57 protein-coding genes (2 of these 57 only partly in view) are annotated in these 57,671 nt (G+C 38.6%); 23 read left to right on the forward strand and 34 right to left on the reverse strand.

Features of this window, described 5'->3' with window-relative positions; all coding sequences use genetic code 11:
• Positions 1 to 194, forward strand: partial view of an MlaA family lipoprotein gene (locus A9G13_RS02875; protein WP_065556109.1) — the 3' end only. It extends 565 nt beyond the left edge of the window; 194 of the gene's 759 nt are visible here — the last part of the coding sequence; its start codon lies beyond the left edge, outside the window; it ends in the stop codon at positions 192 to 194.
• A 28-nt stretch (positions 195 to 222) separates the two neighbouring features.
• Here A9G13_RS02875 and A9G13_RS02880 read toward each other — a convergent pair whose 3' ends face one another.
• Together A9G13_RS02880 and A9G13_RS02885 are read right to left on the reverse strand one after the other, a co-directional pair.
• Positions 223 to 1,071 carry a TIGR03915 family putative DNA repair protein gene (locus A9G13_RS02880; protein WP_065556110.1) on the reverse strand — a complete coding sequence of 283 codons (849 nt, stop codon included), beginning with the start codon at positions 1,069 to 1,071 and terminating at the stop codon, positions 223 to 225.
• A 3-nt stretch (positions 1,072 to 1,074) separates the two neighbouring features.
• On the reverse strand, positions 1,075 to 2,340 hold the full coding sequence (locus tag A9G13_RS02885; RefSeq protein ID WP_065556111.1) for a putative DNA modification/repair radical SAM protein: 1,266 nt from the start codon (positions 2,338 to 2,340) through the stop codon (positions 1,075 to 1,077).
• A gap of 271 nt (positions 2,341 to 2,611) precedes the next feature.
• Between A9G13_RS02885 and fabB the strand changes: the two genes are divergently transcribed.
• Complete coding sequence (gene fabB, locus A9G13_RS02890; protein WP_065556112.1) at positions 2,612 to 3,823, forward strand: beta-ketoacyl-ACP synthase I; 1,212 nt, start codon at positions 2,612 to 2,614, stop codon at positions 3,821 to 3,823.
• 96 nt (positions 3,824 to 3,919) lie between these two features.
• On the opposite strand, the gene A9G13_RS02895 is transcribed toward fabB, so the two are convergent.
• From A9G13_RS02895 to A9G13_RS02905, 3 genes are read right to left on the reverse strand one after another with little or no spacing between them, the layout of a single operon-like run.
• Complete coding sequence (locus tag A9G13_RS02895) at positions 3,920 to 4,642, reverse strand: amino acid ABC transporter ATP-binding protein (protein WP_065556113.1); 723 nt, start codon at positions 4,640 to 4,642, stop codon at positions 3,920 to 3,922.
• Positions 4,629 to 5,390 (reverse strand): amino acid ABC transporter permease, encoded by a 762-nt coding sequence (locus A9G13_RS02900; RefSeq protein WP_065556114.1) that lies wholly within the window; start codon positions 5,388 to 5,390, stop codon positions 4,629 to 4,631. The genes A9G13_RS02895 and A9G13_RS02900 overlap by 14 nt, the downstream gene beginning before the upstream one ends.
• A 12-nt stretch (positions 5,391 to 5,402) precedes the next feature.
• Positions 5,403 to 6,185, reverse strand: a complete 783-nt coding sequence (locus A9G13_RS02905) for a basic amino acid ABC transporter substrate-binding protein (protein ID WP_065556115.1) — start codon at positions 6,183 to 6,185, stop codon at positions 5,403 to 5,405.
• Between the two features lie 256 nt (positions 6,186 to 6,441).
• On the opposite strand from A9G13_RS02905, the gene asnA reads away from it, so the two are divergent.
• Entirely contained in the window at positions 6,442 to 7,434 is a 993-nt protein-coding gene (gene asnA, locus A9G13_RS02910) for an aspartate--ammonia ligase (RefSeq protein WP_065556116.1), read from the forward strand.
• Positions 7,435 to 7,501: 67 nt separating this feature from the next.
• Here asnA and A9G13_RS02915 read toward each other — a convergent pair whose 3' ends face one another.
• The 5 genes from A9G13_RS02915 to A9G13_RS02935 all read right to left on the reverse strand — a co-directional run bounded on the left by A9G13_RS02915 (position 7,502) and on the right by A9G13_RS02935 (position 11,329).
• The gene (locus A9G13_RS02915) at positions 7,502 to 7,939 is read right to left on the reverse strand and encodes a DUF1161 domain-containing protein (RefSeq protein WP_065556117.1); all 438 of its coding nucleotides are present in this window, start codon (positions 7,937 to 7,939) and stop codon (positions 7,502 to 7,504) included.
• A gap of 156 nt (positions 7,940 to 8,095) precedes the next feature.
• Positions 8,096 to 8,320, reverse strand: coding sequence for a hypothetical protein (locus tag A9G13_RS02920; protein WP_065556118.1), 225 nt, complete (start codon positions 8,318 to 8,320; stop codon positions 8,096 to 8,098).
• Between the two features lie 498 nt (positions 8,321 to 8,818).
• The gene (locus A9G13_RS02925; RefSeq protein ID WP_081301135.1) at positions 8,819 to 9,082 is read right to left on the reverse strand and encodes a SemiSWEET family transporter; all 264 of its coding nucleotides are present in this window, start codon (positions 9,080 to 9,082) and stop codon (positions 8,819 to 8,821) included.
• A gap of 94 nt (positions 9,083 to 9,176) precedes the next feature.
• Positions 9,177 to 10,328: a lactaldehyde reductase gene (gene fucO, locus A9G13_RS02930; protein ID WP_065556119.1), complete on the reverse strand. Its 1,152-nt coding sequence runs from the start codon at positions 10,326 to 10,328 to the stop codon at positions 9,177 to 9,179.
• Between the two features lie 113 nt (positions 10,329 to 10,441).
• Positions 10,442 to 11,329, reverse strand: a complete 888-nt coding sequence (locus A9G13_RS02935; RefSeq protein WP_065556120.1) for a dihydrodipicolinate synthase family protein — start codon at positions 11,327 to 11,329, stop codon at positions 10,442 to 10,444.
• 219 nt (positions 11,330 to 11,548) lie between these two features.
• Between A9G13_RS02935 and A9G13_RS02940 the strand changes: the two genes are divergently transcribed.
• Positions 11,549 to 12,301: an IclR family transcriptional regulator gene (locus tag A9G13_RS02940; RefSeq protein WP_065556121.1), complete on the forward strand. Its 753-nt coding sequence runs from the start codon at positions 11,549 to 11,551 to the stop codon at positions 12,299 to 12,301.
• 69 nt (positions 12,302 to 12,370) lie between these two features.
• Here the strand turns inward: A9G13_RS02940 and A9G13_RS02945 are convergent, their stop codons facing one another.
• Together A9G13_RS02945 and A9G13_RS02950 are read right to left on the reverse strand one after the other, a co-directional pair.
• A complete protein-coding gene (locus A9G13_RS02945; protein WP_065556122.1) occupies positions 12,371 to 13,591 on the reverse strand; it encodes an MFS transporter in 1,221 nt (406 codons plus the stop codon).
• 33 nt (positions 13,592 to 13,624) lie between these two features.
• On the reverse strand, positions 13,625 to 15,028 hold the full coding sequence (locus A9G13_RS02950) for an aminotransferase-like domain-containing protein (RefSeq protein ID WP_065556123.1): 1,404 nt from the start codon (positions 15,026 to 15,028) through the stop codon (positions 13,625 to 13,627).
• A 164-nt stretch (positions 15,029 to 15,192) separates the two neighbouring features.
• Between A9G13_RS02950 and pdxS the strand changes: the two genes are divergently transcribed.
• Both pdxS and pdxT read left to right on the forward strand, forming a co-directional pair.
• The gene (gene pdxS, locus A9G13_RS02955; protein WP_065556124.1) at positions 15,193 to 16,080 is read left to right on the forward strand and encodes a pyridoxal 5'-phosphate synthase lyase subunit PdxS; all 888 of its coding nucleotides are present in this window, start codon (positions 15,193 to 15,195) and stop codon (positions 16,078 to 16,080) included.
• Positions 16,080 to 16,679, forward strand: coding sequence for a pyridoxal 5'-phosphate synthase glutaminase subunit PdxT (pdxT, locus tag A9G13_RS02960; RefSeq protein WP_065556125.1), 600 nt, complete (start codon positions 16,080 to 16,082; stop codon positions 16,677 to 16,679). The genes pdxS and pdxT overlap by 1 nt, the downstream gene beginning before the upstream one ends.
• 113 nt (positions 16,680 to 16,792) lie before the next feature.
• Here the strand turns inward: pdxT and A9G13_RS02965 are convergent, their stop codons facing one another.
• The 7 genes from A9G13_RS02965 to A9G13_RS02995 all read right to left on the reverse strand — a co-directional run bounded on the left by A9G13_RS02965 (position 16,793) and on the right by A9G13_RS02995 (position 27,200).
• Positions 16,793 to 18,154: an FAD-binding oxidoreductase gene (locus A9G13_RS02965; protein ID WP_065556375.1), complete on the reverse strand. Its 1,362-nt coding sequence runs from the start codon at positions 18,152 to 18,154 to the stop codon at positions 16,793 to 16,795.
• A gap of 22 nt (positions 18,155 to 18,176) precedes the next feature.
• Positions 18,177 to 18,848, reverse strand: a complete 672-nt coding sequence (locus A9G13_RS02970) for a methionine ABC transporter permease (RefSeq protein ID WP_218059133.1) — start codon at positions 18,846 to 18,848, stop codon at positions 18,177 to 18,179.
• Positions 18,848 to 19,867 (reverse strand): methionine ABC transporter ATP-binding protein, encoded by a 1,020-nt coding sequence (locus tag A9G13_RS02975; RefSeq protein ID WP_065556126.1) that lies wholly within the window; start codon positions 19,865 to 19,867, stop codon positions 18,848 to 18,850. The genes A9G13_RS02970 and A9G13_RS02975 overlap by 1 nt, the downstream gene beginning before the upstream one ends.
• 2 nt (positions 19,868 to 19,869) lie before the next feature.
• Positions 19,870 to 20,688, reverse strand: coding sequence for a MetQ/NlpA family ABC transporter substrate-binding protein (locus A9G13_RS02980; protein WP_065556127.1), 819 nt, complete (start codon positions 20,686 to 20,688; stop codon positions 19,870 to 19,872).
• Entirely contained in the window at positions 20,673 to 21,848 is a 1,176-nt protein-coding gene (locus A9G13_RS02985; RefSeq protein WP_065556128.1) for a pyridoxal phosphate-dependent aminotransferase, read from the reverse strand. The genes A9G13_RS02980 and A9G13_RS02985 overlap by 16 nt, the downstream gene beginning before the upstream one ends.
• Positions 21,849 to 22,619: 771 nt before the next feature.
• The gene (locus A9G13_RS02990) at positions 22,620 to 24,026 is read right to left on the reverse strand and encodes a hypothetical protein (RefSeq protein WP_065556129.1); all 1,407 of its coding nucleotides are present in this window, start codon (positions 24,024 to 24,026) and stop codon (positions 22,620 to 22,622) included.
• Positions 24,027 to 25,634: 1,608 nt separating this feature from the next.
• Positions 25,635 to 27,200, reverse strand: a complete 1,566-nt coding sequence (locus A9G13_RS02995; protein ID WP_065556130.1) for a hypothetical protein — start codon at positions 27,198 to 27,200, stop codon at positions 25,635 to 25,637.
• A gap of 8 nt (positions 27,201 to 27,208) precedes the next feature.
• On the opposite strand from A9G13_RS02995, the gene A9G13_RS11145 reads away from it, so the two are divergent.
• Positions 27,209 to 27,421 carry a hypothetical protein gene (locus tag A9G13_RS11145; RefSeq protein WP_176701938.1) on the forward strand — a complete coding sequence of 71 codons (213 nt, stop codon included), beginning with the start codon at positions 27,209 to 27,211 and terminating at the stop codon, positions 27,419 to 27,421.
• 232 nt (positions 27,422 to 27,653) lie between these two features.
• On the opposite strand, the gene A9G13_RS03000 is transcribed toward A9G13_RS11145, so the two are convergent.
• The 6 genes from A9G13_RS03000 to nlpD all read right to left on the reverse strand — a co-directional run bounded on the left by A9G13_RS03000 (position 27,654) and on the right by nlpD (position 33,348).
• A complete protein-coding gene (locus tag A9G13_RS03000; RefSeq protein ID WP_065556131.1) occupies positions 27,654 to 28,100 on the reverse strand; it encodes a pyridoxamine 5'-phosphate oxidase family protein in 447 nt (148 codons plus the stop codon).
• Positions 28,101 to 28,120: 20 nt separating this feature from the next.
• Complete coding sequence (locus A9G13_RS03005; protein ID WP_065556132.1) at positions 28,121 to 28,714, reverse strand: UbiX family flavin prenyltransferase; 594 nt, start codon at positions 28,712 to 28,714, stop codon at positions 28,121 to 28,123.
• Between the two features lie 14 nt (positions 28,715 to 28,728).
• A complete protein-coding gene (locus tag A9G13_RS03010) occupies positions 28,729 to 30,207 on the reverse strand; it encodes a UbiD family decarboxylase (protein WP_065556133.1) in 1,479 nt (492 codons plus the stop codon).
• 426 nt (positions 30,208 to 30,633) lie between these two features.
• On the reverse strand, positions 30,634 to 31,203 hold the full coding sequence (locus A9G13_RS03015) for a thymidine kinase (RefSeq protein WP_255307339.1): 570 nt from the start codon (positions 31,201 to 31,203) through the stop codon (positions 30,634 to 30,636).
• Between the two features lie 113 nt (positions 31,204 to 31,316).
• A complete protein-coding gene (gene gpmA / locus A9G13_RS03020) occupies positions 31,317 to 32,069 on the reverse strand; it encodes a 2,3-diphosphoglycerate-dependent phosphoglycerate mutase (protein WP_065556134.1) in 753 nt (250 codons plus the stop codon).
• Positions 32,070 to 32,190: 121 nt separating this feature from the next.
• Entirely contained in the window at positions 32,191 to 33,348 is a 1,158-nt protein-coding gene (gene nlpD / locus A9G13_RS03025) for a murein hydrolase activator NlpD (protein ID WP_065556135.1), read from the reverse strand.
• A gap of 337 nt (positions 33,349 to 33,685) precedes the next feature.
• On the opposite strand from nlpD, the gene rsmI reads away from it, so the two are divergent.
• From rsmI to moeA, 3 genes are all read left to right on the forward strand, one after another.
• Positions 33,686 to 34,513: a 16S rRNA (cytidine(1402)-2'-O)-methyltransferase gene (rsmI, locus tag A9G13_RS03030; protein ID WP_065556136.1), complete on the forward strand. Its 828-nt coding sequence runs from the start codon at positions 33,686 to 33,688 to the stop codon at positions 34,511 to 34,513.
• A gap of 188 nt (positions 34,514 to 34,701) precedes the next feature.
• Complete coding sequence (ychF, locus tag A9G13_RS03035; RefSeq protein WP_065556137.1) at positions 34,702 to 35,793, forward strand: redox-regulated ATPase YchF; 1,092 nt, start codon at positions 34,702 to 34,704, stop codon at positions 35,791 to 35,793.
• Between the two features lie 176 nt (positions 35,794 to 35,969).
• A complete protein-coding gene (moeA, locus tag A9G13_RS03040) occupies positions 35,970 to 37,199 on the forward strand; it encodes a molybdopterin molybdotransferase MoeA (protein ID WP_065556138.1) in 1,230 nt (409 codons plus the stop codon).
• On the opposite strand, the gene A9G13_RS03045 is transcribed toward moeA, so the two are convergent.
• The 4 genes from A9G13_RS03045 to folB form a co-directional block, all read right to left on the reverse strand.
• Positions 37,191 to 37,619, reverse strand: coding sequence for an EamA family transporter (locus A9G13_RS03045; RefSeq protein ID WP_065556139.1), 429 nt, complete (start codon positions 37,617 to 37,619; stop codon positions 37,191 to 37,193). The two genes, moeA and A9G13_RS03045, sit on opposite strands and share 9 nt — an antisense overlap.
• Positions 37,620 to 37,621: 2 nt before the next feature.
• On the reverse strand, positions 37,622 to 37,828 hold the full coding sequence (locus A9G13_RS03050; RefSeq protein WP_065556140.1) for a hypothetical protein: 207 nt from the start codon (positions 37,826 to 37,828) through the stop codon (positions 37,622 to 37,624).
• 71 nt (positions 37,829 to 37,899) lie between these two features.
• The gene (locus A9G13_RS03055) at positions 37,900 to 38,901 is read right to left on the reverse strand and encodes an MBL fold metallo-hydrolase (RefSeq protein ID WP_065556141.1); all 1,002 of its coding nucleotides are present in this window, start codon (positions 38,899 to 38,901) and stop codon (positions 37,900 to 37,902) included.
• A gap of 14 nt (positions 38,902 to 38,915) precedes the next feature.
• Positions 38,916 to 39,287, reverse strand: coding sequence for a dihydroneopterin aldolase (folB, locus tag A9G13_RS03060; protein WP_065556142.1), 372 nt, complete (start codon positions 39,285 to 39,287; stop codon positions 38,916 to 38,918).
• A gap of 98 nt (positions 39,288 to 39,385) precedes the next feature.
• On the opposite strand from folB, the gene rsmE reads away from it, so the two are divergent.
• The 8 genes from rsmE to A9G13_RS03100 all read left to right on the forward strand — a co-directional run bounded on the left by rsmE (position 39,386) and on the right by A9G13_RS03100 (position 49,247).
• On the forward strand, positions 39,386 to 40,114 hold the full coding sequence (gene rsmE / locus A9G13_RS03065; RefSeq protein ID WP_065556143.1) for a 16S rRNA (uracil(1498)-N(3))-methyltransferase: 729 nt from the start codon (positions 39,386 to 39,388) through the stop codon (positions 40,112 to 40,114).
• Between the two features lie 203 nt (positions 40,115 to 40,317).
• The gene (gene gshB / locus A9G13_RS03070) at positions 40,318 to 41,268 is read left to right on the forward strand and encodes a glutathione synthase (RefSeq protein WP_065556144.1); all 951 of its coding nucleotides are present in this window, start codon (positions 40,318 to 40,320) and stop codon (positions 41,266 to 41,268) included.
• Between the two features lie 10 nt (positions 41,269 to 41,278).
• The gene (locus A9G13_RS03075) at positions 41,279 to 41,731 is read left to right on the forward strand and encodes a GNAT family N-acetyltransferase (protein WP_065556145.1); all 453 of its coding nucleotides are present in this window, start codon (positions 41,279 to 41,281) and stop codon (positions 41,729 to 41,731) included.
• A gap of 36 nt (positions 41,732 to 41,767) precedes the next feature.
• The gene (locus tag A9G13_RS03080) at positions 41,768 to 42,325 is read left to right on the forward strand and encodes a YqgE/AlgH family protein (RefSeq protein WP_065556146.1); all 558 of its coding nucleotides are present in this window, start codon (positions 41,768 to 41,770) and stop codon (positions 42,323 to 42,325) included.
• Positions 42,318 to 42,740, forward strand: coding sequence for a Holliday junction resolvase RuvX (gene ruvX / locus A9G13_RS03085; protein WP_065556147.1), 423 nt, complete (start codon positions 42,318 to 42,320; stop codon positions 42,738 to 42,740). The genes A9G13_RS03080 and ruvX overlap by 8 nt, the downstream gene beginning before the upstream one ends.
• A 99-nt stretch (positions 42,741 to 42,839) precedes the next feature.
• On the forward strand, positions 42,840 to 43,877 hold the full coding sequence (gene purM / locus A9G13_RS03090; RefSeq protein ID WP_065556148.1) for a phosphoribosylformylglycinamidine cyclo-ligase: 1,038 nt from the start codon (positions 42,840 to 42,842) through the stop codon (positions 43,875 to 43,877).
• Positions 43,878 to 44,249: 372 nt separating this feature from the next.
• Positions 44,250 to 47,792, forward strand: coding sequence for a pyruvate:ferredoxin (flavodoxin) oxidoreductase (gene nifJ, locus A9G13_RS03095; RefSeq protein ID WP_065556149.1), 3,543 nt, complete (start codon positions 44,250 to 44,252; stop codon positions 47,790 to 47,792).
• A gap of 267 nt (positions 47,793 to 48,059) precedes the next feature.
• A complete protein-coding gene (locus A9G13_RS03100) occupies positions 48,060 to 49,247 on the forward strand; it encodes a pyridoxal phosphate-dependent aminotransferase (protein ID WP_065556150.1) in 1,188 nt (395 codons plus the stop codon).
• 88 nt (positions 49,248 to 49,335) lie between these two features.
• Here A9G13_RS03100 and A9G13_RS03105 read toward each other — a convergent pair whose 3' ends face one another.
• The 4 genes from A9G13_RS03105 to zapB all read right to left on the reverse strand — a co-directional run bounded on the left by A9G13_RS03105 (position 49,336) and on the right by zapB (position 52,805).
• Positions 49,336 to 49,869 carry a C40 family peptidase gene (locus A9G13_RS03105; RefSeq protein WP_065556151.1) on the reverse strand — a complete coding sequence of 178 codons (534 nt, stop codon included), beginning with the start codon at positions 49,867 to 49,869 and terminating at the stop codon, positions 49,336 to 49,338.
• The gene (locus tag A9G13_RS03110; protein ID WP_065556152.1) at positions 49,817 to 51,175 is read right to left on the reverse strand and encodes a DUF3482 domain-containing protein; all 1,359 of its coding nucleotides are present in this window, start codon (positions 51,173 to 51,175) and stop codon (positions 49,817 to 49,819) included. The genes A9G13_RS03105 and A9G13_RS03110 overlap by 53 nt, the downstream gene beginning before the upstream one ends.
• A 1-nt stretch (position 51,176) precedes the next feature.
• Entirely contained in the window at positions 51,177 to 52,481 is a 1,305-nt protein-coding gene (locus tag A9G13_RS03115) for a DUF2868 domain-containing protein (RefSeq protein ID WP_065556153.1), read from the reverse strand.
• A gap of 78 nt (positions 52,482 to 52,559) precedes the next feature.
• Positions 52,560 to 52,805 (reverse strand): cell division protein ZapB, encoded by a 246-nt coding sequence (gene zapB, locus A9G13_RS03120; protein WP_065556154.1) that lies wholly within the window; start codon positions 52,803 to 52,805, stop codon positions 52,560 to 52,562.
• Positions 52,806 to 52,904: 99 nt separating this feature from the next.
• On the opposite strand from zapB, the gene tpiA reads away from it, so the two are divergent.
• Positions 52,905 to 53,672, forward strand: a complete 768-nt coding sequence (gene tpiA / locus A9G13_RS03125) for a triose-phosphate isomerase (protein WP_065556155.1) — start codon at positions 52,905 to 52,907, stop codon at positions 53,670 to 53,672.
• A gap of 52 nt (positions 53,673 to 53,724) precedes the next feature.
• On the opposite strand, the gene A9G13_RS03130 is transcribed toward tpiA, so the two are convergent.
• Positions 53,725 to 53,952, reverse strand: a complete 228-nt coding sequence (locus A9G13_RS03130; RefSeq protein WP_065556156.1) for a helix-turn-helix domain-containing protein — start codon at positions 53,950 to 53,952, stop codon at positions 53,725 to 53,727.
• Between the two features lie 152 nt (positions 53,953 to 54,104).
• Between A9G13_RS03130 and A9G13_RS03135 the strand changes: the two genes are divergently transcribed.
• The 4 genes from A9G13_RS03135 to purB form a co-directional block, all read left to right on the forward strand.
• On the forward strand, positions 54,105 to 54,794 hold the full coding sequence (locus tag A9G13_RS03135; protein WP_065556157.1) for a LexA family transcriptional regulator: 690 nt from the start codon (positions 54,105 to 54,107) through the stop codon (positions 54,792 to 54,794).
• A 259-nt stretch (positions 54,795 to 55,053) separates the two neighbouring features.
• Positions 55,054 to 56,184, forward strand: coding sequence for a tRNA 2-thiouridine(34) synthase MnmA (mnmA, locus tag A9G13_RS03140; RefSeq protein ID WP_065556158.1), 1,131 nt, complete (start codon positions 55,054 to 55,056; stop codon positions 56,182 to 56,184).
• Entirely contained in the window at positions 56,174 to 56,821 is a 648-nt protein-coding gene (gene hflD / locus A9G13_RS03145) for a high frequency lysogenization protein HflD (protein ID WP_065556159.1), read from the forward strand. The genes mnmA and hflD overlap by 11 nt, the downstream gene beginning before the upstream one ends.
• Before the next feature lie 48 nt (positions 56,822 to 56,869).
• Positions 56,870 to 57,671, forward strand: partial view of an adenylosuccinate lyase gene (gene purB, locus A9G13_RS03150; RefSeq protein ID WP_065556160.1) — the 5' portion only. Its footprint extends 566 nt past the window's final position; only the first 802 of its 1,368 coding nucleotides appear in the window; the start codon lies at positions 56,870 to 56,872; its stop codon lies off the right edge, out of view.

Consider the following 57,671-nt stretch of genomic DNA (forward strand, 5'->3'; position numbering starts at 1 on the left):
GTGTTGAAGCTCGCGCGGTCGCAATTGAATATGAAGATTTAATCAAAAATAGTGATGATCCATACAACTTTATGCGTAATGCTTACTTCCAACGTCATGACTTTGTGGCATCTGGTGGTAAAGTTGATGAACAAAAACAACAACAACGTGAAGAGAGCATTAATAGCATTATTAATGATATTGACTCACAGTAATCCAATATTTTAAAACCTTTATTAGCCGTCATTTATTGACGGCTTTTTTATTTATTGTGTTATTTATTGATTGACAGTTATCCTGCATTTCAGGCAGATGTTGCCAAAATCGTTTTGGCATTTGTTGACGTTGTAGTTTTGGGTTGATCCTTTCTTTTATGGTTAAAGCCTTACAATAACGGCGCCACATTGTTTGAAATAATATTTCATCCTTACTCAAATATTGTTGATTAATTTGGTCATCAATAATTAAATTATCTTGGTCACTTAATGATATTTGTTCAATCTTTTCGAGATCATAAAAATAACCATATTGTCGTTTGTGGTCATATATTGCCCATTTTTGATCGGCATAACGATCTTCAAAAAAATCAAGTGTTAGTGGCAAGGCGTTATAAATTGGCGCAATAACAGCAAAATAAATTTTTTCTTTACCATCTTCGCCATTATGGGTAATTGAATTTTCAATGACATTAAAGCGTACGAATTGCATTAAATATTCACGTTCTTTGCTTACCTTGCGTGCGATTTCACGCACAGCGATGACATCTGCATCGGCGAAATCAGTTTCTATCGAATAGGCTGATTTAAATACTTTACATACATAACGAAAAATAACTAAATCACTGTCAGGTAATTCTGACAGCCACACATTGACTAATTGTTGCAATGCAACTTTGCTAATCTTCTTTTTTAGTGCCGTGTGTACGCGTTCATACTTATTATTACAAACTTCAACTTCATGACTTTCGGTGGTTAGTAAAGGCGCAACTTCGCCCTGAGCTAATAAACCTTCCGGCATTTGTTTTAGTTTAAAAGCATCAAAAACTGCACACAACAGCCCGGCAAAGGTTTTATCATAATAAAACACTAGCATTGATCACCACCCCATTACTAACTGTTGTGGCATGTTTGCGGTTTTATTTTGAAGTAACGGTTGTTCTTGTAAAGACAGACGAATATACTCAGCCGAAGAATCCAGTAATTTGAATTGATCCATTTCATGGCAAATAATAAAAAATTGGGCTCGTTTTAGTACCACACCAATTCGTTTAAGAGCTTGCAAATTCAATTTACGATGCCTTCTAGCCATGACAATTAATTTGGCCGATTTAACCCCTATGCCAGGTACACGCAAAATTTTGCGATAACTATCTCGATTTACGTCTATCGGGAAAAATTGTGGATTACGGATCGCCCATGATAATTTGGGATCTACGCTTAGATCCAGATCCGGGTGCTGTTCATTGACTATTTCATTGACATCAAAGTCATAAAACCGCAATAACCAATCGGCTTGGTACAAGCGGTTTTCCCGCACTCTGGGCACTTCTGGTACTACCGGTAGCCGTTTGTCATAACTGTTAACCGGAATAAAACCAGAATAATATACCCGCTTCATACTTGGCCTTTTATACAATTTGGCGGTTAATTGCAAAATTTGCTGATCGCTTTCGTCAGTGGCGCCAATAATCACTTGCGTACTTTGCCCTGCCGGTACAAATTTGGGGGTCGACTTTATCTTTTTACGATCTTCAATATTTTCCAGTAGGTTTTGTTGAATATAGCGCATGGGTTGGTAGATACTTTGATGATCTTTATCCGGCGCTAATAATTTAAGATTTTTTTCGGTAGCAATTTCTAAATTAACACTCATTCTGTCGACCAATAACCCTGCTTGGCTAATTAGTTCATTACTAGCCCCGGGGATAGCCTTCATATGGATGTAACCATTAAACGAATATTCGTTGCGTAATATGGTTACCGCACGAATCATTTTTTCCATAGTATGATCTGGCGTTCTAACAATACCAGAACTTAAAAACAGTCCTTCGATGTAATTACGACGATAAAATTCAATGGTTAGTTCAGCTAATTCCCGCGGTGTAAACCCGGCTCGGGGGATATCATTACTGTGGCGATTTATACAATATGCACAATCAAACATACAGTAATTAGTCAGCATTATTTTAAGTAATGAAATACAACGACCATCTGCAGTAAAGGTGTGACAAATCCCCCAACCATAGGCACTGCCAATCCCTTTATTTTTATTGCTGCGAGTTGTACCACTGGAAGCACATGAAATATCGTATTTAGCTGATTCCGCTAATATTTCAAGTTTAGTCATTATATTTTCATTCATTGTAAATCCACTTAAATAACTGTATCTATATACAGTATTATAGCCAGATTTTTATGCCCTGCAAGTCCTTAAAAAAACAATTTACTGCAACATAATTTTAAAATTTCGCCCCAAATATGAACAAGGAATATACAAATTATTGTAAAAAAGGAATAAATAACATCACATAAAATGAATAAATAGCGGATAGGTATTGTTCAGCTTACAAGTGTAAGCTATAATCTCAACAATTTTTCATATAAAGCCAGATAATTTAGGAGTAGGTCATTAAATGAAACGTGTTGTGATTACAGGTTTAGGGATTCTGTCAAGCATCGGCAATAATACTAAGGAAGTGTTAGAATCACTAAAAATAGGACGTAGTGGAATTACTTTTTCACAAGAAATGAAAGATAGCGGGATGCGTAGCCATGTGTGTGGTAATGTAAAATTAGACACAACCGGGCTAATTGATCGTAAAGTTGTGCGCTTTATGAATGATGCTTCTATCTATGGTTATTTAGCTTTACAGCAAGCAATTGAGGATTCTAAATTAACACCGGAGCAGGTATCTAACCCTCGCACTGGTTTAATTGCCGGTTATGGTGGATCAACTAAAACTCAATATGCTGTTGTTGCCGGAATGAAAGAAAAAGGCTTGCGTGGCGTTGGTCCTTATGCCGTAACCAAATCAATGTCTTCCGCCATTTCTGCTTGTTTGGCCACACCATTTAAAATTAAAGGTATTAGCTATTCAATGACTTCTGCATGTGCAACCTCAGTACACTGCATTGGCCACGCTGCCGAACTCATTCAATTAGGTAAACAAGATGTGGTTTTTGCTGGCGGTGGTGAAGAACTGTGTTGGGAAATGTCGTGCGAATTTGATGCCATGGGGGCTTTATCAACCAAATATAATGATACCCCTGAAAAAGCGTCACGTGCTTATGATGCCAATCGTGATGGTTTTGTTATTGCTGGCGGTGCTGGCATGGTAGTGGTTGAAGAATTAGAACATGCGCTAGCGCGTGGTGCACATATTTATGGTGAATTAGTCGGTTATGGAGCCACATCGGATGGTTATGATATGGTTGCGCCATCTGGCGAAGGTGCAATGCGTTGTATGCAACTTGCTATTCAAGATTTAGATGTGCCAGTTGATTATATCAATACTCATGGAACATCAACTCCAGTGGGTGACGTTAAAGAGTTATGGGCGATTAAACAAGTATTTGGTGACAATATTCCGGCAATTTCATCAACCAAATCAATGACTGGTCACTCATTAAGTGCCACGGGTGCGCAAGAGTTAATTTATTCATTATTAATGTTAGAACATGGTTTCATTACGCCAAGTATTAACATTGATGAGCTTGATGAGGCCGCCGTTGGTATGAACATTATTACTGAACCAACCCAACGTGAATTGACTACGGTAATGTCTAATAGCTTTGGCTTTGGTGGTACTAATGCTTCAATTGTTATGAAGAAATACCAAGCATAATTCAGTATTTATTCTATTAGTAAATAAAAAAACCGTTCTGTTTAGGAACGGTTTTTTTTGAATTAAACTTATAAAGATCTGCAACAGCAAATTTATCTATAAAACTTTGCTCAAAAATAATTTAGTTCGTTCATTTTGCGGATTTTTAAAAATTTGTTCAGGTGAACCCTGTTCTTGGATAATACCTTGATCAATAAAAATAACCCGATCAGACATTTCTCGAGCAAAGCCCATTTCATGGGTAACCACAACCATAGTCATGCCTTCTAATGCAAGGGATTTCATCACAGCAAGAACTTCACCAACTAATTCAGGATCCAACGCTGAGGTTGGTTCATCAAAAAGCATAACTGTAGGTTCCATCATCAATGCTCTGGCAATGGCTACTCGTTGCTGTTGACCACCTGACAATTGATTTGAATAAGCATCAATTTTATCAAGTAAACCAACTTTTACTAATAAACTTTCAGCCTTGGCAATAGCATCACTTTTAGACATCTTTTTGACATCCATTGGCGCCAAAATTAAATTTTGTAAAACTGTCATATGTGGAAAAAGGTTAAAGCGCTGAAACACCATACCAACCGATTCTCGCAAACGATTAATATTAGTTTTGGGATCCTGTACTTGAAAACCGTTAACTTCAACCTCACCAGAGGTAATTTCTTCTAATCCATTAATGCAACGCAGAAATGTGCTTTTTCCAGAACCTGAGGGACCAATAATTGAAATTACTTCTTTTTCTTCAATATCACATGAAATGCCACGTAAAACATGGATATCACCAAATTGCTTTTGTAGATTTTTAATGTGAATCACTTTTGCCTAACCTTTTTTCTAAGTATCTAACTATGCAAGATAGAATCGATGTCATTATCCAGTATATTAAGGAAATAACTAGGTAAGGTTCGGTATAAGAACCATAAGCTGCACCGGATGTTCTAGCGGCAAAAGCTAAATCGGCCAGACCAATTGCTGCACCTAATGACGAATCTTTTAGAATAGCAATTGCGTTATTACCTAATGGAGGAAGCATTCTTCGAAATGCTTGAGGTAATATGACCTTGCGCATAGTACTGCCATAACCCATTCCTAATGAACGCGCGGCCTCCATTTGCCCTTTATCAATTGATTGAATTCCCGCTCTGAAAATTTCGGAAATATAAGCTCCGGCATTTAATGTAATAGCAGTTACACACGAAATAAATGCCCCATATTGAGAACGTAGCATACGAGCTGTATCAATAGAAAGAAGTTTATCTGATACCAATAACCCATCACGTGGATTAATTAAAAATGGCATTAAAACAAAATGAACTACCATGATTTGTACAAATAATGGTGTGCCACGAAAAGCGCTAACATAAATTTTAACCGGCCACTGGACACAAAAATAAAGCACATATTTCCAAAAGCCATATTTAGTATAAGCAGTTCGCCCGATGCCTAATATCAATCCCCATAATGTACCAAAGATGACACAAAATATTGTACATTGAATTGTCATCCTCGCCCCTTCCATAAACAGGGGTAAGTACTCAGAAATAATATCCCAATTAAATGCCATGAATGATCCAAATTACTGTTTAGATTCTAGTGGTAAAGATGGAACACTACTATCAAACCACTTAGTATAGATTTTCGCATATGTGCCATTTTCAATAATTTTTCTTAATCCAGAATTAATAATATTACGTAATTTGTCATTACCTTTAGCAACCGCAATACCAAAATATTGTGATTCAAAATTGTTATCCGAAACTAAACTAAACTCTTTACCTGGATGCATTTTAATATAAAATTTAACAACTCCAACATCACCTACAGCTGCATTAATACCCTCTTCATATAATTCTTGCAATAACAATGGCGTATTATCAAAACGTTTGATGGAGGTACTATTTTTACCCAAAACTTTTGAAACAACTACATCGGCAGTACTACCATTCACTACACCAACCGTCTTATCGCTTAAATCAGTTATAGCAGCTATTTTAGAATTTTTCTGTGTGACAATAACTTGTTCTGCAGGGAAATAAGGTAATGAAAAATCAACTGAATTTTTACGTTTATCCGTGATAGTAATTCCTGAAATAATAATATCGCGTTCACCATTATCTAAAGTAGCAAAAATACCTTCCCATGGGGTATTAATTAGTTTGACTTTAAAATTTTCAGCCTGTGCAATCGCTTTAATTAGATCAATATCGAAACCTTCTAGTTGTTTATCACTATTTTCATATTCAAATGGCCGGTAGGTACCCCCAGCACCTACAACATATGTAGGTTCATCCGCATAAGATAGAGACGTGGATAACAGCAAAACACTAGTTAATATTAATGAAAAAAAGGATTTGATCATTTGAGGCCTCATTTAGAAATAAATCAAGAAACTATGATAACTTTTGAAGAAAATAATGCAACTGATTATTAACCGATATTCGCATTGTATACATATAAACCATGACAAACTATACATTATATAAAACCATAGAAAGTTACTGTCAAAAAAGCAATTAAAAGAATTCCCATTAAAAGTAAGCTATTACTGGCTTGCATATTTTTATATTCTAGTTTACTTTAGCAAATGTCCGTTAATAATTATTTAAAGAGTCAATATGTCTATATCATTCAAAGAACAACAACAACGAATTAGTTTTGTAAAACATTTTTTTGCTGAGCAATTAGCTGACAATTTATCACTAATTGAAGTACAAGCACCATTATTAAGCCAAGTTGGCGATGGTATTCAAGATAACTTATCCGGGACTGAAAAAGCGGTTCAAGTTAAAGTGAAAGCCATTCCTAATGCCCAATTTGAAGTGGTACATTCCCTAGCTAAATGGAAACGTAAAATCTTAAGTGATCACCATTTCGCAGTAGGTGAAGGGATTTATACTAATATGAAAGCGCTGCGACCTGACGAAGATCAACTTTCACCGATTCATTCGGTTTATGTGGATCAATGGGATTGGGAAAAAGTGATGCGCCCACAAGATCGCAATTTAACTTACTTAAAACAAACCGTAGAGAAAATCTATTCAGCTATTAAAGCCACCGAAAAAGCGGTAGCCGAAAAGTACCATTTACCACGTTTTTTACCAGAAACCATTACGTTTATGGATAGTGAACAACTATTAAAACGTTATCCTAACTTGTCTCCAAAAGAACGTGAAAATGCCATTACTAAAGAGTTAGGTGCCGTATTTTTAATTGGTATTGGTGGCAAATTATCTAACAATGAAAAGCACGATGTGCGCGCACCAGATTATGATGATTGGAGTAGCGATAACGAATTAGGATCACAAGGATTAAATGGTGATATTCTAGTTTGGAACCCGGTATTAAATAGTGCCTTTGAAATTTCATCTATGGGCATCCGTGTTGATCCGGAAACCTTAAAACGCCAACTAAAAATTACTAACGACGAAGCTCGCTTACAATTTGCTTGGCACCAAGCATTAGTCAATGGTGAACTGCTACAAACTATTGGTGGGGGCATTGGTCAATCACGCTTAGTCATGTTACTGTTACAACAACAGCATATTGGCCAAGTACAAGCAAGTGTGTGGGATGATTCAATCAGACATAACTATCACGATTTATTGTAACAGTTATCCAATCAATCTTTCCCATTATGTTAATAGTGGGAAAGATTAACTTATAGAGTAAACCGACTTAATTTTGAGCAGGAGCTGAAGTTGGGGCAGATGTTTCAGCTGGAGCAGAAGCAGGAGTAGATTCAGCTGCTGGCTGTGAATTAGACTCTACAGCAGGTGCTTGAGTTTTTGGCTCTTCAGCTTTTGGTTGTTCCACTGGCTTAGCTTCTGGGGCTGGGGCTTCAGCTTTAGTTGCTTTGGTAGCAGCTTTAGTTGCAGCAGACACTCCATCCAAACGCACATAAACAATATTTTGCTGACCGCGATCACATGAACCAACAATTTGACCTTCAACTTGTTGTGACTGGTCGGCAGGAACAAGCTTTAATTGAAACTGAGATGACTGCACACCATTATTTTGAATTTTTTCGGCAATATTACCACTGATTTCATCACAATTTGATGCAGCAGCAACCATTGGTAGGCTTAACAACACAACAGAGACTAGCTTTTTCATACGTTTTCCTTTTATTATAAGTGAGGTTATTATCATCAGCATTATAAGACTATTAGTAAAACTGTCTATATACTTTTAGCTAATGATGAAAAAATATTTTTCTAACCCCAAACATATAAAATATTGCAAAGCTAATCTGTGGAAATTACGCGTAATTTACTTTTGCTGATCTTCTAATAATTTCAGTTTATTCAATATCCAAGAGCGAATATCTGCCAAGTCATCTGTCGATAAACTATTCACAAAATCACGCTTCTCATGTAAGGTATTTCGATCTTCTTCGGTTAAGACTACACCTTTTAGATTCAATAAGACTTCTTTACGATACATTGAATAAATAAAGTCTTTTATTAAATCATCTGAAAGATTAATTTTAGTCATAAATATTCCACCCTTATATTAGTAAACTCACTTATTCAACCTGTAACTAGTTAAAAAATCCTCAAACTAGAGCACGGCAACATTAGCAAGCTTAAACCGTAATAAATACCTTAATTTTTCGATAACCAATTGAAATCGATTAAAAAAGATATCTTTTACTATAATATGTTCTTGAACCCATTACAATGGCAGAAACTATAAATTGAATTTTCACAGTTATGGTTAACAAAAAATTATGCACCGAAGCATTTGATAAGTATTTAACAAAGCTGTTGATAACTCAATAACATAATGATTATTATAAATATATTATCAAGATTAAATAATAACCCACCTAAAATTGGGTTAACTTTTATCGACAAAGTCAACCAAAACATCAAACAAAAATGGAATAAATTTAGAAAAATTTGCTAATACTGACAACTAAAAAAATAGCTATAGCGAAACTATAAAACCTTTCACTATAGCTAAGAATTAATAACAAAAACTATTCAAAAATTATAATGCGGTAAAAAATGCTATCAAACCAAAAAAGACACCTGGGGAATTAGCGATGGCAATCGGCCAATCCTTTTTTTCTTGTAATAAACCGTAACCAACCCAGAGAGAACAATTAATTGCCGCTGCTAACGGTTGGGTGGGGTTAGATTTAAAACCATTGAGATTATCAATTATTTGTGGGATATAAGAAACATACATGCCTAAAGAGGCAATTGTCGCAATTATACCTAAATAATGGAAAGCCTTAGCTGAAAGATGCAAAATCAACCTGCCTAGTAGAAATATGAAAGGGATTTAAATCTAACATACATCCCATAGAAATAAAACTATGGGATGCAAAGGCAATGGTAAATTATTAATAAATAGAACGATAAAGAGCTTCAATTTCTTTAAGGTTAGTATCGCGTGGATTACCACCGGTACAAACATCCGCTAATGCTGCTTTTGCCAGCTCAGGAATGTCTGATTCAACCACACCTATCTCACGCAGTGTTGGTGGAATGCCAACATCTTTGTTAAGAGCTTTTACTGCTTCAACCGCGGCTGTACGCGCTTCTTCTATTGACATTTTTTCAGTATTTTTAACGCCCATGGCTTTAGCAATATCACGGAATCTATCGCCAGTAAATTCAGCATTATAAGCCATAATATGTGGTAACAACACTGCATTAGCAACGCCATGCGGAGTGCCATAAAATGCTCCCAATGGGTGTGCCATACCGTGCACTAAACCAAGACCAACGTTAGAAAAGCCCATACCTGCAATATATTGACCAAGCGCCATATCTTCAGCACCTTTAGCTTCCCCTTTTACAGAACTCCGTAATGCCCGCGAAATAACTTCAATCGCTTTAAGGTGCATCATATCAGAAAGCTCCCACGCACCTTTCGTAATGTAACCTTCAATTGCATGTGTCAACGCATCCACACCCGTTGCTGCTTTCAATTTAGGCGGCATTGAAGCCATCATTTCTGAATCAATAATGGCAACAATTGGAATATCATGTGGGTCAACACAAACAAATTTGCGTTTTTTCTCTTCATCAGTGATCACATAGTTGATAGTTACTTCGGCCGCAGTACCTGCTGTGGTTGGAATTGCTATAATTGGCACACTTGGATGTTTTGTTTGGATTGCGCCTTCCAAACTACGCACATCAGCATGTTCCGGATTATTAATGATAATACCGATGGCTTTAGCTGTATCTTGTGGTGAACCACCTCCAATAGCGATTAAATAATCGGCTCCGGATTTTTTAAAGACCTCCACCCCTTTTTTAACCACAGCTATGCTAGGATTAGGAATGACTTCATCATAAATTTCATATTGAAATCCTGCTTTATCCAATAAATCTGTCACCTTAGTAGCCACTTTAAATTTAATTAAGTCCTTGTCTGTAACTACTAGTGCTTTTTTGAAATGTCTCTTTTTCACCTCATCAATTAAATGCTTAATTGAACCAGCTCCAAAATAAGAGGTTTCATTCAAAATCATACGATATGTCATGTTTTATTACTCCTTAGTACTAATTTAACTTTCATTATTTTTATCAACTAGCTAGTGATAACTGTGATTGTTATAATTTATTTATCGTTATGAAATCACAGCTAAATTAATTATCACTTGAATAATTTTTTTACTTCTTTTATTTGTTCAGAATTTAATTTGCCACCAAAATTTCTTGATTTTGATTTTAAATAACCATGTTTTTCAGCAACAGCAGTTTTAATAGTGGTTACAAAATCATCACCAATATTGTAAATATTGGATAAACGGCTAATTTCTTTATGTAAGCGAGCCACTTCTTTAAAATCATTTTTGTTAAATGCGGTCATGACACTAGCAAAAAGTTCCGGCACCACATTATTTAAACCAGATAGAACACCCGCGCCACCATTCATTAAATTAGGCACAAAATATTCATCAAAACCAGCAAAAACAGCAAAATCTTTACGGATTGCTTGGGTAGCTAATACTATAGAACGAGTATGTGAGGAACAATCAACTGTATCTTTAATACCTATGAATTTAGGAAAATCAGTTGCTAATTTGGTTACTAATTTAGCATCCACATCGCAACCGGTACGCGCAGGGAAATTATAAATAAACCAATTGCCTGAGAACTTAGAATCTAAGTATTTATAGTATTCATATAACTGATTAGCTGTTTGTGCCAAATAATAATGTGGTAAAGCCATTACTGCTGGGTAGCCGGCATCATAAGCAGCATCAGCAAGGCGAATCATATCGTCAACCACAGTAGTTGAAACATTCACAATCAAAGGCAAATCTGTAAATTGATGCGCTTGTTTAATAATCGCTAAGCGTTCATTAATACTTAATGTAGCAAATTCACCAATAGTACCATTTACTAAGATCCCATTGATCTTGGCATCAGTTAGCATACGGTAATGCTTTTCCATAGCCGCAAAATCAACTTTATTTTTTGTATTAAATGGAGTGATAGCTGGACAGAAGGCACCAAAAAATTTAGACGTTTTTTTCATAGTAAATTCCTTAATAAATTTAACACCAATATATGGATAATTATTTCAATAGATAATTGTATGAATACTATCCAACTTATTAGCTAACAACTCAATAGTAATTTTCTTGTTGTGTGATGCAGATCAAATATCAACAATAATAATGACTAAATTAACTTTATTAATTAGCCAAAATATATTTATACTTATAACTGTCTCAATATATTGGTGTAAAAAATAATGAAAAAAGTAGTTACCCAAGCCCCGGCTATTGATAAAGCAACGCGCATTTTTCATTTTATTGCTGAAAAAGGGGGGGCCACTTATACCCAAATTTATCAAGGTTTATCATTGCCACAAAGTTCAACCTCGGCGTTATTAACCAGCTTAGTTGCCAATGGCTTACTACGCCAGAACGAAAATAAATACTATTTAGGCCTTAATTTTTATGAATTTGGTAATAAAGCCATTGAGCAATTTAATATTAAAGATCTGGCAATTGAACCATTGACATTTTTACGTGATAAAACCCAGCTCGCTTGCCATTTAGGGATATTAGATGGCAGTTCGGCTATTTATTTAGCCAAAGTAGAAAGCCCCAATGCTATTCAAGTTAAAAGTTGGCTCGGGCGTAAACTGTCATTACATTGCTCGGCATTGGGAAAAGTACTTTTAGCATGGTTACCCGAACAGCGTGTTGACGATCTATTCCCGGATGAAAACCTACCCCCAAAAACCCCAAATACCATAACCACCAAAACAGCTTATAAACAAGAGTTAATAAAAGTTAAGCAACAAGGTTGGGCTTTTGATGATGCCGAAGATTTTGATGAAGTTACATGCTTAGCCGCACCGGTGTTTGACAAACATGGTAATGTTATTGCCGCAATTAGTACCTCGGGTGTACGCTTTCAAATGCCTAAACAACGAATAAATGAATTTGTACAATATCTGCTCGTCGCCACTAAAATGCTGAGCAATAAAATTAAATAATAACTAGGGAGATAAGTAAAACAACTTTTCCTATATATATTAGGCTAGGAAAAGTTGGAATGTGTTTTTTCAGTTTAATACGCTTTGTTTAGTTTCTTTACCTAAACCAATAATAGCTACAATGGCGATTAAAATTGATAAACTAAATAAGCCAAAAATGGTACTTACAGCCATATTTTGGGTCATTAATAATCCCACCATTAGTGGCCCTAAAATGCCGCCGATGCGGCCAATTGATGCTGCCATGCCCGAACCAGTGGCACGAATATTGGTTGCATATTGTTCCGGAGTATAGGCATACATTGCCCCCCAAGCGCCTAAATTGAAAAACGACAGTAAAGCACCATAGATCAGCAATTGATTAACAGATTCAGCCACGCCAAACAGATAGGCACTAACTAAGGTACCTAGCAAATACGTGACTAATACCCATTTGCGCCCTACTCGCTCAATTAACCACGCTACTGAAAAATAACCGGGCAACTGAGCAATTGTCATGATTAAAATATATTCGAAGCTTTTCACCATATCGAAACCTTTCATCATCATGACACTCGGTAACCATAAAAACATGCCATAATAAGAAAAGACTACGCAAAACCATACAATCCATAACATTAAGGTGCATTTACGAAACTGTGGACACAATAACAATTGTATTTTAGTTACCACTGACTCTTTTTTAGCTCCGTTATTTAGGCGATTATAAGTTGGTGAATCCGGTAAGTTAAAGCGTAAATACAAGGCATAAAATGCCGGGATAGCACATAAAATCATGGCACCACGCCAACCTACTGTTGGTAATGGAATTAAGAAATAAGCAATTAATGCCGCCAATACCCAACCCACAGCCCAAAAACTTTCCAAAAGTACAACAATGCGGCCACGTACCTGTGGAGCAACGCTTTCACTGACTAGCGTTGAGGCTACCGGTAACTCGCCACCTAAGCCCATACCAATAAAAAATCGCAAAATTAATAGGCTACTTAAACCCCAAGCAAAAGCACTTAAACCACTAGCAATACTAAACATCAATAAAGTGAATAAAAAGGCAGATTTACGGCCTTTTTTATCCGCATAAATACCAAACACAAAGGCGCCGACGGCCATGCCCACTGAGTTGACACTACCAATCCAACCCAGTTGTGCCGGTGATAAGCCCCAATCTTGTTTCAATGCCGCTAAAATAAATGATAGCAAGCCAACATCCATTGCATCAAACAACCAACCGGTGCCGGCAACTAACAATAGCTTATTAGTGGATAATAATGTGGTTTTAAGATTTTCCATAATGTGTCAAGTTACCTAAATAATTAATGTCAGCTATAAAAGCAGATTCTGATCGAAATGTCCATAACTTAAGCGTATGTTACCAAGCTGATCACCAAAGTCCACGCCAGGCGCGACAATGATATTGCAGGCAAGCAACTGATTTAACAATGCTGTTTCCTGCTGCACACTGGTTATAGGTAACTGTGCATATAAATGCAAACCACCTAAAGGTTTAGTATAATTTATTGCGCCGTGGAAATAACTATCCAACCAACTCATTAACTGCTGCGCTTTGAGCTGCAATTGTTGCCGTAATAATTGTTGATGACTAACATAGTAATGTTGCAAGTATTGTTGTGCCAATAATTGTGGCAAAATACTTAAGCCCGAATCAATATGTTGCCTAATTTTAGCCAAGTTTTCAATAACCTTGCGCGGAGCAATCATCCAACCCACGCGGATATTACGACCAATATATTTAGACAGTGACCCCAAATAAATCACCTGATTATCATGATCAAATTTCTTGATTGGCGTAATGGTTAAATTAGCATCGAAGGCTAAGCCACTATAAGCATCATCCTCGACAATACCGATACATTGTGATCGGCAAAAAGCCAAAACGGCTTGTTTACGCGCCGCACTCATCAGCAAACCGGTGGGATTTTGAAAAGTAGGATTTAAAAATAACCACTTAACTTGGTGCTGTTGGACAGTTTTTTGTAAGCTGTTCAAAATAATGCCTTGGTCATCACATTCAATACCATACAACCGCAAACCTGCCGCCTGAAATAAAGGCAATGAATAAAAATATGAAGGTGACTCAATACCAATGGCATCACCGGGTTTTAGCAAACCTTGAGTAATCAAAAATAACGATTGCTGAGTTCCTGACGTAATTAGGATTTCACTGTCATCCACCAGCATATTGAAGCTATGTTGCATATAATCAACAATTTGTTGTTTGAGTGCCGGCAAACCGAGCTGTAACTGATCGCTATTTTTTTCATACATCACCAGCTCATGTGACGACACATTAGCTAACCGCAATTTAGGGATCATACTAGTGGGTAAATCACCATTAGCCAGATCACAAATAGCGGTATTTTGTTTGCGTAGTTGTTCAGCTTTTTGTTGATAAAGCGATTGTTTATTTTGATAAAAATGCGCCGGCAAACGCCAGTTAATAGTCGAACTCGCCTGAACGCCCCACTTTTTATCATTAACAAAGGTGCCACTGCCGACTCGTCGCAGCAAAATGCCACGTTCAGTCAATATATCGAGCGCATGCACCACCGTAGAACGGTTAATGTTTAGGTTTTTAGCTAACTCCCGTTCCGCTGGCAACCGTTCGCCGGAGATTAACAATCCCTGCTCAATATAATGTTCAACTAGCGCGGTTAACTTCTCAAACAGTGCGCCATCAAAGGCGTTTAATTTTGCTTTATTCCACATAATAGCCACATTTTTATACTGAAACGTATATGTCTCAGGAAACATCTTGACAGATGCATAAAATTGGATGGCTGTATTATAGTCCAATTGGCTGTTTATCGCTGTAATTTATTTTTGAATAATAACCCTCGGAAACACTAACAATAATTAATTAGGAGTAAATAATGAATCAAGTTACAGGTACGCAAACGGTTAAACGCGGCATGGCGCAGATGCAAAAAGGCGGCGTGATCATGGATGTGATTAATGCCGAGCAAGCTAAAATTGCCGAACAAGCAGGCGCAGTAGCCGTGATGGCATTAGAACGAGTGCCTGCTGACATTCGTGCTGCCGGTGGTGTTGCCAGAATGGCTGACCCGACAATTGTGGAACAAGTCATGCAAGCAGTCACCATTCCGGTAATGGCCAAAGCGCGGATTGGGCATATCGTCGAAGCGCGTATTTTAGAAGCTATGGGCGTTGATTATATTGATGAAAGTGAAGTACTCACCCCGGCTGACGATCAATACCATTTGCTCAAAAATGAATTTGTGGTGCCATTTGTGTGTGGTTGTCGTGATCTAGGTGAGGCTTTGCGCCGCATTGGTGAAGGCGCCTCCATGCTGCGCACTAAAGGGGAACCGGGCACTGGCAACATAGTTGAAGCGGTGCGCCATATGCGTAAAGTAAATGAGCAAATTCGTTTGGTAACCAGTAAATCCAATGATGAATTAATGACTTTAGCCAAAGAAATCGGCGCTCCCTACGAATTAGTATTACAGGTCAAACAACTCGGTAAATTACCGGTGGTGAACTTTGCTGCCGGTGGCGTGGCGACCCCGGCCGATGCCGCCTTAATGATGCAACTTGGCGCCGATGGTGTGTTTGTGGGTTCCGGCATTTTTAAATCGCAACAACCGGAAAAATTTGCCAAGGCGATTGTACAAGCCACCACTTATTTTGATGATTATCCACGTTTAGCTGAGCTTTCTAAAGGACTAGGTGATGCTATGCAAGGGATTGAAATTAGCCAATTAACCGCATCGGAAAGAATGCAAGATCGGGGTTGGTAATGGCACAATTATCTCAGCACAAAACCACAAAAAAAATAGGGGTTTTGAATTTGCAAGGTGCGGTTAGTGAGCACCTTAATGCGCTCAACCATCTTGTTAATGTACAAGCCATTGCCGTTAAAGATGCCGCCCAATTAGCAAATTTAGCTGGTTTAGTGATCCCGGGTGGTGAATCAACCGCTATCAGTCGCTTAATTAAGCAAAACAATTTAGCCCCGGCTATCAAACAAATGGCACAGCAAGGCAAAGGCATTTTTGGTACTTGCGCCGGATTAGTGCTTTGTGGTTCATCCACGCCTGAGCATGAAGTTGAGCAACTACAGTTGATCGATATTAGTGTCGAGCGCAATGGCTTTGGGCGGCAAATTAATAGCTTTGAAACGGCTCTTGATATAAGCGCCATCGGTAAGCAAATTCCGGCGATTTTTATTCGCGCCCCTTATATTATTCAAGCGGGTGATCAAGTTAAGCAACTAGCTTTTATCGACAATCATGGGGTAATGGCACAACAAGCAAATGTGTTGGTGTGTTCGTTTCACCCGGAACTAACACCAGATAACCGCATCATTCAGTATTTTGTTGATTGCTGTTGTGGCTAATGTTCTGCTGAACTAATTGAGTGGGATTTGGTTGTTAGCATAATCTCAAGACACAGCTAACTAAACAAAAATAGTTAGTTAGCTGTTAGTTTCATCCTAAAAACCATCAGCAGTTATTTTTGAGTTACATAAACTTGATTATTAAGGATATTATTAGGATCGAACTGTTGTTTAATCAGGCGCATTAACTGCCGATTGGCCTCAGGGATAGCCGCATTAAAATATTGCACTTTAGCGGTACCAATGCCATGTTCGGCGGAAGGCAATCCCCCTAATTCGTGGCATTTCTGATAGATTGCATGGTGAATTAGCGCCAGCGCTTGCTGCCATTGGTGTTCGTCACGGCCATCACGCAATATACATAAATGAATATTGCCATCCCCGGCATGACCAAAGGCTAACATTCTGACCCCAGTATCTAATTCTAACTGCTTAGTATAATTGATAAAATCGGCAATGCGGTTAATTGGCACTACGGTATCAATCGGATCTTGTTCAGTCACCGCTTCAACAGCGCGCACTAAAGAGCCGCGTACACTCCAAATTTGCTGTGCTTGCTGCTCAGTTGCCGCAATAAAATAATCACGATCGCCTAAATTGGCCAATAATTGCTGGCGTTGCTGAGCAATCATTTGCTGATCGGCACCATCTAGCATGATAATCAAATACGCATGGGAGTCAGGCAGCGGGAATTGAAAACCCGAAAAACGTTCGCCCCATTCGGCAACTTTGCGTTCCACAAATTCCAGTGCTGTTGGCGTTAAAGTATGCAAGATGGTAGTAATACTGGCAATAGCTTGTTCAATGCTATTAAAACCCACAATTAAGGTTTCAAACACTTTCGGCTTAGCAATTAATTTCAAAGTACATTGGGTAATAATGCCTAAAGTGCCCTCGCTGCCAATAAACAGCTGCTTTAATGCCAGCCCGGTATTATCCTTAACATTCTTGCTACCAATATTTAATACCCTGCCGTCCGCCATGACCACTTCCAGCGCTTGCACATAATCACGGGTAACCCCATACTTCACCGCCCGCATGCCACCAGCATTAGTACTAATATTGCCACCGATAGTAGAATTTTTAGCCCCAGGGTCAGGCGGATAAAACAAATCGTGTTGCTCCACAAATTGTTGTAAATCCTGCAATAACACCCCTGGTTGCACAGTAATGGTAAAGGTGTCTTTATCCAGCTCAATAATCTTGTTCATCAAAGATAAATCAATAATGATGCCTTTATCCGGAATGGTGGAACCGACTAAATTAGTACCGGCGCCTCGAGTAGTAATGTTGATACCATTTTTATTGGCATATTGGGCAATTTGCGCCACTTCTTGAGTGGTTATTGGGTAGACTAATACATTGGCGTGCCCATATTTTAGTTTTAAACCATCACTCAGCTGCGCTTGCGGAATATCATTTTGCCCAATAACCCGTTTATCATCATTAATAATACTCGTAATAATCTCTATCATTGTGTTCATGTTGTGTTACCGACTATTTATAACTTCTATCAAAATGGTTAGCTAATTTATCGCCCAAAAATTGGATTAACATTACCACCATAATAAGAATGACAATACATAGAACCAGAATTTCGGTGACATAACGTTGATAACCATAACGAATCGCTAAATCACCAATGCCGCCGCCACCAACTACTCCAGCCATGGAGCTAAAACTAATCAAAGAGATAGTGGTTACCGTGGCATGGCGAATTAACTGTGCCAGTGCTTCCGGGAATAATATGCCCCAAATAATGCGCATATGGGATGCGCCACTGGCAACCGCAGCTTCAATCACCCCTTTGTCGATTTGGCTAAAGGCATTTTCCGCCAATCTGGCATAAAACGCGATCGCAGCTAAAGCTAATGGGAAGATCACCGCTTTCGGCCCTACGGTAGTGCCCACAAATAAGGCCCCTAAAGGCAACACCGTCACCATTAAAATCAAAAATGGAATCGAACGGGTAGCATTGATAATAAAATTGGCAATGCTATTAATCACAGTATTTTTAAAGAAGAATGGGCTAGACATTAAAAACAGTAACAGCCCAATCAGGGTACCAAATATAATCCCAGCTAATAAAGACCAACTAACCATGATGAAAGTTTCGTAAGCGGCCTGCCATAACATTTGTGCCATTTCAGCAATTGTCAGTTTTACCATTAATTTAGTTCCTCAATAATCACACCTTGTTGTTGTAATTTAGTAATTAGATTAAGGATATTATCGGGTTCACCAATGAGTTCAATCACTAAATTACCCAGTGCTTGTTCATTAAAATACTCAATGAAACCATGCAAAATATTAAAAGCAACCTTGGTTTCCATTGCCGCTTGGTACAAAACCGGCTGGGTAGCGTTTTCATTAACATAACGCAAACGCACTAATTTGCCTTGAGCATGTTGTTGAATAACTTCAGGTAGCTTGGTATTTTCATCAACATTAAGGAAGTTTTGGGTAAATGACTGTATTGGTCGCGCAAATAGGTTGAAAGTGTTATTAATTTCCACTATTTCGCCTTGCGACATCACTGCTACGCGATGGCAGATTTTTTTAACTACATCGATTTCATGGGTGATCAGCACAATAGTCAAACCAAATTCTTGATTAAGCTGCTTAAGCAACTCTAAAATTGCCGTGGTTGTGGTTGGATCGAGGGCACTAGTCGCTTCATCACACAGCAGTATTTTGGCTTCATTGGCTAAAGCGCGGGCAATGCCGACGCGTTGCTTTTGCCCACCACTAAGCTCGGCTGGGTAGGCATTGGCTTTATCGCTCAAGCCCACTAAGGTAAGTAACTCTTTAACCCTATTTTTAACGGCATCACCTTTTTTGCCGGCAGCTTTAAGCACAAAGGCAATATTTTCATATACAGTCTTTGATGAAGCCAGATTGAAATTTTGAAAAATCATACCGACTTGGAAGCGAAAGGCCTGCAGTTGATGGCCGCTCAGCGTTTTAATGTCGGTACCGCCAATAATAACTTGCCCGGACGAAGGATCGGCCAGGCGATTTAGCGTTCTTACCAAAGTACTTTTACCGGCGCCACTGGAACCAATAATGCCAAAAATTTCGCCTTTATTAACATCAAATGACACATTTTTGACCGCCTCAATCACATGATCTTTCGATTCAAAGCGCACCGATACATTTTTTACTTGAATAAGGGGTTTATTTTCCATAATTAAAATAATTGATAATCCGGTTTTTGGAAGGTATAAAAAATACCATTCTTGTCTTCAATCACTTGCGAAAATTCCGGTGATTTAAGCACATCAATAATATCTTTACCTAAGGTGTCTTTAGATTCGCTACGAATCGCAATCACATTTTTATGATCTTTGTCTAACGTTTCAGTATATAAGGCTTTAGACAGATCCAAACCAGCGCCAATCGCATAATTACCATTAACCACCGACAATACCGCACTATCTAATGAGCGTGGTGTTTGTGGCGCTTCAATTGGTACAATGCTTAAGTTATACGGATTTTCGACAATATTGCTAGGGGTAAGATTATTTTTATCCACGTTTGGATCTAACTTAATCAAACCGGCAGCTTGTAAAATTCTTAATGCGCGCGCTTCGTTAGTGACATCATTGGCAATAGTAACTTGGTCGCCACTTTTCAACTGTGAAAAGTCAGTAATTTTATTAGAATAAATACCGGCACCTGCGGTTGGCACAAACCCAATTGCGGTAATATCTAAATTACGTGCTTGTTTAAAATTATTAAGGTAAGTAAGGTGTTGAAATAAGTTAGCATCAATTTCTTTATTGGCTAAAGCAAGATTAGGTTGCACATAATCGCTAAATTCACGAATTTCGACTTTATAACCTTTTTTGGCTAATCCGGGAGCAATAGCTTGTTTAAACATGTCTCCATATGGGCCGGCAGCAACACCAACAATAATTTGGTTGTCTTTTTTGGCATTGTCACAACCAGTTAACAAGGTAAAAGCGGCTACCATAGCCACACTTAATGCGATTATTTTCTTAAACATGATAATTTTTCCTTAAATTTGGATAGTCTTTCTAAAGCTTGAATGAGCGTTGATTGTTGTTTAGCAAAATGGAAACGAATATAGCGATATTCCGGCTGTTTGAAAAAAGCCGAACCCGGCACGGCGGCAACACCGACTTCTTTTATTAACCATTCACAAAACTCAAAATCTGTGGCAAACGGGTTAAAGGCAGAAATATCCACTAACACATAATAAGCACCTTGCGGTTCGTAATATGGCAAGCCAATTTTATCCAAGCCTTGTAAAAATAATTGCCGTTTTGCGGTATAAGTTGCCGTTAATTGTTGGTAATAATCATCACCGAGTGCCAACCCGGCACAAGCGGCTTTTTGTAATGGCGCCGCGGCACCAACAGTTAAAAAGTCATGCACCATTTTGCAACCATCAATAATGGCTTTATCGGCAATAATATAACCCAAACGCCAACCGGTTATGGAATAGGTTTTCGACAACGAACTACAAGTTATCGTGCGCTGTTGCATGCCGGGGAAGTTGGATAAGTAAAGGTGCTGGTATGGCGCAAATACTATATGCTCATAAACTTCATCGGTAATAACATAAGCATCAAACTCAATTGCCAGTTGGCTAATATACTCAAGTTCGGCTTTACTAAACACCTTGCCACAAGGGTTGCTAGGGTTACACAAAATTAGCGCTTTCGCACCCTGCTCAAAAGCTTGTCGTAGCTGTTGTTTATCAAACTCAAATGTTGGTGGAATTAGGGGGACATAAATCGGCGTCGCATCCGACAAAATAGCATCGGCACCATAATTTTCATAAAATGGCGAAAAGATGATGACTTTATCTTTAGGATTACAAATAGTCATCACCGCACACATCATTGCCTCGGTACTACCACAAGTAACTAGCACGTTTTCATCGGGGTTGATGTCAATATTCATCAATTTTTGCTGTTTGTTGGCTAAAAGCTGGCGAAACTCTTTCGAGCCCCAAGTAATTTCATATTGATGCGGCCCCTGCTCCGCCGCTTGTTTAAGGGCATCAATCAATTCCCTTGGCGGATCAAAATCCGGGAAACCTTGCGACAAATTAATGGCGTCATATTGATTAGCAATTCTAGTCATGCGCCGAATAACAGAATCAGAAAAGTGGTCAAGTCGATTAGCGAGTTTATGCATGGTTTAAATTTTAAGTAGTTACCGAAGTTAAAAGTATAATACAAAACCACGTTTTTGCTGTTAAATAATATATTTATATATATTTATAATTTTTATTTATAACCAAGCTAACCAATATCCACACTCAAATATGTTGCCATTTTTATACGCAAACGTATACCTCTCAGGAAACATCTTGACAGTCGTTATTGTGCTTTAGTTATTTGAAGCAGTTAGGTTTCGAGCGTTTTATGCTTGGATGTTGGTTTTTATTCCCCGCTTAAGTGGTGCCGAGGGAGATAATTGGCATAGAACAGCCGGCAGGAAGCCGGGTGAGCCGTGGGCGCACAGGGAGGTGCGATACGCGGCGGTTCGTTAAGTGTCAATTAGCGAGCGAGGGTAGTCACGCAGTGACCACTACTTCCCGCGGGGTGTGGGGAGATTGTTAAGAGGGATTCACACCAATCCCTCTTAACGCCTAAGCGGCAGCGTGACCAGTCCTACAAAGCACTCCCTCGGCAAACCTCCCTGTTTGCCGTGCTAACCGCACTCAGTTGTCGGCACCATCTAACGGCCAATTTAACACCTTAACAACAAGACTATTATGAAATTAATTGGTTTTTACTTCCCGCGGGGTGTGGGGAGATTGTTAAGAGGGATTCACACCAATCCCTGTTAACGAAAAAGCGGCTCGGGTGGCCCCTGCCGCTGCAACCGTCCTTTGGTTGCTTAAACTTTATTACCCCTTATTAAACACCCGTGACTTAAGGATTAAGGACTAAGAACTAAGGACTAAGGATAGGCACAAACCCCATGGTAGGTGATGCTGTGGTTATAGCTGTCAACGATGCCGACCAAGTTGACATAGAACCGGTATGAACCGTTGCTGTCACTTGTCCAGAAGTAGTCACTGACGAAGCCGGCAGCGGTATAAGAGTACATGAAGCCCCATTCGGTGAACAAACCAGCACCAATATTACGTTGGTAATAATTAACAGTTGATGAAGGCGTGGCGCCCACTGCTCCTTGGCACCTCCAGCCATCAGCTATTGCTTGACTTGTACACACCGCGTTAGTTAAGTCTTTGACCTGAGGCAGACGGTAACCACCACCTAAACTACTACACCAGGATGAGGTGTTAGCATAATTAGCATATTTCTCTCCGCGGTTGACGAACCAATGCTGTAACTTAAAACCATATTTTAATACCTCGTTATTACTACTATCTTTACCTATTAACACGAATGTCTGTGGCAAGGTAGGAGTTGCGATACTACCCGGTGTGGCTGAACTTTGTTGGGATGCTGTTGCCGCCGGACCAGTGAGGGTGACGCGGATATTATTAGCATTATCGGGGGATGGCGTCATGGTAGCAGTAATACCTCCTTGGCTGACTGTTGGCCATGTCAATGCTGAACCATTCACACCACCTATGTCTAAATCAAAATACAGCTTATTTGCCCCGGTAGTCGGGAAGTTACGACTGTAACCTGATGACTCAGTGGATTGCACCAGAAAGCCTTTAGTTGGACTCCAGATAGTGGCGGGGCCGGCGAAGTTCCATCCTAAGAAACCCCCACCTGGCTCATTATTTGAACCAAATTGCAGACTCGGCCTAGCATAACAGATTTTAGGTGGCGCTTTAGGACTGATATAATAAGTGGCAGTACCTCCGCTGAAACTACTACTATTAGGCAGCCCATACTGGGTGGTTAAACTACCAGCTGTACTGGTTAATTCTACTTTATAAGGCGCTTTACATAAATCTAAGGTAGCACTACGACTCACTGCTTGATTGTCTTTATCGGTAATGCTCACGCTTAAATTACCGGTAGCGGTAACACCATTAGTACCCTGACCATCACCATCATCATCGCCCCAGTAATTATACGGGGCACCAATTAGAGCGTTTAAAGTGATTGAATCGGTAGTGGTAGGCACCAGCATACCAATATCGGTAAAGCGCTGATTGGCTACCGGCAGCACTATGGGGTTGGCTGCGGTTGATGTATTATCCGGTGTGTAGGTGGTTTGAGTAGTACCGTCGGAGATGGTAATACCTAACAGACCCTCCGTAGTCGTAACCTTAGTTACCCCATTATCAAAGGTTAAATATGGCTCAGTACCATGGATTACCTGGGCGGTAGTGGCGGACAACGCTTGGGTAGTAGTAACATACGGCAACAATAGCCACGGCATTAAGGCTAAACAACGCTTTAAGTTAGAACCTAAACGTGCTTGGCGCTTAATTAGTGATAATGGCGGTAACTGCTGATTTGGGTAATTGGATTGCCGACGGCACGGAGCTAAATCGGGGATTAAATCGCGGACTAAATTATCACTTCGGTGAAATGAGTTAACTACAGTGTGTTGTGATAGATTTTGGACGTAAAGCTGCCAGTGCTTGTGTCTTGTGTCTTGTGTCTTCCAGTATAAGGCATGATGAAGATTCCGTCAAGTAATTTTATGTTTTATTTACACTTTTTCCATTTGAGTGCGCGAAAATTAACCTCCGCACCACTCATCGTTAAAAGTATAACGCCTTGATAAATTTTAACTACTATTTTATTGAGTTTATTTGTAAAGAATAGTAAAGATGAAGGGATTTGCTTTATTTTTGAGCTGGGTTTGGGGCTGGGGCTGGGTTTGGGGCTGATTTTTATACTGAAACGTATACCTCTCAGGAAACATCTTGACAGGTGTTATTGGGTTTTACTAATTATAGTCCGTTAGGTTTCGAGCGTTTTATAGTTAGGTGATTATTTTAATTGCGGTGCCGACGCTCGAGTAAGGGAATTTTAACGCGAAAATTCCCTTACAACCCAAACGCGGGCCTGCAGATGGTGGTCTACGACTGCCCTCCGCCTTCGCTTGGTCTTAACGCCCTCAGTTGTCGGCACCATCCAACGGCCAATTTAACACCTAAAACCCTATCATCTAAATGAATTAATACCCTAACCTATTACAGAATTGGTGTTGCTGAATGCTGTTGGTTTTTATTCCCCCGCTTAAGTGGTGCCGAGGGAGGTAATTGGCATAGAACAACCGGCAGGAAGCCGGATGAGCCGTGGGCGCACAGGGAGGTGCGATACGCGGCGGTTCGTTAAGTGCCAATTAGCGAGCGAGGGCAGTCACGCAGTGACCACTACTTCCCGCGGGGTGTGGGGAGATTGTTAAGAGGGATTCACACCAATCCCTCTTAACGAAAAAGCGGCAGCGTGACCAGTCCTACAAAGCACTCCCTCGGCAAACCTCCCTGTTTGCCGTGCTAACCGCCCTCAGTTGTCGGCACCATCCAACGGCCAATTGAACACCTAAAAACCCATTATCTAAATGACTTAATACCCTAACCTATTAATTACTTGGTATTGCTGAATGCTATTGGTTTTTATTCCCCCGCTTAAGTGGTGCCGAGGGAGGTAATTGGCATAGAACAGCCGGCAGGAAGCCGGGTGAGTCGTGGGCGCACAGGGAGGTGCGATACGCGGCGGTTCGTTAAGTGCCAATTAGTGAGCGAGGGTAGTCACGCAGTGACCACTACTTCCCGCGGGGTGTGGGGAGATTGTTAAGAGGGATTCACACCAATCCCTCTTAACGCCTAAGCGGCAGCGTGACTGATTAGCTGATTTTTATACTGAAACATACCCCTCTCAGGAAACATCTTAACAAACATAAAAATGCCAGCACGATGGCTGGCATTTTTAAAAAGCGGCTCGGGTTGCCCCTGCCGCTGCAACCGTCCTTTGGTTGCTTAAACTTTATTACCCCTTATTAAACACCCGTGACTTAAGGATTAAGGACTAAGAACTAAGGATAGGCACAAACCCCACTGCCGCTGCTGCCGGGGTTGAAGCTGCTAACGGAGCCGTTGTGCGAGTAGACAAAGAACTGGAATGAACCGCTGCTGTCACTTGTCCAGTGGTAGTCGATGACGAAGCCGGCAGCGGTATAACCGTTCATGTAGCCCCATTCGGTAAACAAACCCGCACCAATATTACGTTGGTAATAATTAACAGTTGATGACGGCGTGGCGCCCACTGCTCCTTGGCACCAAGAGCCTGAATTAGTTCCCGAACACACCGCGTTTGTTAAGTCTTTGACCTTTGGTAGACGGTAACCGCCGCCTAAACTACTACACCAGGATGATTGGTTAGGAGCAGAATCATATTTATTTCCGCGGTTGACGAACCATTGCTGTAACTTAAAACCATATTTTAATACCTCGTTATTACTACTATCTTTACCGACTAACACGAATGTCTGTGGCAACGCGGGTCTAGCAATTCTACCCGGTATGGTTGATTGTTGTTGGGCTGCTGTTGCCACCGGGCCAGTGAGGGTGACGCGGATGTTATTAGCATTATCGGGGGATGGCGTCATGGTAGCGGTAATACCACCTTGGCTGATTGTTGGCCATGTCAATGCTGAACCTTTAACACCACCTATGTCTAAATCAAAATACAGATTATTAGCCCCGGTAGTCGGGAAGTTACGACTGTAACCTGATGACTCAGTGGATTGCACCAGGAAGCCTTTATCTGGGTTCCAGATAGTGTCGGGGCCGGCGTAGTCGCCGGTGCCATAGTTAAGATTAGGCCGGGCGTAACAGATTGTAGGTACGGCTTTAGGACTGATATAATAGGTAGCAGTACCACCGCTGAAACTACTACTATTAGGCAGCCCATACTGGGTGGTTAAACTACCCGCTGTACTGGTTAATACCACTTTATAAGGTGCTTTACATAAATCTAAGCTGGCACTACGACTCACTACTTGATTGTTTTTATCGGTAATACTCACGCTTAAATTACCGCTAGCAGTAACACCATTAGCACCCTGACCATCACCATCATCATCACCCCAATAATTATAGGGTGCGCCAATTAGAGCGTTTAAGGTGATGGAATTGGTATTGGTAGGCACCAACATACCAATATCGGTAAAGCGCTGATTGGCTACCGGCAGCACTATTGGGTTGGCTGCAGTTGAAGTATTATGGCTCGGGGTGTAGGTGGTTTGAGTAGTACCGTCGGAGATGGTAATACCTAACAGACCATCCGTAGTCGTGACCTTAGTTACCCCATTATCAAAGGTTAAATATGGCTCAGTACCATGGATTACCTGGGCGGTAGTAGCGGACAACGCTTGGGTAGTAGTAGCATACGGCAACAATAGCAACGGCATTAAGGCTAAACAACGCTTTATACTAAAAGCTAAACGCGGCGGGCGCTTAATTGGCAATGATGGCGATAATTGCCGATTTGGCGGTAATGATTGTAGTAGCCGTAATGGTATTATTGAAGATAATTGCTGATTGAGGCGACCGGGTTGCCGATTATGCCGACGGCACGGGGCTAAATTAGCTTCCAGCACCTTCCCTAATGTGGGTATGCACGCATACTTTAATTTGGGCGCTGACGCCAAGGCTAAATCGGGGATTAAATCGGGGATTAAATCGGGGACTAAATTATCACTTCGGTGAAATGAGTCAGCTACAGTGTGTTGAGATAGATTTTGGGCATAAAGCTGCCAGGGCTTGTGGCTTGTGGCTTGTGGCTTACAGTGTAAGACATAACGATGATTCCGTCAAGTAATTTTATGTTTTATTTACATTTTTCCTATTCAAGTGCGCGGAAATTAACCTCCCGTACAACTCTGTGCTAAAAGTATAACGCCTTGATAAAATTTAACTACTATTTTATTGAGTTTATTTGTAAAGAATAGTAAAGATGAAGGAATTGGCTTTATTTTTAAGCTAGGTTTGGGCTGGTTTTTATACTGAAACGTACCCCTCTCAGGAAACATCTTGACAAACGTTATGGTGCTTTAATTATCTAAATCCCCCCTATCCCTTTGCCAGTACGTTTTATGGGCAAAGCCGATAAGGTTGTTGGTCATTTTAATTTGTTGTAATTGCAATGACCAAATGGGGGCTTTTATAATTCTGGCAAATGGAAAGGCTTGATAATAAAGTTGATAAGCGCAGTCGGCGGCTTGACCGGTCAGTTGACTGGCTATTGCTTGAAATTGGACGCCTTGAATTTGTGCTACAGATTTGGGCGTAAGGCAAATAGTCCCCGCCACCATGGGGTTATTTAGCATCGCTTTTGCGTGTACGGTTTTTAATTCTGATAGTAAATATAAATTTAGCAAATCTTGGTCAAATACATAAAAAGCATTACATGCCCACGGCTGCTGATCAGGTAATATTACACTTAGCGAAAGTACATGCTGTTGTTGTATAAATTTGCTGATTTTAGGGTTTAGTTGCATATATATTTTTTTGCCAATAGCTACACAGGTTTACGGTGCAAATGCAAGTCTTCACCCCAACGTGGTAGTGACGGAATATCAATATCAAATAGATCTAATGCCCGAGCCACACTATGGGTGATCATGTCATCAATAGTTTCAATGTGTTGATAGAGGGCGGGCACCGGCGGAAAGACGATACCACCCATTAAGGTTACCGTTTGCATATTTTTTATGTGGACTAAATTTAGTGGTGCTTCGCGCACCATTAACACCAAGCGTCGCCGCTCTTTTAACACTACATCCGCAGCGCGAGTTAATAAATTATCGGCTAAGCCATTGGCAATGGCGGCTAATGATCGCATCGAGCATGGCGCAATCAGCATGCCCATGGTTTTAAATGAGCCACTGGCAATGGCTGCGCCAATGTTGTTAACGGAATAGACTTTATCTGCGAGTGCTTCAATTTGTGCCAGGTTGAGGTTGGGCACTTCGTAAGATCCGGTTAATTGTGCCGCTTTAGAAATCACCAAATGTGTTTCAATGTCTAATGGTTGCAATAATTCCAAGGCTTTAATGCCATAAGCAAAACCGGTTGCACCACTAATACCAATTATGATCCGTTGCTGGGCCATGTTGATTCCTATTGTTATTTGAAGTCCGGAAGAAAACGTTTTACGTCAACTTCTTTAAAACGTGCGCGAGTAAATTGTTCTTTTAAATTAAAAGGCACGGTGCAATCAAAAATCACTTTGGCCGAGCTTCCAAATTGCCTGATTAATGGGCTATATTCCGGGCGCTGTGATGGATCGAGTGGGTGGCACCTTACTCCTGAAATGGTTGAAATATCGATATCGCCCTGAAATCGAGTATTCATAGCCCAAAGTACATCATCGGTATCGTAAATATCAACATCTTCATCTACCAAGATTACATGTTTTAATTCTGAAAAAGCAGCAAATGCCAAAATCGCAGCCTGTTTATGCTTGCCTTCATCAGAAGGAACCGATTTTTTAAATTGTAGTATGGCTAAATATTTGCCCCCACCTGAGCGATGAGCGTAAACATTTAGTAGCTTACCTGGCATAGCAGCTTCGACCATCTGTAAAATACTGGCTTCGGTCGGAATCCCTGCCATATTGACATGCTCCTCACTTGGTCCAATACAGGTTTGATAAATTGGATTGGTACGGTAAGTAACTGCTTTAACTTTGATTACTGGCAATGACTTATTAGCTGGTCCGGTATAACCCGGGAATTCCGGCATGGCTTTACCGGTATGCGAGTTTTGGTCTTCGGCTACCCTTACATTAGGTAAAATTTCACCTTCTATAACCACTTCCGCATTGGCAATAGCTTTGGCATTAACAGTCAAGCAATCAACTAATTCAACAGCCCTACCGCGAATGCCACCGGCAATGGATAATTCGTCAAAACCGAGTGGTGTAGTTGGTGGTTCAAAACAGGCAGAAACTTCAATCACTGGATCAACGCCAATACTGATTGAAACCGGTAAGGGTTTACCCATTTTTTCGGCTTTTTCTCGAAACACATCTATGTGGCGCCCGGGAACAAAATAAATCGAAATTTCATCTTTGCTTTGGTAACACATTCGGTGAATGGTTACGTCGCTTTCACCGGTTTCGGGGTCACTAGCATATAACATGCCAAGAGTAATATAAGGACCAGCATCTTCTTCGGTATTCGTTGGTGCTGGGACTAATTTACGGATATCAAAATTTGGATCGCTAGCTTTATGGACAACTTCCTGACAAACAGCTTGTTCACGAGCAATAGTAATAGGTGAGATTGGATTATTAATGGCATCTTTTAATAAAAAGGCTAATCTATTCGGCTTACAACCAAATAAATGGGCAACTCGCTCACGCGAAGCCAATAAGCCAATTAGTACCTTAAATTCATCAAAACCTTGTACTTTATTAAAAATCATTGCCGGACCGATTCTGGTGGGCCTTTTTACGGTTCCCCCCGCCCCTACATAGCGATAAACCCCTGCTAATTCAGCCATTGGGTTGACAGGAGTATCAGTGGTAACTAATTGACCGGGAATTTGCTCAAGTTGTTTGATTGCATCACGTAAATCAAATGAGCCTGTCGGATTTGCCATACTAACACCTACTTTTTATATAATACTGATAACTTACAACTTGCAGCCATAAACCAAGTTGAACCTAATGGTTATTAATTTCAAAAGCTGATTTTAAATAAACCAATTGTTGTAATAATACTGTGATAAATAACAGCTTTCAAGCAAACTTAATCACTCTAACTAAAGTCGTGATTAGATCTGTTTTTATTTAACTTTAGTAAATAAACGTCTAAAAAATTAAACCAGAATAGTATTTATTGGCATAACCATGCAAAGATTTATGGTTAAAAATAATAACGAGTTACTGCTAACGGCTTGGTTAGCAGTAAACCAAAGTATGTTGTTATATTTTGGCAAATTAATTAAGTTGCAATCTGCAATAATTAATAACTATGGAGATGATCACCGCAAATACCATAAACCCTATTTTAACGTTTAATGTTTTTAACTATCAGCGCTGATTTTGCCCTCTTTCCAATGTTTACGGCAAACCGAGTGATATTCACTATCGCCGATATGAATGGGGTTACCTGATTTAACAATCTTGCCATCTGGCCCTTGCAATAAGTTCATGGTGGCTTTTCTGCCACACCAGCAAACAGTTTTTAGTTCCCTAAAATTATCAGCAAGTTCTAATAACGTTTTAGACGCGGCAAATAAGTGCCCCATGTAATCAGTTTTTAAGCCAAAAAACATGATTGGCACGTCATAATCATCACAAGCATCTGACAATTTCCAGACAGTATTTTTAGTTAGAAAATGGCTTTCATCGACAAGTACACAGGCATAATTATTTTGTTTAATATGGTCGATGATCGCATCCACGCTGTCGTCATCTAATAACATCGCCTTTTTGCGTAAACCTAAGCGCGAAACTATTTCGACATCAGAGTCACGCGTGTCCACAGAAGATTTAAGTAATAAGGTTTGCATATTATTTCTTAAATAATTATGGTCGATTTGTAATAATTCGGTGGATTTTCCGGCATTCATAACCGCGTAGATAAAATACATTTTAGACACAATAAGATTCTCAAAAATAAAACAATGTAGATATAAAAATTTAATGGCAATCATAAAAAAAGGTAAGTTAACTAACCTACCTTTTTTTACCACTTAAAAGTTGGTTATTTGGCTTTACCTTGGTTGGCAACAGCGGCTTGTTTAGCGGCTATTTCATCGGCATTACCTAGGTAATAATGTTTGATCACTTTCATGTTGTCATCAAATTCATACACTAATGGCACCCCAGTTGGGATGTTTAATTCGATAATGTCGTCATCGCTGATATTATCTAGATGTTTAACTAAAGCACGTAATGAGTTACCGTGAGCGGCAATAATAACGCGTTCACCTTTAGCAACTCGTGGCGCAATAGTTGATTGCCAGTAAGGAAGCACTCGTTTGATAGTTAATGCTAAACTTTCTGTTAGTGGTAATTCTGATTCCGGTAAATTACTATAACGAGAATCATGACCCGGGAAGCGTTCATCAGATTTTTCTAACGCTGGTGGGGTAATAGCAAAGCCACGGCGCCATAATTTAACTTGTTCATCGCCATATTTGGCAGCAGTTTCGGCTTTATTTAAACCTTGTAAGGCACCATAGTGGCGTTCGTTTAACTTCCAACATTTTTCAACTGGTAACCATGCTTGATCGACTTCATCTAATACATGCCATAAAGTATGAATAGCGCGTTTTAAAACTGATGTATAAGCAAAATCGAATTGGAAACCTTCTTGTTTTAGTAATTTACCCGCTTCTGCGGCTTCTTTATTACCTTTGTCGGAAAGATCAACGTCGGTCCAACCACAAAAACGATTTTCTTGATTCCAAACACTTTCGCCATGTCGAATCAAAACTAATTTTTTTACTGCCATGAATATAACTCCTTTGTTACGTAGAATAAAACTGGTCAATATATTTTAGCATAACAATGCACGGTAAATTAGCCGTGCATTGTTGGTTGTTTGGCGCACATTAACTGGCACCAAACTGTTATTAATTGGATAAGTATTTTAACGGATCGACTGACTGCGCTTTGTAACGAATTTCAAAATGCAATCTTACTGATGAAGTACCAGTAGCACCCATAGTGGCGATTTGTTCACCGGCGCGCACTGATTGTTGCTCTTTAACTAAAATTGATTGGTTATGAGCATAAGCAGTTAAATAGTCGTCATTATGTTTGATGATGATTAAATTACCATAACCCGGTAACGCATTACCTGAGTACACTACGCGGCCATCGGCTGCCGCCATAACTTTGTCACCTAATGAACCGGAAATATCAATACCTTTGCTAGCGTTAGAGAATTTTTCAATAATCTTACCTTTAGCTGGCCACTGCCAAGAAATACTAGCGGAGTTAGAAACTCGTGGTGTTTCCGGAATTGGGGTTATTTTGGTGGTTTCCGCAACAGATTCATCAACTGGTTCGGTTACAGTTTCGGTTGTTTGCGTAGTTTTTGGTGGTTGCGATTTACTCGAAGTCGTTGTAGTAGTTGTTGTGGTCGTAGTCATTACCGGTTTAACATGTGTTTGCGCTGTTGTGCTAGTGGCTGTTGATGTGGCTGCCGGAGTTGTTGTGGTAGAGGTAGACTCGCTGCTAGAACTTTTAACTGCAGCTGCATGCCCTGTAGTAGTCTTTTCGGTGACAACTACTGTGGTACCACCACTTACATCCAAGACTTGACCAACATTAACTGCATAAGGTTCTTTGATATTATTTTTTGCAGCTAATGAGCGATAATCGTTGCCAGTTACCCAAGCTATATAATATAAGGTGTCTCCACGTTTGACCGTATAAGTGTCACCTTGATAACCCCCTTTAGGGATTTCACCATAATTACGGTTATATACATTATGTTCTTTAGTGGTTACTGAATTGTTATTATTGCTGCTTGCGGCAGTAACCGGTGCGGAACTAGCCGCTGCTGTAGGAGCAGTAGCTGTGTTTGATGATGTTTGTGGTGCTGAATATACTGCTGGGGAAGTACTGATCTTAGCGCCAGTTGAGATATTAGCTGGTGGTTTAGCGTAAACTGTTGATGTTGAACCACCTGATGAATCTGAAATATCTTCAATTTCGGCCGAATCAGTTTGAGTACAAGCTGTAATCATTAAACTTAAACAACTCAATGCAAGAATTTTTTTCAAAGCAACACCTTTATATTAGTAATTATTTCCCTGACGCACATTTTATCGCTTTTACAATAAAAAGCTATTATATTGATTATTTATATACTAAATCAATATAATTACGCTGGAAATGCGTTATTCCCTGTGCGAGTTTTCATGTTTTTAATAGATTCAGATTAATTATATTAGTTAGCTATAATTAAACGGCATCTGCTACCTTTATCCCTTATTAAAATCGCTTTACTGATGAATATAAGCACCCTTCATCAGAATTGATTTTGAATGTAGAAAGTATATACAATAAAATAGTTCACCGTATAGTATATTTTATAAAAATTTAATGTGATTAAAAATAATGACTTTATATATTGTTGCCACCCCCATCGGTAATCTTGATGATATTACGCTTAGAGCGATTAATACACTGAAAAATGTCGATCTTATTGCTGCTGAAGATACTCGCCATAGTGGCTTGTTATTACAACATTTAGGCATTAAAGCTAAGCTGTTTGCCTTGCATGATCATAATGAGCAAGAAAAATCGCAAATCTTGATTGACAAACTGAAAGCCGGATTGTCAATTGCACTAATTTCGGATGCCGGAACACCGTTGATCAATGACCCCGGTTATCACCTTGTTAAAGCTTGCCGTGACAACCAAATTGACGTGGTGCCAATCCCCGGAGCGTGTGCTGCAATTACGGCATTATCAGTGGCGGGGCTGCCTTCGGATAAATTCATTTATGAGGGCTTTTTGCCGGCTAAAAGCAAAGCCCGCCAAGACAGCTTAGCTAAATTAGTTCATGAAACTCGCACCATGATATTTTATGAATCCACCCATCGGTTAATGGATACTCTTGATGATATGCAGGCGATTTTTGGTGCTGACAAGCAAATAGTTCTTGCTAAGGAACTGACCAAAACGTGGGAAACCATTATCAACTTGTGCGTAAGTGATTTAATTGCCTGGTTAAATGAAGACCTTAATCGACAAAAAGGTGAGTTTGTGTTAATTGTTGAAGGCCACAATAAAACCGAGAATGATGTTGAGCCGGAAGTAATTAATACCCTTAAATTGCTGCAACAAGAGTTGCCACTTAAAAAAGCCGCGGCCATAACCGCCGAGATTTATGGGCTTAAAAAAAATCAACTGTACCAATTCGGTCTGACGTTAACCAAGTAATTAGGCGCTGAGCTTTAAGTTATTTGATTTACTATTGCGCTTAATGTGAGTTTTGAATGTAGCAATATATTAGTGCCCTGCCCAAGCAAAATTAAGCCGTCGGTAACAACATTGGCACAAATAGCTAGATTTAGTATATAATCAGCGTTTATTTTTTATGACATTTTATTTGAAAGGTAACAAACAATATGGGATTTAAATGTGGGATCGTCGGACTACCTAACGTTGGAAAATCGACACTTTTTAATGCGCTGACCAAAGCAGGCATTGAGGCGGCTAACTTTCCGTTTTGCACTATCGAACCGAATACTGGTGTGGTACCTATGCCAGATCCACGTTTAGATCAGCTTGCTGCGATTGTCAAACCGCAACGAATTTTACCCACTACCATGGAATTTGTTGATATTGCCGGTTTAGTTAAGGGGGCCTCCAAAGGTGAAGGCTTAGGTAACCAATTTTTAGCCAATATCCGTGAAACCGAAGCCATTGGCCATGTGGTGCGTTGTTTTGAAAATGACAATATTATTCATGTCGCCGGTAAAATCGATCCGGCGGAAGATATTGAAATTATCAATACTGAATTAGCCCTTGCTGATCTTGAGGCCTGTGAACGCGCCATGACTCGCGTGCAAAAAAGAGCCAAAGGCGGTGATAAAGAGGCTAAGTTTGAGTTAGAAATTCTGGAAAAATGCTTGCCACATTTGGAACAAGGTAAAAAGTTATTGTTATTAGATCTTAGCAAAGAGGAATTAGAAGCAATTAAATACCTCAGCTTTTTAACTTTGAAACCAACCATGTACATTGCTAATGTTAATGAAGATGGCTTTGAAAATAATCCTTATCTGGACAAAGTTAAAGCGATTGCCGAGCAAGAAAAATCGGTTGTAGTGCCCGTGTGTGCGGCTATTGAAGCGGAATTAGCGGAACTTGATGATGCCGATCGTGACGAATTTATGCAAGATTTAGGCTTGACCGAACCGGGATTAAACCGGGTTATTCGCGCTGGCTATAGTTTATTAAATCTACAAACTTATTTTACCGCTGGCGTTAAAGAAGTTAGAGCATGGACGATTTCGATTGGTGATACTGCCCCGCAAGCCGCTGGCAAAATTCATACCGACTTTGAAAAAGGCTTTATCCGTGCCCAAACCATTGCTTTTGATGATTTTATCAAATATGGTGGTGAACAAGGTGCTAAAGAAGCTGGCAAAATGCGATCTGAAGGTAAAGACTATATCGTTCAAGATGGCGACATTATGAACTTTTTATTTAATGTGTAATTAATAAGTAAGCTACGTCGCTTTTACGCGACGTAATTTTATGGTGTTACTATAATGAGTTTTAACAACTGTAATTTTTAATAAAATCTATCCTTCCTTTAGCATATAATTAGTCCTAAACTTATTGATACACAATCAATAATCATGATTTGATAGTTAAAAACGAGGAATAGTCTATGTTACTCACCTTTGCTCAAGCCAAACAAAAAATATTACAAGCGGCCTTAGCTGCTAAACCACTCAATAGCGAAATTATCCCACTTATTCAAGCTCATAATCGCATTAGCGCCGAAGCTATTATCTCGCCAATTAATATGCCTAGATTTGATAATTCGGCTATGGATGGTTATGCGGTTAGAATGGCAGATATCGAAAAATCCACTACTTTACCATTGTCAGCGACAATTTTAGCCGGTGATGATATTCGCAGCCTCCATTGGCCACTTGGTACTTGTGTGCGTATAATGACTGGCGCGCCGGTTCCGGCCGATGCCGACGCCGTGGTGATGCAAGAACAAACCGAAACAACTAATGCCGGTATTCGTTTTTTAGAGCCTATAAAAAGTGGCAGTAATATTCGTCGCATTGGTGAGGATGTTAAACAAGGCTCCGAAGTGTTTGCTCAAGGTAGCTGTTTAACCATCCCGACACTGTCAACACTGGCAACATTAGGCTTTGATAAAGTTAGGGTCTTTAAGCAATTAAAGGTGGCGGTTTTTTCTACAGGTAATGAATTAACGCCTTTAGGTGACTCGTTAACCGGCAATGGTGCTATTTACGACAGTAATCGTTTTACATTGAAGTTATTGTTAGCTCAACTTAATTGTGAAATTATCGATTTAGGTATTATTCCGGATGACCCGGTTAAGATTAAACAAGCGCTTACGGCTGGATCTAATCAGGCTGATTTAGTCATAACTAGCGGCGGCGTTTCTGTAGGTGATGCGGATTTTACTAAAACCGCATTGGCAGAACTTGGTCACATTAATTTTTGGAAAATTGCCATGAAACCGGGTAAACCGTTTGCCTTTGGTCAAATTGGTAAGGCGTTATTTTGTGGCTTGCCCGGCAATCCGGTATCAACCTTAGTGACCTTTTATCAATTAGTACAACCCTTGATTTTAGCCCTTTCAGGCTACCCACAAACCGCGTTACAGCCATTGTCATTTAAAGTCACAACGACTAATAAGCTCAAGAAAAGCGTTGGTCGATTAGATTTTCAACGCGGCACTTTGCAAACCAATAGTAATGGTGAGTTAGAAGTGACTACCACCGGGCAACAAGGTTCACACATTACCCAATCATTTAATCACGCTAATTGTTTTATTGTGTTGGAACAAGAACAAGGTAATGTAAATGCCGGTGATTTAGTTACGGTAGAGCCATTTAACGCCCTATTAAAATAGGGCAACTAGAATGGCGCCCGCTGCTATCATGGCAACGCCAATACCGGCCGGAAAGGAAATTTTTTCGCCAAATAAGATAGCAGCAAAGATTACCGCAAATACGACACTTAGCTTGTCGATTGGTGCCACTTGCGACACCTTACCTTCTTTGATTGCCATAAAGTAAAATAGCCAAGATAACGCACCGGCTATACCACTCAATGCAATAATAAATAGTGCTTTTTTGTCGTTAATAAAGGTAGTGATTAAATTCATTTTGCCTTGAACCATCACTACACCGACTAAAAAAACTGCCATCACAATGGAACGAATAGCTGTGGCAGTATTAGCGTCTAAATGCTGTAAGCCGATTTTACCTAAAATCGCTACGCATGCGGCAGAAATAGCGGAAAGAAGCGCATAAACTAGCCAAGCACTCATGATTAGTTCCTATCGATTTGGATCATATATTGTTGGTTATTTGAATTTTTTTGACATTGTTCGGAGTTACTCATTACCCCATCGCAACCTTCCAAAACTCCGTGGGCTTTGTTCCAACGATATTGTTTACCTTCATCGTTTTTACCACCACAGCCAGTCAAACTTAAACTAAGAATAATGCAACACAATGAAATAATTACAGTTTTCATAATTCCCTGCCCTTTTTTTAATTTAATCTTTATATTATTTAGAGATTTAATAGATCTTGTTCGTATCGCTGCTATTTTAATCCATATTTTTGGGGATTGATAGCTAAGTTAGCGCCTATTTTTAACAAGTAGAATCGACGATCACCCTTGTGACGATTTAGTAATTCAGGTGGCTCATCAATCGGTTCATCGGCTAATTCAAATGTCCCCCAATGAATAGCCACTGCCGATTTACAATGTAATTCATCATACAATTGTATTGCTTGTTGGGGGTCAATATGTTGTGAATGCATAAACCATCTAGGCGCATAAGCACCAATCGGAATTAAGGCTAGGTCAATGGTAGGGAAGCGATTACCAATCTCTTGCAATTGCGGGCTATAACCGGTATCCCCCATAAAATATATCGTTTTGCCTTCATTATGATTACTTGCAGGCGCTTGTATTACCCAACCACACCAAAGTGATTTATTTTCATCCAATAAACCACGTTTACTCCAGTGCTTAGCAGGGGTGGCGGTAAAAGTGAAGCCATTAATAATACTACAATCCCACCAATCTAGTTCTACTATTTGCTTAGCGCCCCATTTTGCTAATGTTGGTTGTAAACCTAAAGGCACCAATATAGTAACCTGCGGGAAACGCGTAATCAGTTGCCTAATGCTATGGTAGTCGAGATGGTCATAATGGTTATGCGAAATGACAATAAAATCAATTTGCGGCAACTCAGCTATATTTATAGCCGCTGGCGTGCGGCGTTTAGGGCCAATAAGTTGCGAAGGCGAGGCGCGCTTAGAAAATACTGGATCGGTCAATATAAATTTACCCTGTAAACGAATTAAGGTGGTGGCATGCCCGATCCACCAAATTCTATCACCGGGTAAACTCAAATCTAGCTGTTCTGACCAAGTTTGATTAAATGCCGCATATCCCGCCTTAGGTGGTAAGATTTTTCGCACTAAGTACCAACGCCAAATCTCGCGAATTTTAAATTTACTCGGTTGATAACTGGCAAACCTTTGCGCTCGTTGTTCCTTTTGCCATGTACTTAAATCCTTTTGTTGTTTGGTCATCATTACCTACTTTATTAATTATGCATACTGCGCTCAATCACTACTGCCACATTGGTTGCATTGGTAATCGCGCTGGGTTTAGAAACTTTAACTCGCAACCAAGTGACAGCAAATTGTTGGATTACCAGTTCGGCAACTCTTTCAGCAACGCATTCGATCAACTCAAACTTGTTGGCAGCGACCAAATTGGTAATGGCTTGACTGACTTTAAAATAATCTAAACATAAAGCAACATCATCACTGTTACCCGCCGGTTGGTTGTTCCATGCCATTTCCAGATCAAGCACTAATTGTTGTTTGATGTTTTTTTCCCAATCATAAACCCCAATGGTGGTTGAAACCGTCAATCCTTCGATTAACACCCTATCTTTAGTTGCGATTTTCATTTATTATTTCAGCCTATTATTTGTATTGACTAGAGATTACCGAATCTTCATAAATTACGCTATAATTTATTTTAAATTATAGGCAATATATAGCAATTATGACGCGAATTTTTCAACCATATTCGATTAAGCAAAACAGTATTATTACTTTAGATGATAACGCTTTCAATCATTTGATCCGGGTTTTAAGAATGCAAGTCGGCGAACCGATTATTTTATTTGATGGTTCCAACCAGATCACTCCTGCCATAATACATGCAATTAACAAAAAAAATGTTATGGTTAAAACCGCAACCTCGATAGTAGATAATCGTGAATCGCCACTCAATATTCATCTTGGGCAAGTGATCTCGCGGGGTGAAAAAATGGAATTTACCATTCAAAAATCAGTCGAATTAGGCATTACCAGTATTACACCGCTACTTTCTGAACGTTGTGGAGTAAGGCTTGATGAAGCTCGCTTTGACAAAAAAATTCAACAATGGCAAAAAATCGTCATTTCCGCCTGTGAACAATGCGGTCGTAATGTGATCCCTACTATCAACCCTGTCACCAAATTAGAAACTTGGTGTGCCAGCTTAACTGATGGTTTAAAGCTTAATTTACACCCTAAAGCTAAATATGGAATTAATCAATTATCTCTTAATGATAGCCATAATATTCATTTATTAATTGGGCCTGAAGGTGGATTATCCGAAAATGAAATTAGTATGACGGCTAATTATCATTTCACCGATATACTGCTCGGTCCACGGGTACTGCGTACTGAAACTGCGGCCTTAACTGCCCTGTCTGCCTTGCAAGTTCGTTTTGGTGATTTGGGTTAAGCTAATTAAAAGGAACACAATAGATAATGTTTGCATTGCATCTTAAATAGTAGCGAGTATGATAGATGCTAGCATTAAGTCAATAATGTTTTACCACACTTTCGGTCACAATATTGCTGACAAGATTTTAGCATTTACATAGAAGAGTAATAATCATCATCATTATTTCAATAATAACCATATAAAACCAGTAAGGAGCAAACATGATAAAACTTGGTATTGTTATGGATCCAATCAGTCACATTAAGATTAAAAAGGACACCAGTTTTGCAATGCTGCAACAAGCACAAAAACGTGGTTATCAACTTTTTTATATGGAGATGAATGATCTTTTCTTAAGTAATGGTGAAGCTTATGCAACTACGCGCACAGTTACCGTTTATAATGACAAAACTCATTGGTTTGATTTTAATGAAGCACAAACCATTAAACTTAGCGAGCTTGATGTCATTTTAATGCGTAAAGATCCGCCATTTGATACCGAATATATCTATGCTACCTATATTTTAGAACGTGCCGAAGCCAATGGTGTGTTAGTAGTGAATAAACCACAAAGTTTACGCGATTGTAACGAGAAGTTATTTACTGCTTGGTTTGCCGAGTTCACACCTGAAACTTTGGTTACCCGCCAAAGCCAACAAATTAAAGACTTTCATAAGCAACATCATGATATTATTTTAAAACCACTTGATGGCATGGGTGGGGCCTCTATTTTCCGTATTAAACCGGATGATGCCAATGTTTCGGTCATAATTGAGACGTTAACCAACCGCAACACCCGTTATTGCATGGCGCAAACTTTTATTCCGGCCATAAAAGATGGTGATAAACGAGTATTAGTTATAGATGGTGAGCCGGTGCCCTATTGTTTAGCCAGAATCCCGCCGCAAGGTGAAACCCGTGGTAATTTAGCCGCCGGTGGTCATGGCGAAGTTAGAGCACTTAGCGAAAGTGATTGGCATATTGCTAAAAGTATTGCGCCAACCCTGAAACAAAAAGGCTTGCTATTTGTTGGTCTGGATATTATTGGTGATAAATTAACTGAAATTAATGTAACTAGCCCAACTTGTGTGCTTGAAATTGAAGCCGAGCACCCTAATTTATCCATAACAGGTATGTTAATGGATGCGATTGAACAGCGATTAAATAAATAAAGAGAAAAAAATGATTAGAGAATATCAACCTGCAGATTTAGACAAGATCATGGAAATATGGTTACAAGGGAATTTACAAGCACATAATTTTATTGATCCTGAATTTTTCAAACAAAATTATGAATTAGTAAAAACATTAATCCCAATGTCGAAAATATATGTACAAGATGTTAATGGCGTAAAAGGTTTTATTGGTTTGACTGAAAATTATATTTCAGGGTTATTTGTTGAGCAAAGTTTTCAAGGTAAAGGCGCTGGCAAAGCGTTAATTGAAAAAGCCAAACAGCAACATACCGAACTATTTACTCAAGTTTACAAAAAAAATACTCATGCTATTGATTTTTATTTAGCTCAACATTTCGAAATTATTTCTGAGTCAATAAACGAAGAAACTAATGAACCCGAAGTATTAATGCACTGTAATGTAGAACATAAAGTAAAAATCGGCAAGTGTGCATTATAGTAAATAACGTTATCGAATTTAATAATTTGTGAGCTTATGAATTTAAAAAATCATTTTATTATTTCCATGCCTACCATGAACGACGCTATTTTTAGTCGTTCAGTGGTGTTTATTTGTGAACATAACCGTGATGGCGCTATGGGGATAATAATTAATAAACCTATATTTGAACTAAATGTGGCCGCGGTTCTCGATCGGTTAGAAATTACCGCGAATAAAAGCTGCGCGGAACTTGAGCATCCGGTTTTTTCTGGTGGGCCTTTGGCTGAAGAACAAGGGTTTATTTTACACACACCACAGTCAGGTTTTTCATCTAGCATTAATATTTCTGATGATGTAATGATAACCACGTCACTAGACGCACTTAAATCAATTGGTACCCCGGAACAACCAAAAGATATGTTCCTGGCTTTAGGTTATTCTAGTTGGCAATCATTACAACTTGAAGCAGAAGTGGCTCGTAATGATTGGCTAGTTGCCGACGCCGATCCTAAGATTATTTTTGAAGTTGCTATTGAAGATCGTTGGCAAAAAGCCGCTGAATCCTTAGGTATTAATATCAATACAATTTCGCACCAGATGGGTAATGCATAATTTTATGGCGACCATTATTGCTTTCGATTTTGGTACCGCAAGTATTGGTGCCGCTATTGGTCAGGATGTGACTAAAACTGCTAATCCACTTTGTTCATTTAAGGCACGTGATGGTATTCCTAATTGGCAAGCAATTGCAAAAGTTTTAGCTGAGTGGCAACCCGACTTTTTGGTAGTTGGCTTGCCGTTAAATATGGATGGCACCGAGCAACCCCTTACCGCTAGAGCTCGAAAATTTGCTAATCGGTTACATGGTATGTTTGGTTATCAAGTGCATTTACAAGATGAGCGTTTATCCACCGTTGAAGCCAAATCGCATATTTTTGCTAGCCGTGGTTACCGTGCCTTGGAAAAAGGACATGTTGATGCAACCTCGGCAATCATTATTTTAGAAAGTTGGTTTGAAAACAATTAACTACTTTAATTTATTGGTTATTTGATAAATTATTGATCGCCAATAAATTCCATCCTTGCTAAAATAGCCAACAATTCTTCTATTGAAAGGATAATCACTGTGTCAAATAATAATTCCCTCAGTTATAAAGATGCAGGTGTCAATATTGATGCCGGTAATGAACTTGTAGATCGCATTAAACCCGTAGTTAAAGCAACTAAACGGCCTGAAGTTATGGGTGGTTTAGGTGGATTTGGTGCCTTATGTGCTATTCCACAAAAATATAAACAACCTATTTTAGTTTCTGGCACTGATGGCGTTGGTACCAAACTTCGCCTGGCGATGGATCTAAACCGTCATGAATCTATTGGTATTGATTTAGTCGCCATGTGTGTTAATGATCTTATTGTGCAAGGTGCGGAACCATTATTTTTTCTAGATTATTATGCGACCGGTAAACTAAATGTGGATGTAGCAACCACTGTTGTAACAGGAATTGCTGAAGGCTGTAAGCAATCAGGTTGTGCCTTGGTTGGTGGTGAAACTGCCGAAATGCCGGGTATGTACCATAACAATGATTATGATTTAGCCGGATTTTGTGTTGGTGTTGTTGAAAAATCTGAAATGATTGATGGTAGTAAAGTCACTGATGGTGATGCCTTAATTGCTTTAGCATCGAGTGGTGCTCATTCTAACGGTTATTCCTTAGTGCGAAAAATCATTGAAGTTAGTGGTGTTAATTTAGCCACAGAGCAATTAGATGGCAAACTGTTAGCTGATCACTTACTTGCACCAACCAAAATTTACGTTAAATCGGTACTGGATTTGATTGCGCAGGTAAAAGTCCATGCCATCGCACATATTACAGGTGGTGGCTTTTGGGAGAATATTCCCCGTGTATTACCTGCTAATACTCAAGCAATTATTAATGAAACCAGCTGGCAATGGCCGGCGATATTTAATTGGTTACAACAAGCTGGTAATGTAAGTCGCCACGAAATGTATCGTACTTTTAATTGTGGTGTCGGTTTAATTATAGCGTTACCAAAAGATTGTGTAGATAACGCTATAGCGTTACTCAATAAACATGGCGAACAAGCTTGGTTAATTGGTGAGATTAAACAATCACATTCATCCGAACGCGTGGTAATTAAATAAATCATTATAGTTGATATTAACCAATTATTAATTCATTGGATAATATCAACTTATACTAATTTATTGCTGCCAAGGTGTAATATATAAAATCTATAGCATCAGTTTTAAATTATCATTAAAAGCCACTATAACTACGCCAATACTCCATAGCTTGAGTAATAAACTCACTGCTTAGGATAAAATAACTCACTTAATACATTCACATTTCACCTAATTTTCTATGAAAATTAACAGACTAACCAACCCAATAACCATGATTATGTAGAAAAATTAATACAAAAATAACTAAAAGCTATCTCACTTTCTGGTACAATAACGCCAATTATAAGAAAGTAAGTAATGTCGTAACACTATAAAATACAAGGTTTTTTAATGATCATATCAGATGCTAATAGTGCGGTTTCATCCGTTGCTTATCGTGCAAACGAAGTCATTGCTATATATCCAATTACCCCTAGCTCCCCCATGGCCGAGCAGGCCAGCACATGGGCTGAATTTAACAAACCTAATGTATTTGGTGACATACCAAAAGTTGTTGAAATGCAATCGGAAGCTGGTGCTATCGCAACTGTCCATGGTTCATTAATGACGGGGGCAATGGCAACCTCGTTTACTTCTTCACAAGGTTTATTGTTGATGATACCGTCGCTATATAAAATAGCCGGAGAATTAACACCTTTTGTATTACATGTAGCAGCACGAACAGTGGCTACCCATGCATTATCCATTTTTGGTGATCACTCAGATGTAATGGCGGTTCGGCAAACTGGCGTTGCCATGCTTTGTTCTAGTTCAGTACAGGAAGCTCAAGATTTAGCTTTAATCGCTCAAATTGCTACCTTGAATAGCCGTATACCATTTATTCATTTTTTTGATGGTTTTAGAACTTCGCATGAAGTTAATAAAATCTATCCAATTAGTGATGATGAGATCCACAATCTATTACCATATGAAGCAATTACCGCATTACGTGCCCGAGCTTTAACACCTGACAAACCTGTTATAAAAGGTACTTCTGCCAATCCGGATACTTTTTTTCAATGTCGGGAAGCAATCAATCCTTATTATAACAATGCTTATCAACATGTTGTTGATGCCATGGCTGTTTTTGAAAAAGAAACCGGAAGAAAATACCAACCTTTTGAATTTTATGGTGCGAGCGATGCCGTGCATATCATTGTTATTATGGGGTCTGGTGCTGGTACTACTAAAGAAGTGGTAGATAATTTATTGCAACAAGGTGAAAAAGTGGGTGTGGTGGTCGTTAGACTATTTCGACCTTTTTCCGCTAAGCATTTACTTGCAAGCATTCCTGCAACTGTTAAAAAAATTGCAGTACTTGATCGAACCAAAGAGCCCGGAGCCCAAGCAGAACCTCTGTATTTAGATGTGATGACAGCTTTTGCTGAGAGTTTTTCGCATGGTGAACGAACCAATATGCCACTAATTATTGGTGGTCGTTATGGCTTATCTTCTAAAGAGTTTGATCCTCGTTGTGTATTGGCTATTTTTACAGAATTAGCTTTACCTGCTCCCCGCCCACGATTTACGGTTGGTATTTATGATGATATTACGGGTCTATCTTTACCATTACCGGAAAAATCTATTCCACAAAAATCGGCATTAGAAGCATTGTTTTATGGATTGGGTAGTGATGGTACCGTTTCGGCAACTAAAAATAATATTAAGATTATTGGTGATGGTTCACCTTTCTATGTGCAAGGATATTTTGTTTATGACTCCAAGAAAGCTGGAGGATTAACCACTTCGCACCTTAGAGTAAGTTTAGATCCAATAGATTCTGCTTACTTAATTACTAGTGCTCATTTTATTGGTTGCCATCAAGATCAGTTTATCGATAAATACCAAATGGTGGAAAAGCTAAAAGATGATGGTATTTTCTTACTTAATACACCTTATAGTAAAGATGAGATTTGGCACCGTCTGCCTAAAGAAGTTCAAGTGCAACTAATTAAGAAACGGGCTCATTTTTACATAATCAATGCAGCAAAAATTGCCCGCGAATGTAATCTGGGTGCAAGAATCAATACTGTTATGCAAGCTGCATTTTTCCATCTTTCTGAAATATTTAAAAATGATTTTAGTATTGGTCAATTAAAAGAAGTAATCGCTAAAAGTTATAGTAGTAAAGGACAAGATTTAGTCGAGAATAACTGGAAAGCGCTCGATTTAGCGGTAACGTCACTTGAGCAAATTCCGCTCAGTTGTGTTGACCAAAGTAGTCCGTCCAGACCACCAATTGTGCCTTATAATGCGCCAGATTTTGTTAAAATGGTTACTGCAACTATGTTGGCTGGTTTAGGAGATAGCCTGCCGGTATCAGCGTTTCCACCTGATGGCACTTGGCCTACTGGCACCACCAAATGGGAAAAACGCAATATTGCCGAGGAAATCCCAATTTGGCAGCCTGAGCTTTGTACACAATGTAATCACTGTGTTGTTGCCTGCCCACATGCAGCTATTCGGGCTAAAGTGGTTACCCCAGAAGATATGGTCAATGCACCTGAATCATTGAGTTCGTTAGAAGTGAAAGCTCGCGACATGAAAGGCCAACGTTATGTGCTGCAAGTTGCCCCTGAAGATTGTACTGGTTGTAATTTATGTGTTGAAGTTTGTCCATCTCGCGATCGTAATAACTTTGATATTAAGGCTATTAACATGCAATCGCGTATCGATAATCTTGATACTCAACGAAACAACTTTAATTACTTTATGGCATTACCAGATCGTGATATCAAAACAATTGAACGTATTGATATCCGAACTTCGCAATTATTAACACCTTTATTTGAATTTTCTGGTGCCTGCGCGGGTTGTGGTGAAACTCCATACATCAAATTATTAACCCAACTTTATGGTGACCATTTAGCCATTGCTAATGCAACCGGTTGTTCGTCAATTTATGGTGGTAATCTACCATCAACACCTTACACCACTGATCGTAATGGCCGCGGACCAGCTTGGGCTAATTCATTATTTGAAGATAATGCCGAATTTGCATTAGGTTACCGTATTACCTACAACCAACATAAACAACGTGTTATACGACTATTGGAACATGTAGCTGCAGAAATATCACCGGAAATCGTGATTGCTTTACAATCTCCGGAAGTAACAATTGATGAAAAACGTCGCCACTTAGTATCGTTACGCCAACAATTAGAACACTTAAGTTCTCCGGAAGCTAAAGAACTAATGCGTGATGCAGATTATCTTATTGATAAATCTGTTTGGGCACTTGGTGGGGATGGTTGGGCCTACGATATTGGCTTTGGTGGCTTAGATCATGTTATGAGTTTAACTCATAATGTTAATATTTTAGTATTAGATACCCAATGTTATTCAAATACTGGCGGCCAACAATCAAAAGCTACCCCAATGGGTGCCGTGACTAAATTTGCAGATTTAGGTAAACATAAAGCCCGTAAAGATTTAGGGGTCAGTGTGATGATGTATGGTCATGTTTATGTTGCACAAGTAGCTCTTGGTTCACAACTTAATCAAACCCTTAAAGCGCTACAAGAAGCCGAAGCCTATGATGGACCATCTTTAGTGATCGCCTATAGCCCTTGTGAAGAGCATGGGTATGACTTATCTAAATCACATGAACAAATGAAAGATTTAGTTAAATCAGGATTCTGGCCAATTTATCGTTATGATCCAAGGCGCATGCTGGAAGGTAAACCAGGGTTGGTATTAGATTCTAAATCACCAAATAGTGAAGCACTATCCAACATATTACTCAAAGAGCAACGATTCCGCCGTTTAGAAACGCTAGAACCGACCATTGCCAATACTTTGCATGAGCGTTCAACTAAGCTGGTCAATTCGAAATATAAGTTCTTAGAACTATTAGCTACCTTCGCCGATATTGAAACACCTGCGGATAGTTAATAATATAATAAACCTTATTTGTTCTTAGACTTTAACCACCAGTTTTTATACTCCTATAAAAACTGGTTTTTCATTGTCCTAAGAACGGGCAATAAGCACCTTGATTGTGCAAATTTGTTGTAAACGAGTCTATATTATCAATATTTATCATGAATTTTACCAATCAACACATTGATAATAATCTATATATTAAAATTATTTAAATTTTGGAACAGTTCTTGCACGATTAATTAGCCTATCAAAGACTAACTAATTGTGAGGTAAATAATGATATCTAATTTAAATATTAGCCGTAGAAAATTGTTAACACTTTCTAGTGCTGCCGTTGCTGGGTTATCAGTTAATCAGTTGTTATCTAAAGCTTATGCCCAAGAGATACAAAAATCGATTGCCTTCTCACTGCCGATGTTAGATACAGTGGTTACACCAACTTTAGATAATCCAATAAGGCTGAATTTTAATGAAAATGCGCTTGGCATGTCACCAAATGCTAAACAAGCTGCCATTAATGCAATACCCAAAGCCAATCGTTATGCTAAAGCAGAAATGCCATTGTTAAATAAAAAACTAGGGCAACACCATAACGTTGAAGATGACCACATTTTATTAACTGCTGGATCATCAGAGGGAATTCGTAGCGCCATCGAAGCATTTTGTATACCCAATACTCAATTAGTAATACCTGAACTTACTTATAGTGATGGTGAACATTTTGCTAAGATCTTTAATTTAAAAATTACTAAAGTATCCTGTCTTACTGATTGGCAAATAGATCTACGTTCCATAAAAAAAGCAGTCGATGAGTTTAATGGCTTTTCTATTGTTTATTTAGTCAATCCCAATAATCCAACTTCAACTGTATTCAAAGCTAATGAACTTGAATCATGGATAACCAGTGCGCCTAAAAATATGATTTTTATTGTCGATGAGGCCTATGCTGAATTTGTTAATGATCCTGATTTTCATTCCGTTGATAGTTTAATCAGTAACGGGGCTGAAAATGTGGTGTTACTAAAAACATTTTCCAAAATTCATGCTATGGCTGGTTTACGGGTTGGTTATGTAATTAGTTCACCGAATAATATCAAGAATATTGCTCAATATGTAGCTGGTGAAAAACTTAATTATTGTGGTGTATGTGCTGCTTTAGCTTCGATGGATGATAGTCAATTTTTGACTTATTCTAAAAAAGCTATTGATGTTTCCCGCACTATTATGGAACAAGTTTTATCAGAATTAGGATTACAATATTTAAAATCTGAAACCAACTTTATGTTTCATAAAACGCCTATTGATTTGCAAAAATATCGAGAATTGCTACAACAAAATTGTGTGTTAGTGGGTAGAGATTTTGACCCGGCAACTAATTGGTGCCGAATCTCACTGGGTACTCCCGGTGAAATGCTTTATGTTGCTAATTTAATGCGGGGATTAAGAGAAAACAAAACTATCTAAAAAGAAGATCATATTAAGGCAGAAATACTAAAGACTCTCTAAATTATCTAAAACTAGAGAGTCATATTTTTTGCAGACTTATAAACTACTAGCTATCCGTCAGGCGCCGCGTCATCCAGTAATGCTTTTTCCAATAGTCTTCATTTAAATTGGAATACATAACACCTTTAGAGGTTGAAGCATGTAAGAATTTACCATCAGCATAATAAATACCAACATGTAAACCATTACCACCACGACCCGTTCTAAAGAATACTAAATCACCTGCTTTGGGTTGGGTAACTTTATAACCTAGTTGAGCTTGTTCTGCAGTACTTCTTGGTAATGTTTTAGCAAATTTACTGCGGAAAAAATTCATCACTAATCCTGAACAATCACTACCCGCTAAAGTTGAACCACCATAACGATAAGGTGTTTTTTGCCATTTTTTGTAATGAGAATCAATTTTAGCCAACATAAATGGATCTGGTTTAGAGTTTTTAGTAGATAATTGCCCTTGACTAGTACTACAACCAAATAACATAAAGAGTGAAAAGATCAATGTGGTTATTAAAAAACGCTTTTTCACACTAATGAAGTTGCTCAGAAAGCTTCCTAATAGTCGATTGTCTTCTTTTGTCATGCCTTTTTGTTCCTTTATTTAAAGTCGACCATTGCGAATGACCCCTTGCTACCTTTAGACTCGTAGGTAACTTGCCCTTTTCCCATTCACTTTTATCAAGTTTAGATAACTTAATGGGACCAGAGTTCGCATGGCTGCGATGATTTAAACTTTCTTTAAGATAGATTAATCGTAAAGAAAGAAAACAAATAATAACATCATCAACGCTTAGTTTACTATATCCAGAAAGCTTATTCCGCATTCTAGAACCATAATGTTTCGCTGTTTGCATTAAACCGCCCACAGCTGCACCAATTAATGCAGCAGAGCCCAGCGTGGTACCGCCAACAGCCAAATCAATACTTGCTCCAATAGTTGCACCAGATACAAAACCTTTAGTTAAATGCATTCCCATCGTTTTTAATGCTTCTACATTAAACAGATCTGCTTTATAACGCCCTTTAATTAAAGGTAAATTTTCTTCGTTTTCTTGTGCAGAGTCAAATTGATAAAGCCGTAATAATTCATTTATTGCGTTTTGCTCTCGCTCTCTAACTTTATTTTGCATATTGATGATAACTTGTTTATCATCAAGCTTTGCCATTTCATAATAGGCTGTTACATCAACTAAGGTTTCGGCAATAATCCGATTAGCGGTTTGATTACGTGAATTGCGTAATTCTGCTATTTTAGTCAACCAATCATCAAGGATTGCTTTTGCCGGTTCAACCAATAAAGCTAAAGTTTGATACAATCGTTCTTCACCATCTAATGGTGGGAAGATAGCATCGAAACGTATAATAGCATGTATTCCCACGCGTGAAAGCAATCTTTTCCATTCCTTTTCATTTTGTTCTTCGTTGGCGATGAAATTCAATACCGCTACTATAGGTTTATCACTATAGGCTAAAATAGCTAACTCATCGTGATACTTGGCCAGAATTGGTTCCCTGACGTCTATAACATAGATTGCGGCATCGCTATTAATCAGTTGTTTGATAACTTTGGCCTCTTGATCAAACAAATTTTGTGCTTCAGGACTTTGTAAAAAAATCGTTAATTTATCGATACCATCAAGTTTATTATTCGTTGAAACCAATTGATTAATATAATCATATAGAGATAAACTATCTTCCAAACCGGGAGTATCATAAAAAATAATATTTTTATTTTGCTCCAAAGGAAAAGTTATTGATTCTACTTGTCTAGTTGTACCTGGTTTATCGGAAACAGTGCCAAAATGACTATTACGAATTAATGCCCGCAATAATGACGTTTTACCAACGTTGGCATGACCAATCACTGCTAATTTTAATGTTGTTAACATATTACAGTTCCTCAGTTAACCATGCTGGAGTAGCCAATTGTAAAGATAACTCTTGCCAGTTATTAAATTGCTTGCCTTGGTTAATAAACCATACCCGATTTTGCTGGGATTTATTCATTAATTGATTTAAAAAGTTAAGTATACCGCGATCAGGCGATCTATCTGTATCAATCGCAATGAGTAATTTATTAGCCGGAGTTAATTGCAACCGATCTAAAATTTTTTGGCGTTGCTCACGGGTATTTAAAAATCCTAAAAAAATAACCGAATCAGGTGGATGCCAATCTTCGGGAATATCAACCGCAACCAAATATGCCCCCTGACCTTCTTCTATAAAAGATACCTGTGTATGCCAGTGGTTATAATCTTGGCGCTGGTCAGCATCTTCAACTTTCACTAACAACGGTTGTAACTGATTGGCTAACAGCTGATAACCGGCTTGATTAACATCTAATTTAATCCGTCGGCAACTAAACCACCAATTAAATCCACATATGATCATACAGATAAAGCGAATACTCAAACCATAAACTACAAATACCCCTAACAACCAAACCGCCCAAGAAGAACGAATTTCGCCTGAATTTAACGCTTGATCACTTAGCCGGATAACATCATCTTGAGGAATGGCAAAACCTAATTTAGCAGGAATTAAACCTAAGTAATGAGTTAAATCAATAATGGCATCGGAACTTAATAACGTTGTTTTCCATTCAAAACTATAATGTTGCGTCGAAAATAGTGCTAACAACACCAATAATGCTGAACTTAATATAACCGTCCAAAATAAATTCAGTACCAAGCCAATAAGCCAACGAATACGGCTACCAAACAGCTCATTAAATGCAGGAATAAGTTGCTGTACAGTTTTTTTTTGCGATAACTTTTTAGCTAGCCAAAGCCAACAATATACCAATATGCTGCCACCAAGATTGGCAAACAAAAACATAGACAGTAACCAAATTATTAAGGTAACAAAATGTACGCCCAGCAAACTAAATAGTGCCCAGTATAAATTGACCGGATTTTGACTTAAAGCACCAAAAGCTAAAGTGGCACCTAAAAAAACAGATAGTAACAGTAATAAAACCAAAGAGAGTTTAACTGCATTTAATAATACTTTTTGGGCAGATAACAATCCGGTTTGTTGGGCTAATAATGTTGCCCGCATTACAATACGATTAGTCAGGGAGGTTTGCGTGGCTCTAACTTGGCGATTTATGTCTTGATCGGCAAATCGACCCGATTCTTTCTCAATCAAGTGTATGGTTTCAGTGAGCCATAATGATTTTAACTCTGCACGCATTTGACTAATCTTCGATTGCTATTGATAGAATATAAAATAAACGCGACCTAAGCCGCGTTAAAAATTAAGTTAAATAATTTACTGGGCTATTTCGCCAATCTTACTTAATAAAGTTTGAATTCGTTGTTGCCAAACTTGTTGATCTTGTTTCAATTTTTCATTCTCTTCACGTAGTGCTTTCATTTCATCAGAACTATCATTAATTAATTGTTCTAATTCTTGATTGCCTTGTTTTAAAGTGGCAATTTCTTGCTGTAGTGTTTTAATGGTATTTACAGTGTGTTGAATTTTATTTTCTAATTGATTCAAAATTTCTAAAGACATATTTTCCTCTAGCTCAAATTATTTGGTATATAATGTTTACTATTATAACCAATTCATTCTAAAATCTATACCTATTTAAATCTTAAGTTGGAGAAAATTATGCGTAAACCACTCGTTATGGGTAACTGGAAACTCAATGGTAGTATCGATATGGCAAAAAACCTAGTTGCAGGGTTGAGAAACGAATTATCAACCGATGTTGCATGTGATATCGCAATTGCGCCACCAGTTGTCTACCTTGACTATGTGAAACATCAATTAGGCGGTTCTAATATTTTCTTAGGCGCTCAAGATGTAGATGTTAATCTTTCCGGTGCTTTTACTGGTGAAAACTCAGCCACAATGTTAAAAGAAGTTGGCGTTACTCATGTCATCATTGGTCATTCAGAACGTCGTACCTATCATAAAGAATCAGATGAATTAATTGCTAAAAAATTTGGTGTATTAAAAGAAGTTGGTCTGATTCCGGTACTGTGTATTGGTGAATCAGAAGCTGAAAATGAAGCCGGGCAAACTCAAGCAGTTTGTGCTCGTCAGATCGATGCGGTAATTAATGCGTTAGGTGTGCAAGCATTTAATGATGCAGTTATTGCTTATGAACCAATCTGGGCAATTGGTACTGGTAAATCTGCTACTCCAGCTCAAGCGCAAGCAGTGCATAAATTCATTCGTGATCATATTGCTAAAAAAGATGCCAAAGTTGCTGAACAAGTCATCATTCAATATGGTGGTTCGGTTAATGATAAAAATGCTGCTGAATTATTTACCCAACCAGATATTGATGGCGCTTTAGTTGGTGGTGCTTCATTAAAAGCTGATGCCTTTGCTGTTATCGTTAAAGCAGCTGAAAAAGCCAAACATAAATAAACACGCAAATAAACAAAAGACGCCGGTTTAGGCGTCTTTATTTAACTTTATACTACTTTTTATTCTTTTTAGCGTAACGCGTAGGCCAAATTTGTTCTACCGGTACTTGTAAATATTCGGAAATAATTCTTTCGTATTTTGGACAATGACGGTAGAGTGCATTTCTTAAAGTATCAGCTTGCAGTCCGCTTGAACGCGATAATGCCCGCAAATTTCCTCCTCTAATTTTGATTTCACCAACTACTCGTGATGGTGTCCAGTCTTGATCTTGTTCGCTCATTATGAGATCCTCTATAAGTTTATTCTTTTAATATTGAAAAGATTATCGGTCTTACAACACTAATATGGTATAAAAACACCTGCAAAGAATAACACATAAAAACGCGAATTAAAACGAAAATAATAAAAAAATAACTTGAAATGGAATTAAAAATGAAGGAAAACAAAGAAAAAACGCTCAATGATCAAGAAAAAAAGAGTATTCTTGTTCATACCGGAGTGATTAACTTTAAAACTAGATTAACATTAGTCTTAGAAGGTTTATCAGGTAATGCTTTTGCCAAAAAAATAGGCATGTCTGAAGCTGTAATTCGTGACTATTTATCAGGGAAAACCTACCCTTCCTTAAACCGATTAGCAATCATTGCTCAAAAATGTGATATTCCGGTAGAGTGGTTGGCAACAGGCAAAGGCGAATGTCGATTGCTTCCAGAAACCGAAATTAGAGGCTGTATACACATCCCATTTCATCAATTAAATGAGACCGACCAACAAGTTGTTAACATTGAATCCATCCCTTTTGATATTAGCTTAATCAAGCATCATGGATTTAATGCTGATGATTTAATTGCGATATGGGCTAAAGGCGATAGTATGGAACCTACCATATCAAATAATGATATTCTTATTATTAATAAAACCCATTGCAAACCACTTGATGGCTATCTTTACGCAGTCCAATATGACGACCAAATCAGTATTAAACGCATTCAAAATCAAGGTTGTAACTTGGCGTTACTTTGCGACAATGCTAAATATCCTAGTATTATTGTGGATAAAAATACCCCGCAAGACTTCGAAATTATTGGCCATGTTGTTTATGTACAAAAAAAGCTTAATTAATAAATGCTGTTAGCTATATAAATAATAATAACTTCGTCAATTGTTTATGGGCGAAGTTATTAAAAAAATAATTATCTCGTTTTTTTCCACGTTAATATTGGTTATATCTTTTAAAAAAAACGTAAAAATGTTTCAGGAACCTTACACGTTTCAATATAATATTATTACTACTTTTTCATTGTAACCGGCATAACTTTAGGCTTTTTAGTCTAATTATGCTAAAATTGATCATCAAATTTCAGTTTATTTTCTTGTTATTATGTCGAACCCAAATACAACTAAAAAAGTCGTTGTCGGAATGTCTGGTGGCGTTGATTCCTCAGTTTCAGCTTATTTATTACAACAACAAGGTTATGACGTTGTTGGCTTATTTATGAAAAACTGGGAAGAAGATGATACTGATGAGTATTGCTCAGCCGCAGTAGATTTAGCCGATGCTCAAGCGGTATGTGATAAATTAAATATTAAGCTACATACCATTAATTTTGCTGCTGAATATTGGGATAATGTATTTGAACATTTTTTATCTGAATACAAAGCAGGCCGAACACCTAATCCTGATATTTTATGTAATAAAGAGATCAAATTTAAAGCTTTTTTAGAATATGCAGCCCAAGATCTGGGTGCGGACTATATTGCTACTGGCCATTATGTGCGTAAACGTGAAGCCAACGGCAAAATTGAATTATTACGTGGTGTTGATACCAATAAAGATCAAAGTTATTTTTTATACACACTTAGTGAAGACCAGATTGGTCAAAGTTTATTTCCGGTGGGCGAATTAGAAAAACCCCAGGTGCGTAAAATTGCTGAGCAACTTGGTTTAGCTACTGCTACCAAAAAAGATTCCACTGGCATTTGTTTTATTGGTGAGCGTAAATTTAGTGATTTTTTAGCGCGTTATTTGCCAGCTCAAGCAGGCAATATTCGTACTGTCGATGGTGAGATCATAGGTCAACATCATGGGCTCATGTACCATACATTAGGGCAACGTAAAGGACTTGGCATTGGTGGACTAAAACAAGCTGAAGATACCCCATGGTATGTAGTCGACAAGGATATTAAAAATAATGAGTTGATTGTAGCCCAAGGCCATGACCACCCGGCTCTTTTTTCTGATGGCTTAATTGCTCAACAATTACATTGGGTGAATCGACAAGTGGTTACCCAACCATTTAGTTGTACGGTCAAAACGCGTTATCGTCAACAGGATATAAACTGTCAAGTTAACCCTTTGGCCGAAGATGAAATTGAAGTAATTTTTGCTAATCCGGTTGCTGCTGTAACTCCCGGGCAATCAGCCGTTTTTTATCAAGGTGAAGTGTGCTTAGGTGGTGGGATTATTGCAAACAGGATTATAGGTAGTAAGGAGCATTTGCGTGAACACTAAATATCATCATATTGCTATCGCCCTTGCCGGAGTAGCACAAAGCACAATATTAATCCCTCAGCTTGCCAATACGGGGGTTTGCAGTACTACTCTATATGAGCAATCAATAAAAAGTGTGTTTCAAACTTCCCCAAAAACAACAGTGGACGTATTTGGAGGATTGCACAACATTAGAACCGGTTTAAAAACATTAATACAACTACTTTCCTCAGGACAAAAAGAACAGATCGAGTTAATTCGTTATCTATTTGGTTCCTTAAGTATTACTAGCAAACTAATCAAAAATACTGATGCATTAGCTAAAATAGATCAGCGCTTAACCCGGATATCCGGGCTCTATACTGATATGAGTGAAGAAACAATACAGGCACATATTGATGATCTTTCTTACTCGCTCGCGGGGATCTATTCTGATATTGTCAGCCCTTTAGCAACTAAAATTAAAGTAGTTGGTAAGGCTGAGTTTTTACAAAATTCTTTAGTGCAAGCAAAAGTCAGAACCGCGCTTTTGGGTTGTATTCGCTCGGCGATCTTATGGTATCAAGTTGGTGGAAGTCGCCTACAATTTTTATTTTTACGCAAACGGATTTGTAAAGCGGCTCAAGAATTACTGTTAGAGATTGATAACACCAATTAATTGGTATATTTATAAATATATATTAAAAATAACAACGGAGTTAGACCGATGGAATTATCTGCACTCACCGCCCTCTCACCTATTGATGGCCGTTATGGTGATAAAACTACAGAATTACGTTCAATTTTTAGTGAATATGGTTTATTAAAATACCGTGTCCTAGTTGAAGTTCGCTGGTTACAAAAATTGGCCTCTCACGCAGATATTCTAGAGGTTCCAAAGTTAAGTGATTTGGCTATCAATCACCTTAATCAAATTGTTGAACAATTTAGTGAACAAGATGCTCAGCGGATTAAAGAAATTGAAAAAACTACTAATCATGATGTAAAAGCCGTTGAATACTTCTTGAAAGAAAAAGTCCATAATAACCAAGAATTACATGCAATTAATGAATTTATTCATTTTGCTTGCACTTCTGAAGACATCAATAATTTATCTTATGCATTAATGTTAAAAACTGCTCGAGAAACAGTTTTAATACCTTATTGGCAGCAACTGATTGAAAACATAACATTAAGAGCTAAAACTTATCGCGAATTACCGTTGCTAGCCAGAACTCATGGGCAACCAGCTACGCCATCTACCATTGGTAAAGAATTTGCAAATGTAGCCTATCGTTTACAACGCCAATTAAAACAACTGCAATCAGTGGAAATACTAGGTAAAATTAATGGCGCCACCGGTAATTATAATGCCCATTTAGTTGCTTACCCTGAAATTAATTGGCACCAATTTAGTGAAGAATTTGTCTGTTCATTAGGTCTACAATGGAACCCGTATACGACTCAAATTGAGCCTCATGATTATATTGCTGAATATTTTGATTGTGTAGCACGTTTCAATACTATCA

The sequence above is a fragment of the Gilliamella sp. wkB178 genome (assembly GCF_001690705.1).
Classification (GTDB): Bacteria; Pseudomonadota; Gammaproteobacteria; order Enterobacterales; family Orbaceae; genus Gilliamella; species Gilliamella apicola_K.

Bases quoted from the DNA above. Each gene is read 5' to 3' on its own strand.
- rsmE (WP_065556143.1), top strand. From the start codon at position 39,386: ATGACGCGAATTTTTCAACCATATTCGATTAAGCAAAACAGTATTATT.
- A9G13_RS03015 (WP_255307339.1), bottom strand. From the start codon at position 31,203: ATGTATTTTATCTACGCGGTTATGAATGCCGGAAAATCCACCGAATTA.
- A9G13_RS03115 (WP_065556153.1), bottom strand. From the start codon at position 52,481: ATGCGTGCAGAGTTAAAATCATTATGGCTCACTGAAACCATACACTTG.
- A9G13_RS03000 (WP_065556131.1), bottom strand. From the start codon at position 28,100: ATGCAACTAAACCCTAAAATCAGCAAATTTATACAACAACAGCATGTA.
- gshB (WP_065556144.1), top strand. From the start codon at position 40,318: ATGATAAAACTTGGTATTGTTATGGATCCAATCAGTCACATTAAGATT.
- A9G13_RS02980 (WP_065556127.1), bottom strand. From the start codon at position 20,688: ATGTTTAAGAAAATAATCGCATTAAGTGTGGCTATGGTAGCCGCTTTT.
- A9G13_RS03110 (WP_065556152.1), bottom strand. From the start codon at position 51,175: ATGTTAACAACATTAAAATTAGCAGTGATTGGTCATGCCAACGTTGGT.
- A9G13_RS02940 (WP_065556121.1), top strand. From the start codon at position 11,549: ATGAAAAAAGTAGTTACCCAAGCCCCGGCTATTGATAAAGCAACGCGC.
- A9G13_RS03045 (WP_065556139.1), bottom strand. From the start codon at position 37,619: ATGAGTGCTTGGCTAGTTTATGCGCTTCTTTCCGCTATTTCTGCCGCA.
- A9G13_RS03100 (WP_065556150.1), top strand. From the start codon at position 48,060: ATGATATCTAATTTAAATATTAGCCGTAGAAAATTGTTAACACTTTCT.
- zapB (WP_065556154.1), bottom strand. From the start codon at position 52,805: ATGTCTTTAGAAATTTTGAATCAATTAGAAAATAAAATTCAACACACT.
- A9G13_RS03130 (WP_065556156.1), bottom strand. From the start codon at position 53,952: ATGAGCGAACAAGATCAAGACTGGACACCATCACGAGTAGTTGGTGAA.
- fucO (WP_065556119.1), bottom strand. From the start codon at position 10,328: ATGACATATCGTATGATTTTGAATGAAACCTCTTATTTTGGAGCTGGT.
- A9G13_RS03105 (WP_065556151.1), bottom strand. From the start codon at position 49,869: ATGACAAAAGAAGACAATCGACTATTAGGAAGCTTTCTGAGCAACTTC.
- nifJ (WP_065556149.1), top strand. From the start codon at position 44,250: ATGATCATATCAGATGCTAATAGTGCGGTTTCATCCGTTGCTTATCGT.
- A9G13_RS02975 (WP_065556126.1), bottom strand. From the start codon at position 19,867: ATGGAAAATAAACCCCTTATTCAAGTAAAAAATGTATCGGTGCGCTTT.
- folB (WP_065556142.1), bottom strand. From the start codon at position 39,287: ATGAAAATCGCAACTAAAGATAGGGTGTTAATCGAAGGATTGACGGTT.
- A9G13_RS03010 (WP_065556133.1), bottom strand. From the start codon at position 30,207: ATGGCAAATCCGACAGGCTCATTTGATTTACGTGATGCAATCAAACAA.
- ychF (WP_065556137.1), top strand. From the start codon at position 34,702: ATGGGATTTAAATGTGGGATCGTCGGACTACCTAACGTTGGAAAATCG.
- A9G13_RS02935 (WP_065556120.1), bottom strand. From the start codon at position 11,329: ATGAAAAAAACGTCTAAATTTTTTGGTGCCTTCTGTCCAGCTATCACT.
- A9G13_RS02905 (WP_065556115.1), bottom strand. From the start codon at position 6,185: ATGATCAAATCCTTTTTTTCATTAATATTAACTAGTGTTTTGCTGTTA.
- gpmA (WP_065556134.1), bottom strand. From the start codon at position 32,069: ATGGCAGTAAAAAAATTAGTTTTGATTCGACATGGCGAAAGTGTTTGG.
- A9G13_RS03005 (WP_065556132.1), bottom strand. From the start codon at position 28,714: ATGGCCCAGCAACGGATCATAATTGGTATTAGTGGTGCAACCGGTTTT.
- pdxT (WP_065556125.1), top strand. From the start codon at position 16,080: ATGGCACAATTATCTCAGCACAAAACCACAAAAAAAATAGGGGTTTTG.
- A9G13_RS03055 (WP_065556141.1), bottom strand. From the start codon at position 38,901: ATGACCAAACAACAAAAGGATTTAAGTACATGGCAAAAGGAACAACGA.
- A9G13_RS02970 (WP_218059133.1), bottom strand. From the start codon at position 18,848: ATGGTAAAACTGACAATTGCTGAAATGGCACAAATGTTATGGCAGGCC.
- ruvX (WP_065556147.1), top strand. From the start codon at position 42,318: ATGCATAATTTTATGGCGACCATTATTGCTTTCGATTTTGGTACCGCA.
- A9G13_RS03080 (WP_065556146.1), top strand. From the start codon at position 41,768: ATGAATTTAAAAAATCATTTTATTATTTCCATGCCTACCATGAACGAC.
- mnmA (WP_065556158.1), top strand. From the start codon at position 55,054: ATGTCGAACCCAAATACAACTAAAAAAGTCGTTGTCGGAATGTCTGGT.
- A9G13_RS03135 (WP_065556157.1), top strand. From the start codon at position 54,105: ATGAAGGAAAACAAAGAAAAAACGCTCAATGATCAAGAAAAAAAGAGT.
- fabB (WP_065556112.1), top strand. From the start codon at position 2,612: ATGAAACGTGTTGTGATTACAGGTTTAGGGATTCTGTCAAGCATCGGC.
- A9G13_RS02990 (WP_065556129.1), bottom strand. From the start codon at position 24,026: ATGCCGTGGCTATTGTTGCCGTATGTTACTACTACCCAAGCGTTGTCC.
- rsmI (WP_065556136.1), top strand. From the start codon at position 33,686: ATGACTTTATATATTGTTGCCACCCCCATCGGTAATCTTGATGATATT.
- A9G13_RS03050 (WP_065556140.1), bottom strand. From the start codon at position 37,828: ATGAAAACTGTAATTATTTCATTGTGTTGCATTATTCTTAGTTTAAGT.
- A9G13_RS02915 (WP_065556117.1), bottom strand. From the start codon at position 7,939: ATGAAAAAGCTAGTCTCTGTTGTGTTGTTAAGCCTACCAATGGTTGCT.
- moeA (WP_065556138.1), top strand. From the start codon at position 35,970: ATGTTACTCACCTTTGCTCAAGCCAAACAAAAAATATTACAAGCGGCC.
- A9G13_RS02880 (WP_065556110.1), bottom strand. From the start codon at position 1,071: ATGCTAGTGTTTTATTATGATAAAACCTTTGCCGGGCTGTTGTGTGCA.
- A9G13_RS02885 (WP_065556111.1), bottom strand. From the start codon at position 2,340: ATGAATGAAAATATAATGACTAAACTTGAAATATTAGCGGAATCAGCT.
- asnA (WP_065556116.1), top strand. From the start codon at position 6,442: ATGTCTATATCATTCAAAGAACAACAACAACGAATTAGTTTTGTAAAA.
- tpiA (WP_065556155.1), top strand. From the start codon at position 52,905: ATGCGTAAACCACTCGTTATGGGTAACTGGAAACTCAATGGTAGTATC.
- A9G13_RS02965 (WP_065556375.1), bottom strand. From the start codon at position 18,154: ATGATAGAGATTATTACGAGTATTATTAATGATGATAAACGGGTTATT.
- A9G13_RS03075 (WP_065556145.1), top strand. From the start codon at position 41,279: ATGATTAGAGAATATCAACCTGCAGATTTAGACAAGATCATGGAAATA.
- A9G13_RS02920 (WP_065556118.1), bottom strand. From the start codon at position 8,320: ATGACTAAAATTAATCTTTCAGATGATTTAATAAAAGACTTTATTTAT.
- A9G13_RS02985 (WP_065556128.1), bottom strand. From the start codon at position 21,848: ATGCATAAACTCGCTAATCGACTTGACCACTTTTCTGATTCTGTTATT.
- A9G13_RS11145 (WP_176701938.1), top strand. From the start codon at position 27,209: ATGTGGGTATGCACGCATACTTTAATTTGGGCGCTGACGCCAAGGCTA.
- A9G13_RS02945 (WP_065556122.1), bottom strand. From the start codon at position 13,591: ATGGAAAATCTTAAAACCACATTATTATCCACTAATAAGCTATTGTTA.
- A9G13_RS02900 (WP_065556114.1), bottom strand. From the start codon at position 5,390: ATGGCATTTAATTGGGATATTATTTCTGAGTACTTACCCCTGTTTATG.
- pdxS (WP_065556124.1), top strand. From the start codon at position 15,193: ATGAATCAAGTTACAGGTACGCAAACGGTTAAACGCGGCATGGCGCAG.
- A9G13_RS02950 (WP_065556123.1), bottom strand. From the start codon at position 15,028: ATGTGGAATAAAGCAAAATTAAACGCCTTTGATGGCGCACTGTTTGAG.